Source organism: Halomonas flagellata, from assembly GCF_022487945.1.
In the GTDB taxonomy this organism is placed as follows: domain Bacteria; phylum Pseudomonadota; class Gammaproteobacteria; order Pseudomonadales; family Halomonadaceae; genus Halomonas; species Halomonas flagellata.
Map to the genome: position 1 here is coordinate 112,390 of NZ_JAKVPY010000010.1, position 43,315 is coordinate 155,704.

42 protein-coding genes (1 of these 42 cut by a window edge) are annotated in these 43,315 nt (G+C 68.0%); 29 read left to right on the forward strand and 13 right to left on the reverse strand.

What is annotated here, in order from left to right; genetic code table 11:
• The 4 genes from MKP05_RS10505 to MKP05_RS10520 all read right to left on the reverse strand — a co-directional run.
• Positions 1-84 carry the 5' end (the start) of a free L-methionine (R)-S-oxide reductase MsrC gene (locus MKP05_RS10505; RefSeq protein WP_110283926.1) on the reverse strand. 375 nt of this gene lie to the left of the window's left edge, so 84 of the gene's 459 nt are visible here — the first part of the coding sequence; its start codon is at positions 82-84; its stop codon lies off the left edge, out of view.
• Positions 84-896, reverse strand: coding sequence for a MetQ/NlpA family ABC transporter substrate-binding protein (locus MKP05_RS10510; RefSeq protein ID WP_240568234.1), 813 nt, complete (start codon positions 894-896; stop codon positions 84-86). Before MKP05_RS10510 ends, MKP05_RS10505 begins: the two co-directional genes overlap by 1 nt.
• Positions 897-1,100: 204 nt before the next feature.
• Complete coding sequence (locus MKP05_RS10515; protein WP_110283928.1) at positions 1,101-1,754, reverse strand: methionine ABC transporter permease; 654 nt, start codon at positions 1,752-1,754, stop codon at positions 1,101-1,103.
• On the reverse strand, positions 1,735-2,835 hold the full coding sequence (locus MKP05_RS10520; protein ID WP_240568235.1) for a methionine ABC transporter ATP-binding protein: 1,101 nt from the start codon (positions 2,833-2,835) through the stop codon (positions 1,735-1,737). The genes MKP05_RS10515 and MKP05_RS10520 overlap by 20 nt, the downstream gene beginning before the upstream one ends.
• Before the next feature lie 513 nt (positions 2,836-3,348).
• Between MKP05_RS10520 and MKP05_RS10525 the strand changes: the two genes are divergently transcribed.
• The 6 genes from MKP05_RS10525 to upp all read left to right on the forward strand — a co-directional run bounded on the left by MKP05_RS10525 (position 3,349) and on the right by upp (position 7,986).
• The gene (locus MKP05_RS10525) at positions 3,349-3,978 is read left to right on the forward strand and encodes a riboflavin synthase subunit alpha (RefSeq protein ID WP_110283930.1); all 630 of its coding nucleotides are present in this window, start codon (positions 3,349-3,351) and stop codon (positions 3,976-3,978) included.
• Between the two features lie 201 nt (positions 3,979-4,179).
• On the forward strand, positions 4,180-5,484 hold the full coding sequence (locus MKP05_RS10530) for an NCS2 family permease (protein ID WP_240568236.1): 1,305 nt from the start codon (positions 4,180-4,182) through the stop codon (positions 5,482-5,484).
• A 38-nt stretch (positions 5,485-5,522) separates the two neighbouring features.
• Positions 5,523-6,068 carry an adenine phosphoribosyltransferase gene (locus MKP05_RS10535; protein ID WP_240568237.1) on the forward strand — a complete coding sequence of 182 codons (546 nt, stop codon included), beginning with the start codon at positions 5,523-5,525 and terminating at the stop codon, positions 6,066-6,068.
• Between the two features lie 10 nt (positions 6,069-6,078).
• Entirely contained in the window at positions 6,079-6,558 is a 480-nt protein-coding gene (gpt, locus tag MKP05_RS10540) for a xanthine phosphoribosyltransferase (RefSeq protein WP_240568238.1), read from the forward strand.
• 3 nt (positions 6,559-6,561) lie between these two features.
• On the forward strand, positions 6,562-7,245 hold the full coding sequence (ung, locus tag MKP05_RS10545; protein ID WP_240568239.1) for a uracil-DNA glycosylase: 684 nt from the start codon (positions 6,562-6,564) through the stop codon (positions 7,243-7,245).
• 111 nt (positions 7,246-7,356) lie between these two features.
• On the forward strand, positions 7,357-7,986 hold the full coding sequence (gene upp / locus MKP05_RS10550; protein WP_110283935.1) for a uracil phosphoribosyltransferase: 630 nt from the start codon (positions 7,357-7,359) through the stop codon (positions 7,984-7,986).
• 104 nt (positions 7,987-8,090) lie between these two features.
• Here upp and MKP05_RS10555 read toward each other — a convergent pair whose 3' ends face one another.
• Positions 8,091-8,672: a cupin domain-containing protein gene (locus tag MKP05_RS10555; protein WP_110283936.1), complete on the reverse strand. Its 582-nt coding sequence runs from the start codon at positions 8,670-8,672 to the stop codon at positions 8,091-8,093.
• Positions 8,673-8,868: 196 nt separating this feature from the next.
• Between MKP05_RS10555 and mobA the strand changes: the two genes are divergently transcribed.
• From mobA to MKP05_RS10590, 7 genes are all read left to right on the forward strand, one after another.
• Positions 8,869-9,471, forward strand: coding sequence for a molybdenum cofactor guanylyltransferase MobA (mobA, locus tag MKP05_RS10560; protein ID WP_240568240.1), 603 nt, complete (start codon positions 8,869-8,871; stop codon positions 9,469-9,471).
• Entirely contained in the window at positions 9,468-10,052 is a 585-nt protein-coding gene (gene mobB, locus MKP05_RS10565; protein ID WP_240568241.1) for a molybdopterin-guanine dinucleotide biosynthesis protein B, read from the forward strand. Before mobA ends, mobB begins: the two co-directional genes overlap by 4 nt.
• On the forward strand, positions 10,049-11,305 hold the full coding sequence (gene moeA, locus MKP05_RS10570) for a molybdopterin molybdotransferase MoeA (protein ID WP_240568242.1): 1,257 nt from the start codon (positions 10,049-10,051) through the stop codon (positions 11,303-11,305). Before mobB ends, moeA begins: the two co-directional genes overlap by 4 nt.
• Positions 11,306-11,315: 10 nt before the next feature.
• Positions 11,316-12,131, forward strand: a complete 816-nt coding sequence (gene moaC / locus MKP05_RS10575; protein WP_240568243.1) for a cyclic pyranopterin monophosphate synthase MoaC — start codon at positions 11,316-11,318, stop codon at positions 12,129-12,131.
• Between the two features lie 2 nt (positions 12,132-12,133).
• Positions 12,134-12,583 (forward strand): molybdopterin synthase catalytic subunit MoaE, encoded by a 450-nt coding sequence (moaE, locus tag MKP05_RS10580; protein ID WP_240568244.1) that lies wholly within the window; start codon positions 12,134-12,136, stop codon positions 12,581-12,583.
• A 2-nt stretch (positions 12,584-12,585) separates the two neighbouring features.
• Positions 12,586-13,584, forward strand: a complete 999-nt coding sequence (moaA, locus tag MKP05_RS10585; RefSeq protein ID WP_240568245.1) for a GTP 3',8-cyclase MoaA — start codon at positions 12,586-12,588, stop codon at positions 13,582-13,584.
• Positions 13,585-13,792: 208 nt separating this feature from the next.
• Positions 13,793-14,089, forward strand: coding sequence for an H-NS family histone-like protein (locus MKP05_RS10590; protein WP_110283943.1), 297 nt, complete (start codon positions 13,793-13,795; stop codon positions 14,087-14,089).
• 142 nt (positions 14,090-14,231) lie between these two features.
• Here the strand turns inward: MKP05_RS10590 and MKP05_RS10595 are convergent, their stop codons facing one another.
• The gene (locus MKP05_RS10595) at positions 14,232-15,827 is read right to left on the reverse strand and encodes a ribonuclease J (RefSeq protein WP_240568266.1); all 1,596 of its coding nucleotides are present in this window, start codon (positions 15,825-15,827) and stop codon (positions 14,232-14,234) included.
• A gap of 230 nt (positions 15,828-16,057) precedes the next feature.
• On the opposite strand from MKP05_RS10595, the gene purU reads away from it, so the two are divergent.
• Both purU and MKP05_RS10605 read left to right on the forward strand, forming a co-directional pair.
• Entirely contained in the window at positions 16,058-16,912 is an 855-nt protein-coding gene (purU, locus tag MKP05_RS10600; RefSeq protein WP_110283944.1) for a formyltetrahydrofolate deformylase, read from the forward strand.
• Between the two features lie 12 nt (positions 16,913-16,924).
• Positions 16,925-17,596, forward strand: a complete 672-nt coding sequence (locus MKP05_RS10605; RefSeq protein WP_240568246.1) for an energy-coupling factor ABC transporter permease — start codon at positions 16,925-16,927, stop codon at positions 17,594-17,596.
• 384 nt (positions 17,597-17,980) lie between these two features.
• Here the strand turns inward: MKP05_RS10605 and dinB are convergent, their stop codons facing one another.
• Both dinB and lexA read right to left on the reverse strand, forming a co-directional pair.
• Positions 17,981-19,048: a DNA polymerase IV gene (gene dinB / locus MKP05_RS10610; RefSeq protein ID WP_110283947.1), complete on the reverse strand. Its 1,068-nt coding sequence runs from the start codon at positions 19,046-19,048 to the stop codon at positions 17,981-17,983.
• Positions 19,029-19,679 (reverse strand): transcriptional repressor LexA, encoded by a 651-nt coding sequence (gene lexA / locus MKP05_RS10615; protein ID WP_110283948.1) that lies wholly within the window; start codon positions 19,677-19,679, stop codon positions 19,029-19,031. Before lexA ends, dinB begins: the two co-directional genes overlap by 20 nt.
• A gap of 213 nt (positions 19,680-19,892) precedes the next feature.
• Between lexA and MKP05_RS10620 the strand changes: the two genes are divergently transcribed.
• The 4 genes from MKP05_RS10620 to MKP05_RS10635 all read left to right on the forward strand — a co-directional run bounded on the left by MKP05_RS10620 (position 19,893) and on the right by MKP05_RS10635 (position 22,791).
• A complete protein-coding gene (locus MKP05_RS10620; protein WP_110283949.1) occupies positions 19,893-20,558 on the forward strand; it encodes a TetR/AcrR family transcriptional regulator in 666 nt (221 codons plus the stop codon).
• On the forward strand, positions 20,558-21,076 hold the full coding sequence (locus MKP05_RS10625; protein WP_240568247.1) for a L,D-transpeptidase: 519 nt from the start codon (positions 20,558-20,560) through the stop codon (positions 21,074-21,076). Before MKP05_RS10620 ends, MKP05_RS10625 begins: the two co-directional genes overlap by 1 nt.
• A 74-nt stretch (positions 21,077-21,150) precedes the next feature.
• Positions 21,151-22,164 carry a beta-N-acetylhexosaminidase gene (gene nagZ, locus MKP05_RS10630; protein ID WP_240568248.1) on the forward strand — a complete coding sequence of 338 codons (1,014 nt, stop codon included), beginning with the start codon at positions 21,151-21,153 and terminating at the stop codon, positions 22,162-22,164.
• Between the two features lie 48 nt (positions 22,165-22,212).
• On the forward strand, positions 22,213-22,791 hold the full coding sequence (locus tag MKP05_RS10635) for a hypoxanthine-guanine phosphoribosyltransferase (protein WP_110283952.1): 579 nt from the start codon (positions 22,213-22,215) through the stop codon (positions 22,789-22,791).
• Positions 22,792-23,180: 389 nt separating this feature from the next.
• On the opposite strand, the gene MKP05_RS10640 is transcribed toward MKP05_RS10635, so the two are convergent.
• Both MKP05_RS10640 and MKP05_RS10645 read right to left on the reverse strand, forming a co-directional pair.
• Entirely contained in the window at positions 23,181-24,899 is a 1,719-nt protein-coding gene (locus MKP05_RS10640; RefSeq protein WP_240568249.1) for an AMP-binding protein, read from the reverse strand.
• A gap of 48 nt (positions 24,900-24,947) precedes the next feature.
• Positions 24,948-25,400 carry a MerR family transcriptional regulator gene (locus MKP05_RS10645; RefSeq protein ID WP_276316589.1) on the reverse strand — a complete coding sequence of 151 codons (453 nt, stop codon included), beginning with the start codon at positions 25,398-25,400 and terminating at the stop codon, positions 24,948-24,950.
• A gap of 210 nt (positions 25,401-25,610) precedes the next feature.
• Here MKP05_RS10645 and MKP05_RS10650 point away from each other — a divergent pair, with 210 nt between their 5' ends.
• The 5 genes from MKP05_RS10650 (at position 25,611) to MKP05_RS10670 (ending at position 31,858) form a co-directional block, all read left to right on the forward strand.
• Complete coding sequence (locus tag MKP05_RS10650; RefSeq protein WP_240568250.1) at positions 25,611-26,777, forward strand: acyl-CoA dehydrogenase family protein; 1,167 nt, start codon at positions 25,611-25,613, stop codon at positions 26,775-26,777.
• Between the two features lie 19 nt (positions 26,778-26,796).
• On the forward strand, positions 26,797-27,951 hold the full coding sequence (locus tag MKP05_RS10655; protein ID WP_240568251.1) for an enoyl-CoA hydratase/isomerase family protein: 1,155 nt from the start codon (positions 26,797-26,799) through the stop codon (positions 27,949-27,951).
• A gap of 116 nt (positions 27,952-28,067) precedes the next feature.
• Positions 28,068-28,973 carry a 3-hydroxyisobutyrate dehydrogenase gene (mmsB, locus tag MKP05_RS10660; RefSeq protein WP_240568252.1) on the forward strand — a complete coding sequence of 302 codons (906 nt, stop codon included), beginning with the start codon at positions 28,068-28,070 and terminating at the stop codon, positions 28,971-28,973.
• 339 nt (positions 28,974-29,312) lie between these two features.
• Positions 29,313-30,494 carry an acyl-CoA dehydrogenase gene (locus MKP05_RS10665; RefSeq protein WP_240568253.1) on the forward strand — a complete coding sequence of 394 codons (1,182 nt, stop codon included), beginning with the start codon at positions 29,313-29,315 and terminating at the stop codon, positions 30,492-30,494.
• A 146-nt stretch (positions 30,495-30,640) separates the two neighbouring features.
• A complete protein-coding gene (locus tag MKP05_RS10670; RefSeq protein WP_240568254.1) occupies positions 30,641-31,858 on the forward strand; it encodes a CaiB/BaiF CoA transferase family protein in 1,218 nt (405 codons plus the stop codon).
• A 57-nt stretch (positions 31,859-31,915) separates the two neighbouring features.
• Here MKP05_RS10670 and ppsR read toward each other — a convergent pair whose 3' ends face one another.
• A complete protein-coding gene (gene ppsR / locus MKP05_RS10675) occupies positions 31,916-32,749 on the reverse strand; it encodes a posphoenolpyruvate synthetase regulatory kinase/phosphorylase PpsR (RefSeq protein ID WP_240568255.1) in 834 nt (277 codons plus the stop codon).
• Positions 32,750-33,022: 273 nt separating this feature from the next.
• Between ppsR and ppsA the strand changes: the two genes are divergently transcribed.
• Positions 33,023-35,395, forward strand: coding sequence for a phosphoenolpyruvate synthase (gene ppsA / locus MKP05_RS10680; RefSeq protein WP_240568256.1), 2,373 nt, complete (start codon positions 33,023-33,025; stop codon positions 35,393-35,395).
• 154 nt (positions 35,396-35,549) lie between these two features.
• A complete protein-coding gene (gene ggt / locus MKP05_RS10685) occupies positions 35,550-37,379 on the forward strand; it encodes a gamma-glutamyltransferase (protein WP_240568257.1) in 1,830 nt (609 codons plus the stop codon).
• Here ggt and MKP05_RS10690 read toward each other — a convergent pair.
• Positions 37,376-39,259 carry a glycerophosphodiester phosphodiesterase family protein gene (locus MKP05_RS10690; RefSeq protein ID WP_240568258.1) on the reverse strand — a complete coding sequence of 628 codons (1,884 nt, stop codon included), beginning with the start codon at positions 39,257-39,259 and terminating at the stop codon, positions 37,376-37,378. The two genes, ggt and MKP05_RS10690, sit on opposite strands and share 4 nt — an antisense overlap.
• Positions 39,260-39,398: 139 nt before the next feature.
• Positions 39,399-39,887 (reverse strand): ribonuclease E activity regulator RraA, encoded by a 489-nt coding sequence (gene rraA, locus MKP05_RS10695; RefSeq protein ID WP_240568259.1) that lies wholly within the window; start codon positions 39,885-39,887, stop codon positions 39,399-39,401.
• Between the two features lie 328 nt (positions 39,888-40,215).
• Here rraA and MKP05_RS10700 point away from each other — a divergent pair, with 328 nt between their 5' ends.
• The 3 genes from MKP05_RS10700 to MKP05_RS21770 all read left to right on the forward strand — a co-directional run bounded on the left by MKP05_RS10700 (position 40,216) and on the right by MKP05_RS21770 (position 43,274).
• Positions 40,216-41,211 (forward strand): phospholipase effector Tle1 domain-containing protein, encoded by a 996-nt coding sequence (locus MKP05_RS10700; RefSeq protein WP_240568260.1) that lies wholly within the window; start codon positions 40,216-40,218, stop codon positions 41,209-41,211.
• A gap of 83 nt (positions 41,212-41,294) precedes the next feature.
• A complete protein-coding gene (locus MKP05_RS10705) occupies positions 41,295-42,440 on the forward strand; it encodes an RNA-guided endonuclease InsQ/TnpB family protein (protein ID WP_240568268.1) in 1,146 nt (381 codons plus the stop codon).
• Positions 42,441-42,500: 60 nt separating this feature from the next.
• Positions 42,501-43,274, forward strand: coding sequence for a phospholipase effector Tle1 domain-containing protein (locus MKP05_RS21770; protein ID WP_338072351.1), 774 nt, complete (start codon positions 42,501-42,503; stop codon positions 43,272-43,274).
• Positions 43,275-43,315 lie beyond the last annotated feature (41 nt).

The window sequence follows — 43,315 nt, forward strand, 5'->3', positions numbered from 1 at the left end:
GGTCTGGGCGCTGTTGACCAGCCAGTCGCGGGTGTCGAGCAGGGCCCCGAGCTGGCGGGCAAGCAGGGGATAGTCGGGCGTCATCACTTCCAGCCGGGAACCGCCTGCGGTCCAAACAGTTCGTTCGCCTTGGCCTCGACCTCCTCGGTCTGGTAGGCCTCGACCAGTTGCTGGATGGCCTCGCGCTCCTCGTCACCGCCGCGTACCACGATCAGGTTGACATAGGGGGACTCCGCGCCCTCCTTGATCAGGGCGTCGTCCAGGCTCAGGCCGGCCGGCTGGGCGAAGGTGTTGTTGATGAAGGCCATGTCGACGTCGGGCAGCACGCGGGGCAGCTGGGCGGCCTCGATCTCGCGGAAGTCGAAGTCGTGCGGATTCTCGACGATGTCCAGAGGCGTGGCCTCCAGGTTCTCCGGGTCGGCGAGTTCGATGAGCTCCAGATTGTGCATCAGGATCAGGGCGCGCCCTTCGTTGGAGGGGTCGTTGGGCAGGGCGATGGTGGCCCCGTCCGGCAGCTCCTCGATGCTGTCGTACTTCTCGGAGTAGGCGCCGATGGGGTAGACGAAGGTGTAGCCGGCGATGGCGAAGTCGTAGCCGCGATCCTCCACCATGCTCTGCATGTAGGGCTCGTGCTGGTAGGCGTTGGCGTCCAGGCTGCCGTCGGCCAGGGCGGCGTTGGGCGAGACGTAGTCGGTGAACTCGACGATCTCCACCTCGAGACCGAACTCCTCGCGGGCGATGCCGGCGGCGACTTCCATCACCTCGGTCTCGGGACCGGCCACGGTGCCGATCTTGATGGACCGGGGCTCGTCGGCGTCGTCGCTGCCGCAGCCGGCCAGCAGGGTGGCGCCGGCCAGGGTGGCGGCGCCGAGCAGACGGGGTAGGGTCAGTTGCATGGTCTTACTCTCCTTTGCGTGCCGCGCTCAGGTGGCGAGGCTGTGAAATCGGGTGCCAGGGGAGCGCTGATTTATGTCGCGAGCGAAGAGAGGCTGGTCGCCGCCGGAGCGCAACAACCGGAGTTGACTGGGGTGCTCAATGAGGATTGTGAGCACCGCCGGCGGCCAGGATCTCGAGCGCAGCAATAAATCAGTGCTCCCCGGTTACTTGTGGTCGGTACGCCGCACCAGGTGATCGCCGAGCATCTGGAAGCCCTGCACCATCACCACCAGGATCACCACGGTGATCAGCATCACCGTGGGATCGAAGCGATTGTAGCCGTAGCGGATGCCCAGGTCGCCCAGGCCGCCGCCGCCCACGGCGCCGGCCATGGCCGAATAGCTGATCAGGGTCACCACGGTGATGGTCAGCCCGGTGAAGATACCGCCCCTGGCCTCCGGCAGCAGCACCTTGAGGATGATCTGCCGGGGCGTGGCCCCCATGGACTGGGCGGCCTCCACCAGGCCGGGCGGCACCTCGTTCAGGGCGCCCTCCACCAGCCGCGCCACGAAGGGGATGGCGGCGATGGTCAGCGGCACGATGGCGGCGTTGGTGCCGATGGAGGTGCCGACGAGCAGCCGCGTGAAGGGAATGATCGCCACCATCAGGATGATGAAGGGCACCGAGCGGCCGACGTTGGTCACGGTGCCGAGCACCTGGCTGGCCAGGGGGTGGGCCAGTACCTGCCCCGGGCGGGTGACGTAGAGCAGCACGCCCAGGGGCACGCCGAGCAGCGCCGAGATCAGCCCCGAGACCCCCACCATGTAGAGGGTGTCCAGGGTGGCCCTGAGGATGAGCTCAAGCATCGCGCTGGACATGGCCGAGCACCTCCACGTGAAGATCATGGGTTTCGAGATAGTCGATGGCGCGGGCGGTCTCGCTCGTCGCGCCGATCAGCTCGGCGATCATCAGCCCCAGGGTGCGCTCCTGGATCGACTCGACCTTGGCCTGCAGGATGCTCACGTCGACGCCGCACTCCCGGGCCAGCCGCGAGATCAGCGGGGTCGAGACGGCGTCGCCCGAGAAGGCCAGGCGCACCACCGGATGGGTGTGCTCGCCGGGGGTCTCCTCGAGACGCTCGATCAGCGCCCGGGGCGGCTCGAGCTGCAGGAAGTCGTTGAGGAAGTCGCGGCCCAGCCGGGTGCGCGGGGCGGTAAAGAAGTCGCCGACGTCGGCCTCCTCGACCAGCTCGCCATCGGAGATCAGGCTGACCCGATGGCAGATCGACTTGACCACCTCCATCTCGTGGGTGATCAGCAGGATGGTCAGGCCGAGCTTGTGGTTGATGTCGCGCAGCAGCGCCAGGATCGAGCCGGTGGTCTGGGGGTCGAGTGCCGAGGTGGCCTCGTCGCACAGCAGCACCCGCGGGCGACTGGCGAGCGCCCGGGCGATGGCGACCCGCTGCTTCTGGCCGCCGGAGAGCCGGGCGGGGTACTGGTCGGCCTTGTCGGCCAGGCCGACGAGCTCCAGCAGCGGGGTGACCCGTTCGCGGATCGCCGCGCGCGTCATGCCCATCAGCTCCAGCGGCAGCGCCACGTTGTCGAAGACGTTACGGTTGGTCAGCAGGTTGAAGTGCTGGAAGATCATGCCGATGCGATGGCGCGCCTGGTTGAGGGCGCCGTTGGCGAGGCCGGTGAGCTCCTGGCCGTCGACGGTGACGGTACCGGCGGTGGGGCGTTCGAGCAGGTTGACGCAGCGGATCAGCGTCGACTTGCCGGCCCCGGACAGGCCGATCACGCCGTGGATCTGCCCCGGCGGAACGTGCAGGTCGACGTTCTTCAGGGCCTCGACGACCCTGGGGTCGGCGTCTCGCCCGGGCGGGGCGCCTTGGTTCCCGGAGCGCCCCTGGCGGTGGCCCTTGAGATAGTAGGTCTTGGAAACATTGTGCAGTCGGATCATGGAAGCCTCCGCGGGGGGAGGGCGCCCGGGCGGTGCGGGCCGTGCAGCGAGGGCAAAAAAAGGCCACCCTGGTGGGTGGCCATCAACGCTGGACACACCCTTTTAGCTGCACTTCACACCACGGCCGCCTGGAGGGCGATCGCGGTGCTGGCGCCCGCAATCCGGGTACAAATCGGCGCCTTCAAGATGTGGGGCGAAGGCTAAGACCAAAGCCGAGAGCTGTCAAGATTTCTGGTTCATGTTCCCATCGTTGCGCTTTCTGATCAGTAGATCGTCCCGAATATGCAGGAAAAGCAGAATGATTTTCTGATGCTGGCGGCCTCTGACCTTCCCAGGACAATCGCCGCTACCCAAAGAGAGAGGCGCCGGAACAGCCTCGAGCGTTACCGCCATCTGCGACAGCCCTGCGGGGCATCCTCGGCGCATGGACGGTGGGCCCGGGAATTCCCTACACTGTCAGGCTTTCCGATATTCCGCGGCCGATGACCGCAATAGCGAGAGCGAGGAGCGCCAATGTTTACCGGCATCGTGCAGGGCACGGCGGAAGTGGTCGCCATCGAGGAGGCCGAGGCCTTTCGCACCCATGTGGTGACGCTGCCCGAGGCGCTGTGCCGCGGGCTCGAGATCGGCGCCTCGGTGGCCCACAACGGTGTCTGCCTGACGGCGACCGCCATCGACGGCGAACGGGTCAGCTTCGACCTGATGCGCGAGACCCTCAGGCTGACCAATCTTGGTGCGCTGCGGGTGGGTGATCGCGTCAACATCGAGCGGGCGGCACGCTTCGGCGACGAGATCGGCGGTCACGCCATGTCCGGTCACGTCATGGCCATGGCCGAACTGGTGGAGCTCGACGAGGCACCCAACAACCGGCGGCTATGGTTCGAGCTGCCCCACGCCCTGGGGCGCTTCCTGTTCGACAAGGGCTACATCGGGGTGGACGGCATCAGCCTGACCATCGGCGAGGTGAAGCCTGCCACGGCGACCCGGGGGCCGCGCTTCTGCGTCAACCTGATTCCCGAGACCCTGGCACGCACCATCCTGGTCGATCGAGCGCCCGGGGATCTCGTCAATATCGAGATCGACCCCCAGACCCAGGCCATCGTCGAGACCGTGGAGCGTGTCCTGGCCGCACGCGGGGCCTGAAGCAGGGGGCTGGCTTGACCACTCCGTCAAGTCTGCGTTGGAGGCTCGGCTGGCGAATGGCCCCTTGGTTGCTTATATAAGGCAGACCGAGCCGTATCATGGGCGGCCCGCTGCCTCGCATCCCGACAGGGCATTGGGTACCATAGGCGGCTTTTCTCGCACCCCGGGCGACGACACCGTCCCTGCGCAGGAACGACAACGATGCTGAAACGCCTGATGGACGAGCATTTCAAGCTGGCCGAGCACAATACCGATGTAAAGACCGAGGTCATTGCCGGGATCACCACCTTCCTGACCATGGCCTACATCATCTTCGTCAACCCCAGCATCCTCTCCGAGACGGGCATGGACGCTGGCGCCGTCTTCGTCGCCACCTGCCTCGCCGCGGCCCTGGGTTCTCTGATCATGGGGCTGTGGGCCAACTATCCGATCGCCCAGGCGCCGGGCATGGGGCTCAACGCCTTCTTCACCTATGGCGTGGTGCTGGGCATGGGCTACACCTGGGAGGCGGCGCTGGGGGCGGTATTCTTCTCCGGCTTCTGCTTCTTTCTGCTCAGCGTGTTCAGGGTGCGCGAGTGGATCATCAACTCGATCCCGCTCTCCCTGCGCCTGGGCATCGCCGCGGGTATCGGCCTCTTCCTGGCGATGATCGCGCTGAAGAACGCCGGCATCGTGGTCGCCAATCCGGCCACCTATGTGTCGCTGGGCGACCTGTCGCAGCCACCGGCGATCTATGCATTGCTGGGTTTCTTCGTCATCACCGCGCTGGCCTATCTGAAGGTCACCGGGGCGGTGATGATCGGCATACTCGGCATCACCGTGCTGGCCATGATTCTCGGTCACAACGAGTACGGCGGCCTGATGTCCATGCCGCCCTCCATCGCCCCGACCTTCATGGCGCTCGACCTGGTCGGCGCCCTGGACGTCGCCATGCTCAGCGTGATCTTCGCCTTCCTGTTCGTCGACCTGTTCGACACCTCCGGCACATTGGTGGGCGTGGCCCATCGCGGCGGCCTGCTCGACAAGGACGGCAAGCTACCCCGGCTCGGGCGCGCCATGATGGCCGACAGTGGTGCCTCCATGGCCGGTGCCGTGCTCGGCACCTCCACCACCACCAGCTACATCGAGTCCACCGCGGGCATCGCCTCGGGTGGGCGCACCGGCCTGACCGCCGTGGTGGTGGCCGTGCTCTTCCTGGTCAGCCTGTTCTTCGCCCCCCTGGCGGGCTCCATTCCGGCCTACGCCACCGCCGGGGCGCTGCTCTACGTGGCGGTGCTGATGGCCGGCAGCCTGGCCCACGCCAACTGGGAAGACCCCACCGACGCCGCCCCGGTGCTGATCGCCGCCCTGGCCATGCCGCTGACCTTCTCGATCGCCGAGGGCATCGCCCTGGGTTTCATCAGCTACGCTGCCATCAAGGCGTTGTCCGGGCGCTTCAAGGACCTCAACCCGGCGGTGATCGTGCTGGCGCTGCTGTTCGCGACCAAGTTCCTCTTCATCGACTGACCCATACCGACTGCATCCACACACCGAGACCTGTTTTGATGAGCATCTACGGCGACTACATCAAGTCCGTGATCCGCACCGTCCCCGACTGGCCGCAGCCCGGGGTCAACTTCCGCGACATCACCCCGCTGCTGCAGAACAGCGCGGCCTTTCGCAAGCTGATCGACAGCTTCGTGCACCGCTACCAGGAGATGGATCTCGATGCCATCGCCGCCATCGACGCCCGGGGCTTCATCGTCGGCGCGCCGCTGGCCTACGAGCTGGGCTGCAGCTTCGTGCCGGTGCGCAAGAAGGGCAAGTTGCCCTTCAGGACCATCAGCGAGACCTACACCCTGGAGTACGGCGAGGCCGAGGTCGAGCTGCACTCCGACGCCTTCCGCCAGGACGATCGCATCCTGATCGTCGACGACCTCATCGCCACCGGCGGCACCATGCTGGCCGCCGCCAAGCTGATCACCCGCAGCGGTGGCCAGGTGGTCGAGACCGCCACCATCATCGACCTGCCGGATCTCGGCGGGGCGCAGCGCATCCGCGAGGCCGGCTTCGGCGTCTTCGCGGTCTGTTCCTTCACCGAGGACGAGTGAGTCTCCCGCCATGAGCACCCACCGCTACCACCAGCACTTCACCGTCTCCTGGGACCAGCTCCACCGCGACGTGCGCGAGCTCTGCCATCGACTGATCGAGCGTGACTTCAAGGGCATCGTCGCCATCACCCGGGGCGGGTTGATCCCCGCCGCCCTGATCGCCCGCGAGCTCAACGTGCGCCTGATCGATACCGTCTGCATCAAGAGCTATGACCACATGGGCCAGGGCGGGCTCGAGGTGATGAAGGGCGTCGATCACGACGGCGACGGCTGGCTGCTGGTCGACGACCTGGTCGACACCGGCAAGACGGCACGCAAGGTGCGCGAGATGCTGCCCAGGGCCCACTTCGTGACGGTCTATGCCAAGCCGGAGGGGCGGCCGCTGGTGGACCAGTATCTCACCGAGGTGGCCCAGGACTGCTGGATCCAGTTCCCCTGGGACATGGGCATCGCCTATGTCGAGCCGCTGGTCGACCAGGTGAAGCGCTGAACCATGGCCTGTCCACTTCCCGACAGCTGGCAGCGGTGGCTGGGCGCCGAGTTCGAGGCGCCCTACATGCAGGCCCTGCGTGACTTCCTGGCCGCCGAGAAGGCGGCCAGGAAGGTGATCTACCCGCACTCCTCGAACTGGTTCCGGGCCTTCGAGCTCACGCCGCTCGACCGGGTACGGGTGGTGATCCTCGGTCAGGACCCCTACCACGGGCCCGGCCAGGCCCATGGCCTCTGCTTCTCGGTGCGCCCCGGCGTGCCCGTGCCGCCGTCGCTGGTCAACATCTACAAGGAGCTGGCCGCCGACGTGGGCTTCACGCCGGTGGATCACGGCAACCTGGAGCATTGGGCGCGCCAGGGGGTGCTGCTGCTCAACACCTCGCTGACGGTGGAGCAGGGCAATGCCGGCTCCCACCGCGGCCGCGGCTGGGAGGCCTTCACCGACCGCGCCATCGCCACGGTCAACGCCCACGCCGAGCCCTCGGTGTTCCTGCTCTGGGGCAGCCATGCCCGGCAGAAGAAGGCGCTGGTCGACACCTCGCGCCACCTGGTGCTGGAGTCGCCGCACCCCTCGCCGCTCTCGGCGCACCGGGGCTTCTTCGGCAACCACCACTTCTCCCGGGCCAACGCCTTCCTGGCCGAGCATGGGCGCACGCCGGTCGACTGGCAGCTGCCCGCCACCCCCTGACCGGGAGCCTTACCCTCAACGGTGGATGGCGGTAGAATGGCGCGCAATTTGTCGGTGCCGTCCATCCGACGAAGGTCGTTCCCGATCCATTGCCGTCAAGAGGTCCCTTCCATGAGCCTTCACGCCATTCACCATCCACTGGTCCAGCACAAGCTGGGACTGATGCGCGAAGCCGGCATCAGCACCAAGAGCTTCCGCGAACTGGCTGGCGAGCTGGCCAAGCTGCTCACCTACGAGGCGACCCAGGACCTGGAACTCGAGACCCAGGAGATCGACGGCTGGAGCGGCCAGCCCATCCCGGTGCAGCTGCTCAAGGGCAAGAAGGTCACCATCGTGCCGATCCTGCGTGCCGGGCTCGGCATGCTCGACGGGGTCACCGACCTGATCCCCAGCGCCCGGGTCAGCGTGGTGGGGCTCTATCGCGACGAGGAGACCCTGGAGCCGGTGCCCTATTTCGCCAAGTTCGCGAACGACCTCGACGAGCGCCTGGCCATCGTCATCGACCCGATGCTGGCCACCGGCGGCACCATGGTGGCGACCCTGGACATGCTGCGCGATCGTGGCTGCCAGCAGATGAAGGTGATCGTGCTGGTGGCCGCCCCCGAGGGCATCAAGCGGGTGCAGGAGGCCTATCCCGAGATCGAGATCTACACCGCCGCGGTGGACGACCACCTGGACGAGAACGGCTATATCGTCCCGGGGCTCGGCGATGCGGGAGACAAGATCTTCGGCACGCGGTAGTCGCCCCCGGCTCCGCTGATCCTGGTGTTCGGCGTCGGCGCCGATCGTTCGGCGGAGCCAGGCTGCTCCCCAGGATCCAGCGGCAGACAGCCATCGCCATGGCCTCAGGCGTGATGCAGCTCCTGCCCGCCCTCCGAGAAGGTCGGCGGGGAGTTGGCGCTGACGATCACGCACTCCGTCTCGCCCGGGTTGCGGAAGCGGTGGGGCAGGCGGGAGTCGAAGTAGTAGGCATCGCCCGCGCCGAGCACCGCGACCTCGCCGTTCACGGTGATCTCGATGGTGCCCGAGATCACCACCCCGCCTTCCTCGCCCTCGTGCTCGAGCATCTCCTCCCCGGTATCGGCGCCGGGGGGGTAGCGCTCATGGATGATCGACATGCTGCGGTCGGGCCGGCGGGCCGCCACCAGCCGCCAGGAGAGGTGGCCGTCGCCGATCTCGGTGAGCTCGGCGGCCGGGTAGAAGGGGCGCGGCTGGCTCAGCTCGTCGCCGGCGAAGAAGGCGCTGATCGACACCGGCAAGGCATCGAGAATCTTCTTCAGCGAGCTCACCGAGGGGCTGACGCTGTTCTGCTCGACCAGCGAGATGGTGCTGTTGGTGACGCCGGCTCGCTTGGCCAGCTCTCGCTGGGAGAGGCCGCGGGCATTGCGCAGCTGGCGCAGGCGAGCCCCTACATCGAATCCTTGCATCGGGTGTCCTGTCGTCTGGGAACCTGTGATCGTTGAAGATCCTTGACACCATGATACCCGCTCGGCCGGCCGCCGATAAACCGCCGCCTTGATCGGCATCAGTACCGGCGCCCGGCGGCATGGCACCACCCGCCCGGCTCAGGCATCATGGACAACAGCAACACTCGATAACGAATCCGGGACAGCAGGAGAGCCCATGATCACGCAAGGCGAGCTCAGCGGCATGATCCTGGCCGGCGGCCAGGGGCGCCGCATGGGAGGGCGCGACAAGGGGCTCGAGCCCTTCGCCGGACGCCCGCTGGTCGCCCATGTCATCGAGCGCCTCGAGGGGCGGGTGGCCGAGGTGATGATCAACGCCAACCGCCACCTCGATGCCTACCGGGCGCTGGCCGATCGGGTGATCACCGATGCCGAGGACGGCTTCCAGGGGCCGCTGATGGGCATCTACAGTGGCCTGCGGGCCGCCACCACGCCCTGGCTGGTGGTGGTGCCCTGCGACAGCCCGGCGCTGCCCGACGACCTGGTTCCGCGGCTGGTGGCGGGGGTCGGCCGGGCCGATATCGCCGTGGCCCACGACGGCGATCGGCTGCACCCGGTGGTGGCGCTGCTGCGCACCGCCCTGGCCGACGACCTGGCCGCGGCCCTGACCGCCGGCGAGCGCAAGATCGACCGCTGGTACGCCCGCCATGCCTGGTGCGAGGTGGACTTTTCCGACTGTCCCGAGGCCTTCGCCAACCTCAACACCGACGACGAGAAGCGGCGCCTGGAGCAGGCGCACAAGGAGTCCCCGACCTCATGAGCCAGACCCGGCTGAACCTCGACGAGCGACTGCCGCTGCTGGGCATCGCCGCCTGGAGCGGCACCGGCAAGACGACCCTGCTCGAGCGGCTGCTGCCGCGGCTAGGCGAACGCGGGCTGCGCGTCGCGGTGATCAAGCACGCCCACCATGGCTTCGACGTCGACCAGCCGGGCAAGGACAGCTACCGCCTGCGTCAGGCCGGGGCGGCGCCGATGCTGGTCGCCTCGCGGACGCGGCTGGCGTTGATGATGGAGACCCCGGGCCGCGACGAGCCCGACCTCGGGCAGCTGGTCGAGCTGGTGCGGCTCCAGGCGCCGGACCTGGTGCTGGTGGAGGGCTTCAAGGCCTGGCCGTTGCCCAAGCTGGAGCTCTATCGCCCCGAGGTCGGCAAGGCGCTGCGGGTGGCCGAGGACCCCTGGGTCAAGGCGGTGGCGAGCGACGCCCCCCAGCCGCTGCCCGAGGGCGTCGAGGCGCTGGATCTCAACGACCTCGAGGCCATCGCCGCCTGGATCGCCGCCTGGCCGGCGCGCTGGCCAGGCGAGCGGACCCCGCGCACACTCGCGGAGGAGACGGCGAGATGACGCTCTCCTGCTTCGATCTCGGCGAACGCATGCTCTCGGTGGAGGAGGCCGGCGCGGCGCTGGCCGAGCTGGTCGCCGGGCCGCTGCCGGCCGAGAAAGTGGCGCTGGCCGAGTTGCATGGCCGGGTCCTGGCCGAGACCGTCGTCTCGCCCCTCGACGTGCCCCAGAGCACCAACGCCGCCATGGACGGCATCGCCCTGGCCTGGCCGGAGGCGGGCCCCTGGCCCGAGGGCTGGCGACGGGTCGGCCAGCTGTTCGCCGGGCAGCGCCACGCGACCCCGCTGGGGCCGGGCGAGTGCCTGGGCATCACCACCGGGGCGCCGTTGCCCCCGGGGGCCGACACCGTGATCATGCAGGAGCAGCTCGAGGTGCTGGGCGACGACCGGGTGGTCGTGGCGCATCCCGAGCGGGTCCGGCGCGGCCAGAACGTGCGCCGGGCCGGCGAGGACATCGCCCGCGGTGCCCCGGCACTGGCGGCCGGCACCCGGCTGTCGGCGGCCGAGCTCGGCCTGCTGGCCTCCCTCGGCCTGGCCGAGGCGAGGGTGATTCGCCGGCCGCGGGTGGCGATCTTCTCCACCGGTGACGAGGTCACCGCCCCGGGCGCGCCGCTGCCCCCGGCCGGCATCTACGATGCCAACCGCTTCACCCTCCGCGGCCTGGTGGCGGAGCAGGGGGGCGAGGTGCTCGACCTCGGCATCCTGCCCGACGACCGGGCCGCCCTGGTCGCCGCCCTGGGCGCCGCTGCACGGCGGGCCGACCTGGTGATCACCAGTGGCGGCGTCTCGGTGGGCGAGGCCGACTTCACCCGGGCGGCACTGGCCGAGCTCGGCGAACTCGGCTTCTGGCGCATCGCCATCCGCCCGGGGCGGCCGCTGGCCTGCGGTCGCCTGGGCGAGGGTGGGGTGCCCTTCCTCGGGCTGCCCGGCAACCCGGTGGCGGTGATGGTCACCTTCCTGCGGTTCGTGGCCCCCCTGTTGGCCCGCCTGCAGGGGCGTGTCGAGCGGCACCCGGCGACCCTCACCGCGCTGGCCGAGCATGAGCTCAAGAGCCGCATCGGGCGCGTCGACTATCTGCGCGGCGTCTACCGCGGCGACGACCGGGGCCGGCTCACGGTCGCCAGCACCGGGGCCCAGGGCTCGGGCATCCTTTCGTCCATGGTCAAGGCCAACTGTCTGATCGAGCTCGCCGCCGACCGCGAGGTCGCCGCGCCCGGCGAGGCAGTCACCATTCATCCTCTTCATCGACTTCCATGAGGCGCTTTCCATGTCACTGACCCATCTCAATACCCGCGGCGAAGCCCATATGGTCGACGTTGCCGACAAGCCGGAGAGCCGGCGCGAGGCGAGCGCCTCGGGACGCATCCGCATGCAGCCGGCGACCCTGGCGCTGCTCGCCGAGGGCGGCCTGCCCAAGGGCGACGTGCTGGCCACCGCGCGCATCGCCGGCATCCAGGCCGCCAAGCGGACCCACGAACTGATCCCGCTGTGTCATGCCCTGGCGCTGTCGAAGGTGGCCATCGACTTCCGCCTCGACGAGGCCGCCTCCTGTGTCGAGGTCACCGCCACCTGCCGGCTCAACGGCCGCACCGGGGTGGAGATGGAGGCGCTGACCGCGGTCTCCGTGGCCTGCCTGACCCTCTACGACATGTGCAAGGCGGTGGACAAGGGGATGGAGATCGGCGCCATCCACCTCGATGCCAAGAGCGGCGGCCGCTCGGGCGACTATCGCCGTGACGGCGACGCCGTCGCTCCGGTCGCGCCCATCGTTACCGGCGAGGGCAGTGCCGGGGAGGTGTCGGTGGGTAACCGCTGCGATATCGCCTCGCCCTGTGTGCGGGTCAAGTGCCTGGCCGAGCTGCGCGAGCGGCTCGGCGTCGGCGATCTTTCGGTGCCGTTCGACAGCCTGGCGAGTGCCGACGTGGCCGGCCTCAAGGCGGCCCTCAAGGTGCTCGACCCGCGCTTCTCGCGGCTCGACGAGGGGCGGGTGCTGTGTGCGGTCAATCAGGTGATGGCCGCCGACGACACGCCGATCACCAACGAGGACGAGGTCGCCTTCTTCCCCCCGGTGACCGGAGGCTGAGCATGATTCGTGTCCAGGAGGCGCCCTTCGATGCGGGCGTCGAACAGCAGGCGCTGCTGGCGGGTCGCACCGACGTCGGCGCCGTGGTCAGCTTCACCGGGCTGGTGCGCGACTTCAACGAACGCCCCGAGGTCACGGCCCTGACCCTCGAGCATTACCCCGGCATGACCGAGGCGGCCCTGGACGAGATCGTCCAGGAAGCCGAGGGGCGATGGCCGCTCGAGGGGCTGCGCCTGATCCACCGGATTGGACGCCTCGCCCCGGGAGACCCTATCGTGTTGGTGGTGGTCGCCAGTGCCCATCGGCGTGCCGCCTTCGAGGCCTGCGACTTCATCATGGATTACCTCAAGACCCGCGCCCCGTTCTGGAAGAAGGAACACGCCACCGACGGCGACTACTGGGTGTCAGAGCGTGATTCGGATCACCAGGATGCCCACCGCTGGGAGACATGACGATGGCACTAACCGATGAGCTGATCGACGACTTCGGAAGGCGGGTGCGCTACGTGCGCATCTCGGTCACCGATCGCTGTGATTTCCGCTGCGTCTACTGCATGAGCGAGGAGATGACCTTCCTGCCCCGTGCCCAGGTGTTGACGCTGGAAGAGCTGGCGCTGGTGGCGCGGGCCTTCATCGAGCTCGGCGTGGAAAAGGTGCGCCTGACCGGAGGCGAACCCCTGGTGCGTCGCGACATCGACCGACTGGTCGAGGATATCGGCTCGCTGCCCGGGCTCAGGGATTTCGCCATGACCACCAACGGCGCGGGGCTCGGCAAGTATGCCCATCGGCTCCGCCAGGCCGGACTCAAGCGGCTCAACATCAGCCTCGACTCCCTGGACCCGGAGCGCTTCCGTCGCCTGACCCGCACCGGCGACCTGGCCAAGGTGATCGATGGCATCCACGCCGCCCGGGAGGCCGGCTTCGATCGCATCAAGCTCAACGCGGTCATCCTCAAGGGGCGCAATGACGACGAGGTGATCGAGCTGGTCGATTTCGCGCGACGGGAAGGGGTCGACATCAGCTTTATCGAGGAGATGCCACTGGGGGACGTCTCGGACCATAACCGGGACGAGACCTACTGCTCCAGCGACGAGGTGCAGGCGCTCATCGAGACTCGCCACCAGTTGATCCCCACCACCGAGACCACCCTGGGGCCCTCGCGCTATTTTCGCATGCCCGACAGCGATACCCGCGTCGGCTTCATTTCGCCCCACAGCCACAATTTCTGCGCCACCTGCAATCGGGTTCGGGTGACCGTGGAAGGGCGCCTGCTGCTCTGCCTCGGCAACGAGCACTCGGTGGACCTGCGGGAGGTGCTGCGGCGTCATCCGGGCGATATCGAGACCCTGAAGGAACGCATCGTCGCGGCCATGCCCCTCAAGCCCGAGCGCCATCATTTCACCACCGACGGCGATGTCCAGGTGGTGCGCTTCATGAACATGACCGGTGGCTGAATGCCGAATTCATTCGCTTCCCATTCGAAGACGGCGCCAGGATGGCGCCGTCTTCGTGTGAGGATCCCCCAAGGGAACCACGGGGATTGGCCGATGGTTCGATGAAAATAATTGCACGTATTTTCTTGCCAAGTCACGAAGGGTGCATATACTTTTGACGTACAGTGTCATGAATAACCTTTTTCGTTCAATCGCATGGAGGGGGCCAATGTCCAGCGAATCCCTGGAGCGCATCGCTCGCAACAAGAACGTGGCTCGAGCCGCGGCACGCCAGTTGAGCATGGAACAGCTCCATAAGCTGGCAGAGGTGATCGGCGAGGTCATCGAACAGAAGAAGGACGAAGAGCTGCAACGTCAGGAAGAGGAAGCGCAGAAGGAGCGCAAGCTGGCCGAGATACGCGAAGCGCTCAACGACGCCGGTCTTTCGCTCGATGACCTGGTGCCCGAACAACCCCGCCGCAAGCGCGGTCGTCCACCGAAGAATGCCAACGCCAACAAGGCGTAAGTCATGTCGTAAGCGACATCGCCTCGACGGGTAAGGGTCGAAGGGAAGGAGTCGGCAGGATCGACAGGATAAGAGAGGCGAACCTTCGGGTTCGCCTCTCGGCTTTTCGGGGAGCATCCGGCGGGCCGGGTGCCGGGGACGTTCAGTCGAGGTCGCTGAAGCTGGGGGCCTCCACCGCCAGGATCTGCAGGTGAATCTCCGGTACCCGGCGCAGGTGATCGGCGAACCAGGCCAGCAGTTTCGGCTGCAGTGCCAGGCGCAGCTCGGCGAGGGTCTCGGCACGCAGCTCCGGCAGTTGCATGTCGAGCCAGTCGGCGAAGGCGTCCTCATCGAGGTGGCCGGTCTGGCTCGTATCGAGCATCAGCCGGCCGATGCGCGTCCAGCCACGCTCCTCGGTGGCGGTGACCGAGAGGGCCAGATAGAGGCTGCCATGGCGCGAGCGGGTCGTCTCGCCGGCCAGGCCGGGCAGTGGCGTCACGGCGTCCTGGCTGACGATGCAGGGCGGCTGGGGGTGACGGGCCTCCAGGGTCAGGCCATCGGCGTCCAGGCGGATCAGGTCGCCATTGGTCGGGATCAGCGGGGTGCGGATGTCCAGCGATTCGGCCAGTGTCTGGTGGGCCTGCTGGTGGCGTGGCTCGCCATGCACCGGCAGCAGGTGGCCGGGTTTCACCCAGCCGTAGAAGGTGCGCAGCTCCTCCCGGGCCGGGTGTCCGGAGGCGTGCAACTCGGGGTGATTGAATTCGTCGAGCAGGGCGACGCCGAGGTGCCTGAGGCCGGCCTTGAGCCGTTCGATCAACAGCTCGTTGCCGGGAATGGCCCTGGCCGAGAAGATCACGCTGTCACCCCGGCCCAGCTCGAAGGTCGGATGGCGCCCCCGGGCCAGGCGATGGAGCGCGGCGCGGGGCTCGCCCTGGCTGCCGGTGGCGATCACCAGCACCTCCTCCGGCGGCAGGTAGCCGAGGTCGCTCACCGGCACCAGCGGCGGGAAGTCGTCGAGGTAGCCGAGCCCGCGGGCCACGCCCACCATGCGCTCCATGGAGCGTCCCATCAGGCTGACCCGTCGGCCGCAGCGCTCGGCGGCGCGGCCGATGGCCAGCACCCGGGCCAGGTTGCTGGCGAAGCAGGAGACCACCACCCGCCCCTCGCAACGGGCGATGGCGTGTTCCAGGGCCACGGCGACCTCACCCTCGCTGCGGGAATGGCCGGGCAGCGGCGCATTGGTCGAGTCACCCACCACCAGGTCCACCGGGGCGATGGCCCGGAAGGTCGAGGCGGACACCGGTGCGCCGATCAGCGGCTCGGGGTCGAGCTTCCAGTCGCCGCTGTGCAGCACCCGATGGTCGCCGGCGCTGATCAGCAGCGCGCAGCTTTCGGGAATCGAGTGGGTCAGCGGCAGGTAGCGCAGGGTGAAGGGGCCGGACTCCAGGGCCTCGCCGGGCGCGATGACCCGGATGGCATCGGTGGCGAGGCCGCGCGCGGCGAACTTGGCCCGCAGCAGGCCGGCGGCCAGCGGGGTGGCGTGGATCGGACACCCCCACTGTGGCCAGAGCCAGGCGGCCGCCCCGATATGGTCCTCGTGTCCGTGGGTGATGATCAGTGCCCGGGGGGTGATGCCGAGCGTCGTCAGGCTGTCCAGGTTGGGCACCTGCAGCGGGCTGTCGGGCAGGTCCTGGCGGATCATCATGCCGCAGTCCACCGCGATCCAGTGCGACTCGAAGCCATAGAGGCTCAGGTTCATGCCGATCTCGCCGCAGCCGCCGAGTGGCAGGAAGTGCAGGGGAGGGCGGCGACGGGGGCGGATCTGGACACGAGGTTGGGGCATCGGGGGAGTGCAAACCATGGAAAGTATGCGCTTCACTATACGGGATCGCCGCCGAGGGTCACAACGAAGCGGCCGTGCCGACGGCGGCGGCATTCGCTACAATGCCGTCCTTGTTCCTGTTGTTTTCAGCCAGCGACGGTCATTCGATGTCACACTATTATCGCCTGGTGGTCTCCTGCCCCGACCGCGTGGGGATCGTCTCCCGGGTCTCCGGTTTCATCGCCGGTCATGGCGGCTCGATCACCGAGGCCAGCCAGCACTCCGACCTGGAGGCAGGCCGTTTCTTCATGCGCTACGAGATCCTCGCCGACTCGATCGGGATGGACGCCGCGGCCCTGCGCGTGGCCTTCGCCCCGGTGGCGCGGGAGTTCGGCATGCAGTGGGCGCTGACCGATACCCGGCGCCGCCCGCGGGTGGTGCTGATGGTCTCCCGGGAGTCCCACTGCCTGGTGGACCTGCTCTACCGCTGGACGGCCGGCGAGCTCGACTGCGACATCCCCTGCGTGATCTCCAACCACCAGGACCTGCGCGGCCTGGTGGAGTGGCACGGCATTCCCTACCACCATGTGCCGGTATCCCCCGGCGACAGGGGCGGGGCCTTCGCCGAGATGCAGCGCCTGGTCGAGGAGGCGCGTGCCGACAGCGTGGTGCTGGCGCGCTACATGCAGATCCTGCCGCCGGCCCTCTGCGAGCAGTATGCCGGCCGGGTCATCAACATCCACCACAGCTTCCTGCCCTCCTTCGCCGGGGCCAAGCCCTATCACCAGGCCTACGAGCGCGGCGTCAAGCTGATCGGCGCCACCTGCCACTACGTCACCGAGGAGCTGGACGCCGGGCCGATCATCGAGCAGGACATCCACCGGGTCAGCCACTGCCACACCCCGCATGACCTGGTGCGCTTCGGCCGCGACGTGGAGAAGGCGGTGCTCGCGCGCGGGCTGCGCTGGCACCTGGAGGATCGGGTACTGATCCACGGCAACAAGACCGTGGTGTTCGCCTGACGGAGCCTCGCGATGTCCTTCGCTGCCCCGGTGCTCTCGCCCTGGCTGCTGCTGGTCGCCTCCCTGGTGTCGCTGGGGACGATCGGCCTGGCGCTGGCCCAGCGTCCCTGGCGGGCGCTGCTCGCCGACCACGCCCTGCAGCATCGCTGGCTGGCCGCCACCCTGGCCGTCACGCTGCTCTGGCAGCTGCGCGCCCAGGCGGTCGACTGGCTGACCCTGCACCTGATGTTCACGGCACTGCTGACCCTGGTGTTCAAGGCGCCGCTGGCGCTGCTCTCCTGCCTGCTGGCCAACCTGGCGATGGTCGTGCTGGGGCGAGTCGCCTGGCCGCTGCTCGGGGTCAACCTGCTGGTCACGGGGGTGGTGCCGGTGCTGGTGATGGTGCTGGTCTGGCGGCTCGTCGACCGGCGCCTGCCGGATAACCTGATGGTCTTCCTGTTCGTCTGCGGCTTCTTCGGCACGGCCCTGGCCACCCTGGCGGCGGGGCTCTCGGCGGTGGGGCTGATGGCACTGGGGGCCAGCGACCCCGAGGTCATGCACCAGGCGCTCGAGTACGCCCGTTTCCTGCCGCTGCTGATGCCCTCCGAGGCCTTCATCACCGGGATGCTGCTCAGCATCCTGCTGGTCTACCACCCCCGTTGGGTGGCGACCTTCAATGACCACCGCTATATCGATACCAAGTAGCCAGGGTCGGCGTCATTGCCTCTCCGCGAATATCTCGACGATGGCAGTATGTTCGACGGAGAAGCTGCCGTGGCCCGACCCTGAGGCCTCCCCAGAAACATTTCAGCATTATCAATGTGTTGGGCATGGGTGGGTGGCAGGTTGCCAGCGCTGCCGGTCCCTATGGGGTCAGACCCCGGCGGCGTCGAATCCGCTCGCAAGACGCACCATGACGGGCTTCGCGACTTGGCTGGGGTCTGACCCCATAGGGGCATCCTCGGCGTCTTTTTCGGCGAACAAGCTATCAACGTCGAGAAAAATGTGGGGATTCGGCAGGGTCTGACCCCAAAGGGCCTCCCAGCACTGGCGGCTCATCCCGGAGCGCTCTCATTCCCCCTAGGGGGCTCACTCGATCGGCAGGACCAGCTGGCGCCGGGCGTCCTCGGGCACCAGCCGGGCGCCGACGCCGAGCAGTCGCACCGGGCGGCGGGCCCTGGCCCAGGCCTGCTCGAGCAGGCGGGCGTAGCTCTCCGGGGTGGGCAACAGCCCCCGGCTCTCCAGGGTGGTGAGGCTGAAGTCGTCGAAGCGCACCTTGACGAAGATGCCCGCCAGCGGCGGGTGGCCATGGCGGGCCAGGCGCGCCTCGAGCCGTTCGCACAGCGATGCCAGGGCGGCCTGGCAGCTCGCCAGGTCGGGCAGGTCGCGCTCGAAGGTGGTCTCCGCGCTGATCGACTTGCGCTCGCGCTCGACGCGCACCTCGCGCTCGTCGATGCCGCGGGAGAGCTCGAACAGCCGTCGGCCGAACTTGCCGAACTCCTCGAGCAACCGCTCCAGCGGCACCCGGCGAAGCTCCTCGCAGGTGGTGATGCCCAGGGCATCGAGCCGCGCCCCGGTGGCCGGGCCGACGCCGTGCAGCTTCTTGACCGGCAGGGGCCTGACGAAGTCGTCGACCCGCGCCGGGGGGATCACCGTGAGGCCGTCGGGCTTGTCCCAATCGCTGGCGATCTTGGCCAGGAACTTCGAGGGCGCCACGCCCACCGAGACGGTGATGCCGGTGCGGGCCAGGCACTCCCGCTTGAGCCAGTGGGCCATCCAGGTGGCGCTGCCGGAGAAGCGCTCGACCGCGGTGACATCGAGGAAGGCCTCGTCCAGCGAGAGCGGCTCCACCAGGGGCGTGAGCTCGTGGAAGATCGCCTGGATCCGCCGCGAGACCTCGCGGTAGCGGTCGAAGTCGCCGGGGAGCAGGGTCAGGTGGGGGCAGAGGCGAAGCGCCCGGGCGGTGGGCATCGCCGAATGGATGCCGAAGGCCCGCGCCGGGTAATTGCAGGTGGCGATCACCCCGCGGCGCTCGCGACTGCCGCCGATCGCCAGCGGGATGTCGCGCAGGCTGGGGTCGTCGCGCATCTCCACCGCGGCATAGAAGCAGTCGCAGTCGGCGTGAAGGATCTTGCGCTCAGCCGAGGGCCTGGCCATTACCACCGCGGATCACCCCAACCCCGATACCCTCGATCTCCAGTTCATGCTGGCGCAGGTCGACCTCGATGGGAGGGAAGTCGGGGTTCTCGGCGGCGAGGGTGACCCGATGGCCGTGGCGATGGAAGCGCTTCACCGTCACCTCGTCCTCGAGGCGCGCCACCACGATCTGGCCGTCGCGCACCCGGTCGGTCCGGTGCACGGCGAGCAGATCGCCCTCCAGGATGCCCACGTCCTTCATCGACAGGCCGCGCACCTTGAGCAGGTAGTCGGCGCGGGGAGTGAAGTACTCCGGGGGCAGGGGGCAGTAGCGATCGATATGCTCGGCGGCCAGGATCGGGCTGCCAGCGGCCACCTCGCCGATGATCGGCAGCCCCTGGGTGGCGGCCGTCTCGCCCTCGACGGCCTCGGGCTCCTGGGCGGGCAGGCGGATGCCGCGGGAGGTGCCGGGGATCATGCGGATCACCCCCTTGCGCTCCAGGGCCCGCAGGTGCTCCTCGGCGGCGTTGGGGGAGCGGAACCCCAGGGCCCGGGCGATCTCGGCGCGGGTCGGCGGGTAGCCCTGCTCGTGGATGGTCTTGACGATGAAGTCGTGGACGTTCTGCTGGCGCGGGGTCAGGGGGCGTGTCATACGACCTCCGGGTGGCGGTGGGTGGCGATCGGGAGTCCGGATCACCCATTCATTGGTCAAGTATACAGCATGGAAGTTCATCCAGTAAAAGTCCGGCGACCTGGGTCGCGTTTGAAACACCGCTCGTCGATTTAGCGTTGAGGGGCGGCCCTTGCCTGACGTACAATCCCGTCACGTTTAAAACAGCTGTTTCCAGGCAGGGTGTCATCGCTCATGGGTCAGACCGATACCGTCACGCGGATCCTCGATACGGCCGAGGTGCTGTTCGCCGAACGCGGCTTCGCCGAGACGTCGCTGCGCAATATCACCAGCAAGGCCAGGGTCAACCTGGCGGCGGTCAACTACCATTTCGGCTCCAAGAAGTCGCTGATCCAGGCGGTCTTCTCTCGCTACCTGGATCCCTTCACCGAGCGCTTTCACGGCGCCCTGGACGAGCTCGAGGCCCGCTACGCCGGCCAGGTGATCCCCCTCGAGGTGCTGCTCGAGACCATGGCCCGCACCGTGCTCGAGGTGCCCGCCGAGCGCAACAGCCTCAAGGTGTTCATGCGCCTGCTCGGGCTCGCCTACAGCCAGGCCCAGGGCCATCTGCGCCGCCATATCCAGGACGAGTACGGCAGCGTCTTCACTCGCTTCAGCGAACTCGTCCGCCTGGCCACCCCGGACCTGCCCGATACCGAACGCTTCTGGCGCCTGCACTTCGTGCTGGGTACCGTCATCTTCACCCTCTCGGGGCTGGATGCGCTACGCGACATCGCCGAGAAGGACTACGGCGAGCATGTCTCGGTGCGCGACCTGATCCGTCGCCTGCGTCCCGTGGTGGTGGCGGCGATGAACGCGCCGCTCCCCGAGCCCGTCGAGCCCAGGGCCGAGGCGAGCTGATGCACACCCCGCGACTCGACGACCTGCCCCCCGCGCAGGGCCACTGGCTCGAGATCGACACCGCCGGGCAGCGGCTGGTGGTGTGGCGTGGGCGCGAGCCACTGGGCGACTACCCGGTCTCCACCGGGGCGGCCGGCACCGGCCAGCGCGAGGGCAGCGGCCAGACTCCGCTGGGCTGGCACTACGTGCGGGCCGCCATCGGCGCCGGCCAGCCAGCCGGCACGGTGTTCCGCGGCCGTCGCCCCACCGGCGAGGTGTTCTCCCCGGCACTGGCCACCGCTCACCCGGGGCGCGACTGGATCCTGACCCGCATTCTCTGGCTGTGCGGCCTCGAGCCCGGCCACAACCGTGGGGGTGACGTCGACTCCCAGCGTCGCTATATCTATCTGCACGGCACGCCGCCCGATCAGCTCATGGGCGAGCCCCGGTCCCACGGCTGCATCCGCCTGCGCGACGCCGACCTGCTGGCCGTCTTCGAACTGGCCGTGCCCGGCACCCCGGTCTGGCTCCACGACTGAGCGGCCCCGTTCGGCTGTCCCGGCGGGTGACTTTGTTCTAGAATCTGCCCCCTTCCACGCCAAGGAGCATGACCATGACCCAGTCCCTCGGCCCGGTGATGCTGGATCTGGACGGTCCCCGCCTGACGCACGAAGAGCGCGAATTACTGGCACGCCCCGAGGTCGGTGGCGTGATCCTGTTCGCCCGCAACACCGAATCGGCCGCCCAGGTCCGCGAGCTGTGCAGCGAGATCCGTCGGGTCCGGCCCGAGCTGCTGCTGGCGATCGACCAGGAGGGGGGGCGGGTGCAGCGCCTGCGCGAGGGGGTCACCCGCCTGCCCGCCATGGGGCGGCTGGGGCGCGACTTCGCCGCGCTGCCGGAGGTGACCGTGCGGCTCTGCCAGGATACCGGCTGGCTGCTGGGCATGGAGATGGCGGCCTGCGGTCTCGACCTCAGCTTCGCGCCGGTGCTGGATGTGGACCGCGGGCTCTCCACGGTGATCGGTGATCGCAGTTTCTCCGGCGACCCGCAGGCCGTGGCGGCGATGGGCGGTGCCTTCGTCGAGGGGTTGCACGAGGCCGGCATGGTGGCGGTGGCCAAGCACTTTCCCGGCCACGGCGGGGTGGCGGCCGACTCCCACCATGCCTTGCCCGTCGACGAGCGTCCGCTCGACGAGTTGCGCGCCCACGACCTGGTACCCTTCAAGGCGCTGGCGACACGGCTCGGCGCCGTGATGCCGGCCCATGTGGTCTATCCCGCCTTCGACCCGCGCCCGGCCGGTTTCTCCCCGGCCTGGCTGGGGCTGCTGCGCGAGAGCCTGGGCTTCAAGGGCGTGATCTTCTCCGACGACCTGAGCATGGCCGGCGCCCGGACGGCCGGCACCCCCGCCGAGCGGGCGCAGGCGGCCCTGGCGGCCGGCTGCGACATGTTGCTGGTGTGCAACGACCGCGCCGCGGCGCTGGAGGTGCTCGACGCCTGCCAGGGGAGAGTCTCCCGGCGCCTGCTCAAGCTGCGCTACGCCCGCGCCCGGCCCGATCTCGCCGCCCTGGGGGCGCTCTCCCGCTGGCGCCGCGTGCATGCCCGCCTGGAGGCCCTGGCGGTCCACTGAGTTATTCCTGTTCCCTCCGTACCCACGCCGACCGCGAGCCGATAGCCGATGCCCAAACTCGACGCCGATTTTCACCAGTCGCTCTCCGACATGCGCGACGTCATGGACAACGCCGACTGCCTGATCACCCAGGCCGAGGTCGAGCGCGCCCTGGACCGCATGGCCGACGAGATCACCCGTGACCTCGGCGACAAGCTGCCGGTCTTCTACTGCGTGATGAACGGCGGCCTGATCACCACCGGCCACCTGTTGACCCGGCTCGGCTTCCCGCTCGAGGTCGACTACCTGCACGCCACCCGCTACCGCGGCGGCCTGCGTGGCGGCGAGCTGTTCTGGCGCGTCTCGCCGGAGATTCCCATGGCCGGCCGCCATGTGGTGATCGTCGACGACATCCTCGACGAGGGCGCCACACTCGCCGCCATCCTCGCCTATTGTCGAGAGGCCGGGGCGGCGAGCATCGCCACCGCGGTGCTGGTCGACAAGCAGCACGCGCGCAAGGCGGTGCCCGGACTCAAGGCCGACTACTGCAGCCTGGAGGTGGTCGACCGCTACGTCTTCGGCTTCGGCATGGACTACAAGGGCTACTGGCGCAACGCCCCGGGGATCTTCGCGCCCAAGGGATTGTAGGCGGAGGAGCAGGGCACGGGGCGGCAGCCGCCAGGGTCGGCGCCATGCCCCCTCGGGGGCTGATCCTGAGGCCACCCCAGAAACATTTCAGCATTATCAATGTGTTGGGAATGGGTGGGTGGCAGGCTGCCAGCGCTGCCGGTCCCTATGGGGTCAGACCCCGGCGGCGTCGGAAGCCGCTCGCAAGGCGCACCATGACGGGCTTCGCGACTTGGCTGGGGTCTGACCCCATAGGGGCGGCCTCGGCGCCTTTTTCGGCGAACGTGCTGCCATCGCCGGGATATTCGTGGGGATTCGTCAGGGTCTGACCCCCTAGGGGCGGGCCTCGGCGCCTTTATTCGGCGAATGTGCCGCCATCATCGAGAAATTCGTGGGGAGACCCCATAGCGTCAGCCCAGCCCCAGCTCGTGGGTGGCTTCCTCGCGCATCTTGAACTTCTGGATCTTGCCGGTGACGGTCATCGGGAACTCGTCGACGAACTTCACGTAGCGCGGGACCTTGTAGTGGGCGATCTTGCCCTTGCAGAACTCCTTGAGCTCGTCGGCGGTGAGGGACTCGCCTTCGCTCAGCTTGACCCAGGCCATCACCTCCTCGCCGTACTTCTCGTCGGGCACGCCGATCACCTGGACGTCGGAGATGGCCGGGTGGGTATAGAGGAAGTCCTCGATCTCGCGCGGGTAGATGTTCTCGCCGCCGCGGATGATCATGTCCTTGATGCGGCCGACGATGGCCACGTAGCCCTCCTCGTCCATGGTCGCCAGGTCGCCGGTGTGCATCCAGCCGGCGCCGTCGATGGACCTGGCGGTGGCCTCCTCGTTCTCCCAGTAGCCGAGCATCACGCTGTAGCCGCGGGTGCACAGCTCGCCGGTCTCGCCGCGGGGTACCACGGCGCCGGTCTCGGGGCTGACCAGCTTGACCTCCAGGTGGGGATGGATGGTGCCCACCGTGGTCACGCGCTTCTCCAGCGGCGCGTCGGTCTGGGTCTGGAAGCTCACCGGGCTGGTCTCGGTCATGCCGTAGCAGATGGTGACGTCCTGCATGTGCATGCGCTCGATCACCTTGCGCATCACCTCGATGGGGCAGATCGAGCCGGCCATGACGCCGGTGCGCAGGGTGGAGAGGTCGTAGCGCTCGAAGTCCGGGTGTTCGAGCTCGGCGATGAACATCGTCGGCACGCCGTAGAGCGCGGTGGCCTTCTCCTCGGCCACGGCGCGCAGGGTCGCTTCCGGGTCGAAGCCGTCACCGGGATAGATCATGGCGGCGCCGTGGGTCATGCAGCCGAGGTTGCCCATCACCATGCCGAAGCAGTGGTAGAGCGGTACCGGGATCACCAGCCGGTCCCGCTCGCTGAAGCCCATGGTGCGGGCGACGAAGAAGCCGTTGTTGAGGATGTTGTGGTGGGATAGCGTCGCCCCCTTGGGGGCGCCGGTGGTGCCGGAGGTGTACTGGATATTGATCGGGTCGTCGAACTGCAGGGTCGCCTGGCGCTCGGCCAGCTGCTCGGCGGAGACCTCGTCGGCGTGGGCCAGCAGCCCCTGCCAGCTGAGCATGCCGGGCAGCGCGAGCTCGGCGTCGAGGCAGACCACCCGCTTCAGCTCGGGCAGCTTGGCACAGGAGAGGGGGGGCGGGGCCATCTCATCCTGGAGCTCCGGGGCCTTCTCTTCATGGAGCTCCGGGGCCAGCTCGGCCAGCGTGGCTACATAGTCGGAGCCCTTGAAGGCGCCCTGCAGGATCAGGGTCGAGGCGCCGGAGTGCTTGAGCGCATACTCGAGCTCGTGGGTGCGGTAGCTGGGATTGATGTTGACCAGGATGGCGCCGATCTTGGCGGTGGCGAACTGGGTGATGGTCCATTCGGCGCAGTTGGGTGACCAGATGCCGACCCGGTCGCCTGTCCCGACACCCACCGCCAGCAGGGCGCGGGCCGCCCGATCCACCGCCTGCTGCAACTCGGCCCAGGTGTAGCGCAGCCCCTGGTGCAGGCTGAGCAGGGCGTCGCGGTCGGGGAAGCGGGCGACGGTGTCGTCGAAGCAGTCGCCGATGGTCTGGCCCTTCAGGGGCGTGTCGCTGATGCCACTGACATAGCTGATCGGAGTGTGTTGGCGTGTCATCTTTTCCCGTCTCTTGTTGTTGCAATAGGGCGTGGTGGCGCAGGAGCGTCAGCGGCCGGTCGACTCCGTCTCCAGGCTGGCCAGGACTTCGCGGGCGCGGCTCTCCACATCGTCGAGCTCGCGATGCATCAGGCGGATGTCCTCGAGCTGGCGCTCCAGGTTGGCCCGCTTGTCGGCGAGGATCTCGAGCAGGCGCTTGAGCTGGCGCGCATTGCCGTCGGGCATGGCGTCGTACATCTCCACCACCTCGCGGATCTCGGCCAGCGAGAACCCCAACCGCTTGCCGCGCAGCGTCAGCTTGAGACGTACCCGATCCTTCTCGTGGTAGACGCGGGCCTGGCCACGGCGTTCCGGCGCCAGCAGGCCCTCCTGTTCGTAGAAGCGGATGGTCCGCGGCGTCACCTCGAACATCCGGGCCAGTTCGCCGATCGTATAGGTGCGACGCTGTCGGGACAGGCCGCCGTTGGACGGCTCCTGGGGGGCCGATGTGCGCTTGCTCATGAGCGTCTTCCTTTACTTTATATTGCCAGGCAGGGGCGCAACCGCCGCCACGTACCCGCAACACTAGCCGAGCTTTACGTTAACGTAAAGTGCTTGTCGACCATGGGCTGATGTGTGATAAACCTAGCAAGTGCTAGGTTGGTCGCTGGGCCTGCACGCGACAACGACAATGCACGCCAATCCACACTATGCCGAGACGAGGGTACCTCCATGGACTTTTCCCTGACCGACGATCAGAAGGCGCTGAGCCAGGCGGCCGCCGACTTCGCCAGGGCCGAGCTGGCCGAGCATGCCGCCGAGTGGGACGCCACCTCACACTTTCCGGTCGACGTCATTCGCCGGGCCGGGGAGGCCGGGTTCCTCGGCATCTACATTCCCGAAGAGCGCGGAGGCCTGGGGCTCTCGCGCCTGGATGCCTCGCTGATCTTCGAGCAACTCGCCCAGGGCTGCATCTCGACCACGGCCTATCTTACCATCCACAACATGGTCGCCTGGATGGTCGCCAGCTGGGGCAGCGAGGCCTTGCGCGAGCAGTGGGTCGATCGCCTGGTCAGTGGCGAATGCCTGGGGTGCTACTGCCTCACCGAGCCGGGTGCGGGCTCCGACGCCGCCAGCCTCAGGACCCGGGCGGTCCGCGAGGGCGACGACTACGTGATCAGCGGCTCGAAGATGTTCATCTCCGGCGCCGGCGCCAACGACGTGCTGGTGGTGATGGCGCGCACCGGCGACCCCGACAGCGGCGCCGGCGGCATCTCGGCGATCCTGGTGCCGGCCGATGCCGAGGGCATCGGCTACGGCAAGAACGAGGAGAAGATGGGCTGGAAGAGCCAGCCGACCCGCCTGGTCAGCTTCGATGCGGTGCGGGTCCCGGTGGGCAACCGCCTGGGCGCGGAGGGCGAGGGCTTCAAGCTCGCCATGAAGGGGCTCGACGGTGGCCGCCTCAACATCGCCAGCTGCTCCCTGGGCGCGGCCCAGCAGGCGCTCACCCTGGCCCGCAATTACCTCGGCGAGCGCAAGCAGTTCGGCCGCGAGCTCTCGAGCTTCCAGGCGCTGCAGTTCAAGCTCGCCGACATGGCCACCGAGCTCGTTGCGGCGCGGTTGATGGTGCGCCAGGCGGCCTGGCGACTCGACCAGGGCGACCCCGAGGCCACCGCCCACTGTGCCATGGCCAAGCGCTTCGCCACCGACATGGGGTTCACCGTCTGCAACGAGGCCCTGCAGCTCCACGGCGGCTACGGTTACCTCAAGGAGTTTCCCCTGGAACGCATGGTGCGTGACACTCGGGTGCACCAGATCCTCGAGGGAACCAACGAGATCATGCGCGTGATCGTCGCCCGCCGGCTGCTCGCCGACGGGGTGGTCGAGTCGCTTCAATAGCCAACAGGAGAACCTACTGATGTCGGATCTTGCAGTGATCTTCGACGAGCTGCCGACCCGTGACGGCGGGCGCATCGGGGTCGCCACCCTCAACGCCGCGAAGTCCCTCAACGCCCTGTCGCTGGAGATGATCCGCCAGCTCGAGGCCAAGCTCGAGGCCTGGGCGGTGGATCGCAGCGTGGTGGCGGTGTGGCTCGAGGGGGCCGGCGACAAGGCCTTCTGTGCCGGCGGCGACGTCGTCGCGCTCTACCGCTCGATGACCGAGGTGGGCGAGAATCGCGGCGCCGGTCGCGACAGCGTCTTCGCCGAGACCTACTTCAGCGCCGAGTACCACCTCGACTACCGCATCCATACCTACCCCAAGCCGCTGCTGGTGTGGGGCGACGGCATCGTCATGGGCGGCGGGCTCGGCCTGATGGCGGGCGGCTTCCAGCGGCTGGTCACCGAAACCACCCGCATCGCCATGCCCGAGATCACCATCGGCCTCTATCCCGATATCGGCGCCAGTTGGTTCCTGGGGCGGATGCCGCGCGGCGTGGGGGCCTACCTGGGGCTCACCGGTGCCCCGCTCAACGCCCGCGACGCCCTCGACCTGGGCCTGGCCGACCGCTTCGTCCCCCGCGAGCGCCGCGAGGCGCTGCTTAGCGCCCTGGAGGAGGCCGACTACGGCCAGCGCACCCCCCGGGACCTGCGCGCCGGCGTCCAGGCGGTGTTCAACGACATGGAGGATCGCAGCCGGGTTCCCGCCGGCCAGGTATGGCCGCATCTCGATCATATCCAGTCGCTGGTCGGGCATGTGGATGCCGCCACCGCCGTCAGGCGCATCCTCAGTGACGAGACCGACGACGCCTGGCTGGCCGCCAATCGGGCGCGACTCGAGGCCGGCTGCCCGATGAGCGCCCAGCTGGTGTGGCGCATGCTCGAGCGTCACGCCCACACCAGCCTGGCCGACGCCTTCCGCGACGAGCTCAGCCTCTCGGTGCAGTGCTGCCGCCGGGGCGAGCTGGTCGAGGGCGTGCGCGCCCTGCTGATCGACAAGGACAAGGCCCCCCGCTGGCAGCATGCGGACGCGGCCAGCGTCCCCGAAGAGGACATCCTGGCGCTGATGGCGCCGCTGTGGTCCGACGCGTCGCATCCGCTGCGCGATCTCGGCACGGGACATCGCCTCGGCTGACGCGCGGCCGGACCCCTACACTTCATAACGAAGGTAACCCCGCTTCGGGGTCAGACCCTTAACCCCACTTTGGGGTCTGACCCCAAATACAACTTAACAATCATCAGGAGCCAACCATGAACATCGCCTTTATCGGCCTCGGCAACATGGGCGCGCCCATGGCCACCAACCTGATCAAGGCCGGCCACCAGGTCCGTGTCTTCGATCTGGTCGAGAGCGCCATCCAGGCCCTGGAAGCCGAGGGCGCGACACGCGCCGAGAGCGCCGCGGCCGCCACCCGCGGTGCCGAAGTGGTCATCTCCATGCTGCCGGCCGGTGCCCATGTGCGCGGGCTCTACCTGGGCCGTGACGGCGAGGGCGGCCTGCTCGACGCCCTCGACCACAAGCCGCTGATCATCGACGCCTCGACCATCTCGCCCGAGGACGCCCGCCTCGTCGGGACCGCCGCCGCCGAGCGTGGCCTGACCTATCTCGACGCCCCGGTCTCCGGTGGGGTGGGCGGCGCCAAGGCCGGCACCCTGACCTTTATCGTCGGTGGATCGGAGGAGGGATACGCGCAAGCGAAGCCGGTGCTCGAGGGCATGGGCAAGAACATCTTCCATGCTGGCGAGATCGGCGCGGGGCAGGTGGCCAAGATCTGCAACAACATGCTGCTCGGCATCCTGATGAGCGGCACCGCCGAGGCCCTGGCGCTGGGCGTCAAGAACGGCATGGACCCCGCGGTGCTCTCCGAGATCATGAAGCAGAGCAGCGGCGGCAACTGGGCGCTCAACGTCTACAACCCCTGGCCCGGGGTGATGGAGGGCTCGGCGGCCTCCCGCGACTACCAGGGCGGCTTCCTCACCGACCTGATGGCCAAGGACCTCGGCCTGGCCTGGGAACTGGCGCTGGGCTCGAAATCGACCGTCCCCATGGGCTCCCAGGCGCGCAACCTCTTCGCCCTGCACAGCGCCCAGGGCAACGGCAGGCTGGACTTCTCCAGCATCCAGAAGCTCTACCGCGCCGGCGAGGATAAATCCTAACCCCGCCTTGGGGTCAGACCCCAAAATCCCCTTAGGGGTCAGACCCCAGCCAAGTCGCGAAGCCCGTCATAGTGCGTCTTGCGAGCGGATTCGCCGCCGCCGGGGTCTGACCCCCTAGGGCCCTCCCAACGCTGGCAACCTACCGCCAAGACACCCTCAACAATCTGATTTTTCAGCAGGATTCCTGGGGATCCCTCGGGCTCTGGCCCCCAGGGAGGCATCCTCGGCGCCTGAACCGAAGCGGGCAAAAGATCGCGGCAGGGGGTTGGCAGGGGCGTGTGTTTACTCTACATTTAATGAAAATGTAGAAATTATCGCCACCCGTCGAGGAACCCCGTCATGAGCCAGATCACCCCCGTCACCTGGGAAGACCCCCTCCGCCTGGTCGACCAGCTCAGCGAAGACGAGCGCATGGTCCAGCAGACCGCTTACGACTACTGCCAGGAGAAGCTGCTGCCGCGCGTGCTCGAGGCCAACCGCCACGAGCACTTCGACCGCGAGATCATGAACGAGATGGGCGAGCTGGGGCTGCTCGGCGCCACCCTCGACGGCTACGGCTGTGCCGGCCTGAACTACGTCAGCTACGGCCTGATCGCCCGCGAGGTGGAGCGCGTCGACTCCGGCTACCGCAGCGCCATGAGCGTCCAGTCGAGCCTGGTGATGTACCCGATCCACGCCTTCGGCAGCGACGCCCAGCGCGAGAAGTACCTGCCCAAGCTCGCTACCGGCGAGTGGGTGGGCTGCTTCGGCCTCACCGAGCCGGACCACGGCTCCGACCCGGGCGGCATGAGCACCCGCGCCACCCGCACCGAGAATGGCTGGCGCCTCAACGGCACCAAGACCTGGATCACCAACTCGCCCATCGCCGACGTCTTCGTAGTCTGGGCCCGCGACGACGAGGGCGTCATCCGCGGTTTCATCCTCGAGAAGGGCATGAGCGGGCTTTCCGCGCCCAAGATCGAGGGCAAGTTCAGCCTGCGCGCCTCGATCACCGGCCAGATCGCCATCCAGGACGTCGAGGTCGCCGACGCGCAGCGCCTGCCCGGCGTGCAGGGCCTCAAGGGTCCGTTCTCCTGCCTCAACCGGGCGCGTTACGGCATCGCCTGGGGCAGCATGGGCGCCGCCGAGGCGTGCTGGCACGCGGCCCGCCAGTACACCCTGGATCGCAAGCAGTTCGGTCGCCCGCTGGCCGCCAACCAGCTGATCCAGAAGAAGCTCGCCGACATGCAGACCGAGATCGCCCTGGGGCTGCAGGCGGCCCTGCGGGTCGGCCGGATGATCGACGACGGCCAGCTGGTGCCCGAGGCGATCTCGCTGATCAAGCGCAACAACTGCGGCAAGGCGCTGGACATCGCCCGCGTGGCTCGCGACATGCACGGCGGCAACGGCATCAGTGACGAGTACCACGTGATCCGCCACATGATGAACCTCGAGGCGGTCAACACCTACGAGGGTACCCACGACGTGCACGCCCTGATCCTGGGGCGGGCACAGACCGGCATCCAGGCCTTCGCCAATTGACGCTACAAACTACTGCGCTAGGCCATGCGGCGTTGAAATCAGCCTTAAAATGCTCATTTACAACCACGTAAACTCCGCTTTTTCGGCTGATTTCGCCTTGCCTGGCCGTCGCTCGTGACGTTTGTAATACCTCAATGGAGCATTTCATGAGTGGACCCCTGTCGGGCGTGGTGGTGCTGGATCTCTCGCGGGTGCTGGCCGGGCCCTGGGCCGGCCAGCTGCTGGCCGACCTGGGCGCCCGGGTGATCAAGATCGAGCACCCCGAGCGCGGCGACGACACCCGCGGCTGGGGCCCGCCCTGGCTGGCGGAAGACCTCGAGCGGGGCGGCGACGCCGAGCGGGTGGCGGCCTACTTCCTGTGCGCCAACCGCGGCAAGCGTTCGCTGGCCGTGGACATCGCCACGGAAGAGGGGCAGCGGCTGGTCCGCCAGCTGGCGAAGGGCGCCGACCTCCTGCTGGAGAACTTCAAGGTCGGCGGCCTGGCCAGGTACGGGCTCGACTATGCCAGCCTGCACGCCCTCAACCGGCGGCTGATCGGCTGCTCGATCACCGGTTTCGGCCAGGACGGCCCCTACGCCCATCGCGCCGGCTACGACTTCATGATCCAGGCCATGGGCGGACTGATGAGCCTCTCCGGCGAGCCCGACGGCATGCCGATGAAGACTGGCGTGGCGATCACCGACGTCATGACCGGGCTCTACGCCGCGGTGGGCGTGCTGGCGGCGCTGCACGAGCGCGAGCGCACCGGCGTCGGCCGCCATATCGACGTGGCGCTGCTCGACGTTCAGGTGGCCACCCTCGCCAACCAGGCCCTCAACGCCCTGGTCAGCGGCGTCTCGCCGCAGCGCCACGGCAACGCCCACCCCAATATCGTGCCCTACCAGGCCTTCGCCTGCGCCGACGGCCACCTGGTGGTCACCGTGGGCAACGACACCCAGTTCGCCCGCTTCGCCAGCCTGCTCGGCCACCCCGAATGGGCCGAGGACCCGGCCTATGCCACCAACGCCGCCCGGGTCGGCAACCGCGAGGTGCTGGTGCCGCTGATCGCGACGATCCTGCTCACCCGCGGGCGCGACGACTGGCTCGCCGAGTGCGAGGCCCGCGGCATTCCCGCCGGCCCCATCAATACCCTCAGCGAGGTGTTCGACGACCCCCAGGTACGCCACCGCGGCATGCGGCGTAACCTGCAGCGGGGCGAGCTCGAGGTGCCTCAGGTCGCCAACCCGCTGCGGTTCGACGGCGAGCCCGCCACCAGCGAGGTCGCCCCGCCGCGGCTCGGCCAGGACAGCGACGCCATCCTGGCCGAGATGGGCCTCACCGCGGACGACATCGCCCGGCTGAGACGGGCTGGCGTGGTGCGCTAAGAAAACTTTGGGGTCAGACCCCAAAGGGGGCTTAGGGGTCTGACCCCTCAGGGGACTTCAGCGCGGCGAGAAGCGCCGCGTCAGCCCCATCTCGGCGATCATCCGGGTGGAGATCTCCTCCACCGAGAAGCGGGTGGTATCGATGAAGGGGATGTGCATCTGGCGGTAGAGCCCCTCGGCCTGGCCGACCTCCTGCACGCACTGGTCCATGGAGCTGTAGCGGCTGTTGGGGCGGCGCTCGTGGCGGATCGCCGCCAGGCGGCGGGCGTCGATGGTCAGCCCGAACAGCTTGTGGCGATGGGCCGCCAGGGCCCGGGGCAACCTGAGACTGCCGTCCTCGTCGAGGTCATCCTCGGTGAGCGGGTAGTTGGCCGCGCGGATGCCGAACTGCAGCGCCAGGTAGAGCGAGGTCGGCGTCTTGCCGCAGCGCGAGACGCCGATCAGGATCACGTCGGCCTTGCCGTACTGGTGGGTGTGGGCACCGTCGTCATTGTCCAACGCGAAGTGCACCGAGTGGATGCGGTCCATGTAGACCTCATCCTTGCCGATGGAGTGGGTGCGGCCCACGGTGTAGCTGGAGTGGGTCGCCAGTTCCTGCTCCAGGGGCGCGAGGAAGGTCGAGAAGATGTCGATCTTGAAGCCGATGGCGCCGCGGATCACCTCGCGGATCTTCTCGTCGACGATGGTATCGATGATGATCGGCTGTTCCCCGTCGTGAACGGCCGTGGCCTCGATCACCTCCGCCAGGGCGCGGGCCTTGTCGACCGAGTCGATGTAGGGCTTGGTGATCATGCGGATCTCGACGTTCTCGAACTGGGCCAGCAGGCTGCGGCCCAGGCTCTCGGCGGTGATGCCGGTGCCGTCGGAGATGAAGAAGGCGGTACGGGTCATGGTCGGTCCAGTCGCTCGGGCGGGAGATGGGGCCCATTGTCGATGCTGGCCAGGCCGCGGACAAGCGGCGGGACCATTCGTGCTCCCGGCCCTTGCCACTACAGAAAACCGGCGAATCGGCCGATTGTTGTAAAAATCCTCCAGTGACTTCGATGTTAGACCAATGGCGAATATGGTTGGCCGCTGTTAGAGTCGCGACCATCCCTTCATGCCCAAGCGACCGGCACCGTCATCCGGCATGAAGCACCTATCGTCGATATACTCGGAGGTCACGTGGACGATTACATTCTGTGGTTCGATCAGTTGGGCATGGACGACGTCGAGCGGGTCGGTGGCAAGAACGCCTCCCTCGGCGAGATGATCTCGAACCTCTCCGGTGCCGGTGTCACCGTGCCCGGCGGGTTCGCCACCACGGCCCACGCCTACCGGGAATTCCTCTCCCACGAAGGGCTCAACGACCGGATCAACCAGGCGTTGGCCCGGCTCGACGTCGACGACGTGGGCGAGCTGGCCCGCGTCGGCGCCGAGATCCGCCAGTGGGTGATCGACACCCCGCTGCCGCCGCTCTTCGAGGAGCACCTGCGCACGGCCTACGACAAGCTCGTCACCCAGCACCCCAACCTCAAGGCCGCGGTGCGCAGCTCGGCCACCGCCGAGGACCTGCCGGACGCCTCCTTCGCCGGCCAGCAGGAGACCTTCCTCAACATCGAGGGCTTCGACAATATCAAGCGCGCGGTGCACGAGGTGTTCGCCTCGCTGTTCAACGACCGCGCCATCTCCTACCGCGTGCACCGCGGCTACGCCCACGAGAACGTGGCGCTCTCCGCCGGCATCCAGAAGATGGTGCGCTCCGAGACCGGCGCCTCCGGCGTGATGTTCACCCTGGACACCGAGTCCGGCTACCGCGATGCGGTCTTCGTCACCGCCTCCTGGGGGCTGGGCGAGACCGTGGTGCAGGGGGCGGTCAACCCCGACGAGTTCTACGTGCACAAGCCGACGCTGGCCGCCGGCCGCCCGGCGGTGCTGCGCCGCAACCTGGGCTCCAAGCTGATCAAGATGGTCTACACCGACGATGCCAGCGCCGGCAAGTCGGTGGCCACCGTGGATGTTCCGCTCAAGGAGCGCGGACGCTTCTGTGTCAACGACGACCAGGTGATGGCCCTGGCCCGCCAGGCGGTGACCATCGAGCAGCACTACGGTCGCCCCATGGACATCGAGTGGGCGCTGGACGGCGACGACGGCCAGCTCTACATCGTCCAGGCGCGCCCCGAGACCGTGGTCTCCCAGCAGGAGGGCGGCAAACTCGAGCGCTTCCAGCTCAAGGAGAAGGGCCGCACCCTGGTGGCCGGCCGCGCCATCGGCCAGCGCATCGGCAGCGGGGCGGTGAAGATCGTCTTCTCGCCGGACGACATGGACAAGGTCAAGCCGGGCGACGTCCTGGTCACCGACATGACCGACCCCGACTGGGAGCCGATCATGAAGCGCGCCTCGGCGATCGTCACCAACCGCGGCGGCCGTACCTGCCACGCGGCGATCATCGCCCGCGAGCTGGGCATTCCCGCCGTGGTCGGCTGCGGCGAGGCCACCGAGCTGCTCCCCGAGGGCCGCGACGTCACCGTCTCCTGCGCCGAGGGCGATGCCGGCCACGTCTACGAGGGGCTGCTCGAGTTCGACCGCCGGGTGACCAGCGTCGACGCCATGCCCGAGATCCCCTTCAAGATCATGATGAACGTGGGCAACCCGGACCGCGCCTTCGGCTTCGCCGGCCTGCCCAATGCCGGCGTCGGCCTGGCACGCCTCGAGTTCATCATCAACCGCATGATCGGCGTGCACCCCAAGGCGCTGCTCGAGTACGACACCCTGCCGGCCGACCTGCAGCAGACCATCGACCTGCGTACCGCCGGCTACACCGATCCGGTCGGCTTCTACGTCGACAAGCTGGTCGAAGGCATCGCCACCCTGGCCGCCGCCTTCCACCCCCAGCCGGTCATCGTGCGCCTGTCGGACTTCAAGTCCAACGAGTACGAGAACCTGATCGGCGGCAAGCTCTACGAGCCCGGCGAAGAGAACCCGATGCTCGGCTTCCGCGGCGCCGCGCGCTACATCTCCGACTCCTTCCGTCCCTGCTTCGAGCTGGAGTGCCGGGCGCTCAAGCGCGTGCGCGAGGAGATGGGCCTGGACAACATCCAGATCATGGTGCCCTTCGTGCGCACCACCGACGAGGCCCGCGAGGTGGTCGAGCTGCTCGCCGCCAACGGCCTGGCCCGCGGCGACAACGGGCTCAAGGTGATCATGATGTGCGAGCTGCCGGCTAACGCCCTGCTCGCCGACGAGTTCCTCGAGTACTTCGACGGCTTCTCCATCGGCTCCAACGACCTGACCCAGCTCACCCTCGGCCTCGACCGCGACTCCGGCATCGTTGCCCACCTGTTCGACGAGCGGAACCCGGCGGTCAAGAAGCTGCTGGCCATGGCGATCCAGGCCTGCAAGGCCCAGGGCAAGTACGTCGGCATCTGCGGCCAGGGCCCGTCGGACCACCCGGACCTCGCCAAGTGGCTGATGGAGCAGGGCATCGACTCGGTCTCGCTCAACCCCGACGCCGTCCTCGAGACCTGGTTCATGCTCGCCGGCGAGACCCTCGGCTAAGTCCCCTGTGGGGTCAGACCCCAAAATTGACTTAGGGGTCTGACCCCGATGCAGGACCACGCCCGGCCGACGCGAGTCAGCCGGGCGTCTTGTATGCGTTTTCGCCTATGCTGTTACTCTCCTGACCCGTCAATGACCACAAGGAGAGTTGCCCATGACGACCCCCGCCATGCCCTTCCGCCGTCGCGTGCTGGTACCGGTCACCGCGGCGCTGATGATCGGCCTGCCGCTGTCGGCCCAGGCCGAGGTGGCCTTCCAGTACGACATCCCGGCCATCGCGCCGGAAGTCAGCTCCGGCTTCGAGGAGAAGCCGGGCTGGGCCACCGAGCGCTTCGCCGTGGCGGCGGCCAACCCGCTGGCCACCGACGCCGGCTATCAGGTGCTCAAGGCGGGGGGCAGCGCCATCGATGCGGCCATCGCCGTGCAGATGGTGCTGACCCTGGTGGAGCCGCAGTCGAGCGGCATCGGCGGCGGGGCCTTCCTGATGCACTTCGACGGCGAGGAGGTCACGGCCTTCGACGGCCGCGAGATGTCCCCGGGCGAGGTGGACGAAAGCCTCTTCCTGGACGAGGAGGGCGAGCCGCTGGCGTTCATGGATGCCGCCGCCAGCGGCCTCTCGGTGGGGGTGCCCGGCACGGTGCGCATGCTGGAGATGGCCCACAAGGAGCACGGCAAGCTGCCCTGGGCCGAGCTCTTCGCCCCGGCCATCGCCCTGGCCGAGCAGGGCTTCCCGGTCAGCCCGCGGCTGCACTCCAGCCTGGCGGGGGAGGAGCGGCTGCGCGACGACCCGCTCGCCGGTGGCTTCTACTACGATGACGACGGCGCGCCCCTGGCCGCGGGACACGAACTCAAGAACCCGGCGCTGGCGGCCATCCTGGGCGAGATCGCCGAGAACGGCAGCAAGGCGCTGCATACTGGCGCCATCGCCGAGGACCTGGTATTCCGGGTGCAGGAACACCACGAGCGCCCCGGCCGCCTGAGTCTCGAGGACCTGGCGAGCTATGCGGCCAAGGCGCGCGACCCGCTGTGTACCGACTGGCAGGCCTACAGCGTGTGCGGCTTCCCCCCGCCGTCTTCCGGCCACCTGACCGTGATGCAGATTCTCGGCATCCTCGAGCACCTGCCGGCCGTGGAGGAGCCGCTGGTGGACGGCCTGCCCGGCGAGGCCTGGCTGCACCAGTTCCTCGAGGCGTCCCGGCTGGCCTTCGCCGACCGCGGCAAGTACATCGCCGACCCGGCGTTCGTCGACCCCCCCGGCGGTGACTGGTCGAGCATGCTCGACCCCGACTACCTGGCCCTGCGCGCCGACCTGGTCGGCGACGAGAGCCTGGGCAGCGACGGGGCCGAACCCGGCAACCCCGGGAAGCTGGCCACCGCCTGGGCGGTACAGCCCGACCAGCCCGAGTACGGCACCAGCCATATCAGCATCATCGACGAGGAGGGCAACGCCATTGCCATGACCACCACCATCGAGTCGGCCTTCGGCTCGCGGATCATGGCCGACGGCGGCACCGGCCTGCCCGGTGGCTACCTGCTCAACAACGAGCTCACCGACTTCTCCTTCACCCCCGAGGACGAGAGGGGCACCCCCATCGCCAACCGCGTCGAGCCACGCAAGCGGCCGCGCTCTAGCATGAGCCCCACCCTGGTCTTCGAGCGCGACGGCGGCGAGCTGGTGGCGAGCCTGGGCTCCCCGGGCGGCGCGGCGATCATCCACTACACCGCCAAGGCGCTGGTGGCCATGCTCGATTGGGGGCTCGACGCCCAGCAGGCGCTCGACCTGCCCCACGCCATCACCCTGGGCGGGCCGGTGTTCCTGGAGGCGGGGCGCTACCCGGCCGCGACCCTGGAGGCGCTCAACGCCCGCGGCCATGACGCCAGCGAGCGCGAGCTGGTGAGCGGCCTGCAGGCGATCCAGCGCACCGAGGCGGGCTTCTTCGGCGGCGCCGACCCGCGCCGCGAAGGGGTGGTGATGGGCGATTAGGTCCTCAGCCAGTTGCGCAACTTGACCAGCAGCAGGGCGCCGTCGCTGAGGTCCCGGCGGTCGTCGATCAGCTCGGCGAGCAGCTCGGGGCGGTCGGTGATGATGGCATCGACCCCCAGGTCGATCAGCTGCGACATCCGCGTCCGGTTGTTGATGGTCCAGGCGTGCAATTCGTAGCCGTAGACCTGGGCGAGGCGGATCTCGTTCTCGGTGATGCGGTTGTGGCGCAACCCCAGGGCATCGAAACTGCGGCGATCCAGGGTGCCGGGCAGGATCAGCTGGGCCAGCAGGGTGGTCTTGAGGGCGGGTTCCCGCGCCTTGATCTCCGGCAACAGCGATGGCGACATGGTGGCCAGGCGCGTCTCGCCGATCACGTCCGGATCGCCGCAGGCCGCGGCCTCGAGGGCGTCGAGGGTGGCGCCCAGGCAGGCGGCACGTGCCTCGGCTTCCCGGTGCAGGGCCGCGATCACCTCCTCGACCAGGGCCACCTCGCGGCCCGGGTCGGGCTTCATGTCGATCATCAGGCGGCTGCGGCCGCGCACCGCCGCCAGCGCCTCGTCGAGGCCGGGAATCCGCTCGCCGACGAAGGCATCCCCGAACCAACTGCCCACGTCGAAGGCGGCCAGTTCCTCGCGGCCCAACTCGCGCAGGTCCCGGGGATCGCCGGTCAGCCGGGTGAGGCTGCGGTCGTGGTAGAGCACCACCTGCTCGTCGGCGGTGAGGCGCACGTCGATCTCCACGTAGTCGGCGCCATCCGCCACGGCGCGCTTCACCGCGGCCAGGGTGTTCTCCGGTGCGACCAGGGAACTGCCGCGATGGGCGATGTTGGTCACCCGGTCGCGAAGCTCGAAGCTGTTGACGATCAGCCAGGCCTGGAAGAGGGCAAAGGCGATCACGCCGAGCTCCACCCCCCAGGCCAGTCGACCCGGGTGGGCGTCCGCCGGCGGTGGGGCGGGGCGCGGCTCGCGATGGGCCAGGCGCAGGTAGAGGCAGGCACCGAGCAGGGCGTTGGCGGCGATGCCGACGAAGGTGATGGCGAGCGTCAGCAGCACATAGGCGGTGAGATAGCCGAACATGGCCGGGATGAGCACCGCGTTGCGCTCCGGCAGCCACCACAGCATCGGCGTGAAGACCCGGTCGAACAGGCTGGTGGCCAGGAACGGCAGGGCGATGATCACCACCAGCAGGGCGATCACCGCCACGGCGATGTGGTGGCGGCGGCTGCGGGTCAGGTGGTGGCTGCGGGTCAGGGCCTTCAGCGGCGAGAGGTTCTCGATGGCGACCAGCGGCAGGGCGAGGATCCAGCGGAAATAGAGGGTCGCGGCCAGCGCCACCCAGATCACCAGCAGCGGGCTGGCCACGGCGAGGAACTGCCACATCGCCGGCGGGCGTACGCGCTGCACGTAGTAGGGGTCCAGGCCGCCGAGGAAGGCGCCGTAGAGCCAGGCCACGGCGAAGGCCACCGGGATCAGCAGCAGCAGGTGGGTGCCGACCTGGACCACCACCAGGCCCGCCAGTGCGGGCAGGCGGTGCAGGGTCGCCCAGAGCGACTCGAAGGCGAGCCAGTAGTGGTTGTCCCGCGGGCGGATCGCCACCAGGATCATCCCGGCCTGCTGCAGGTAGAGCACCAGGAAGGTCAGGCCGATGGCCGCCAGCAGCCAGAGCACGCCGCCGGTGCTCATCAGGATGTCGACCAGCTCTGTGTTGGTCAGCACCGGCCTGCCGAACTGGCCGAGCAGGCGCCTGAGCGTCCAGGCCACCGCGGGCAGCACCAGGCTCGAGGCCAGCAGGGTGAAGAAGAGGTGGTAGGCCACCAGAGGACGCAGATGCTCGCGCAGGCTGCGCAGCACCGCGTGACTCAGTTGCGGAAGGGCCAGCATGGGCAGGGTGTCATGGTGGGTCGCATGACATCAGGGTGGCACCGCCAGGACCCGCCAGGCAAGTCGGCCGGATTCAGGCAGTTGGGGCAGTTGGGGTCAGACCCCTAAATCCGCTTTGGGGTCTGACCCCACAGGGTGGTTAGCCTTCCAGCGGCAGCCGCGCCTCGGCGACGAGGATGCCGTTGTTGTCGGCGTAGAGCCACTGGCCCGGGGTCAGGGTCACGCCGGCGAAGGTGACCGGGATGTCACGCTGGCCTTCGCCGCGCTTCTCGCTCTTGCGCGGGTGGGCGCCGAGCGCCTGGACGCCGAGCCCGGTCTCGGCCAGCACGTCGACGTCGCGCACGCAGCCGTACATCACCACGCCGGCCCAGCCGTTCTCCAGCGCCTGCTCGGCCAGCATGTCGCCGAGCATCGCGCAGCGCTGGGAGCCGCCGGCATCCACCACCAGCACCGCACCCTCGCCGGCTTCGCCGACCGCCTGCTTGACCAGGGAGTTGTCCTCGAAGCACTTGACGGTGCGGATCGGGCCGCAGAAGGCCTCGAGGCCGCCGAAGTTGATGAAGATCGGGTCGAGGACCCGGACCTCGGGGTGGGCGTCGCAGATGTCCGGGGTGATGATAGGACTCATGGGGGGCTCCTTGCTCATGGGATCGATGCCCGATGATGCCACGGATTTCGATTTTGGGGTCAGACCCCAAAGCGGATTTTGGGGTCTGACCCTGAGGAATCCTGAGGTCTCCGCCGCCAATCTCGCACCCCCTTTATGAGTGCTCGCTTATGGCGATGTAAGCGATCGGCTATGGTGCCGGCCGTCGATATCCGTAACCTGATCGGTGTGTCGTGCAACCGGCAAGACGCGCGGCAGAGGGCAGGGAGGCGCGGCCATGGTCGACCAGTCAGAGTCCGCGGCTTTCCTTCCCGGCATCTCCGGAACGAGCGGAACGCAAGGGAAGCGCATGAAGCTCACATCGCCTTTTCGCCTGCGCGATATCGACCTGCCCCATGTCGAGTCGCCGTACCAGGCTCGGGAGCGGGTCAGGCAGCAGGCCCAGGCCCCGGGCAACGAGCTCTGGACGCTCGGCGTCAACTTGAACCTCTCGTCATCCGAGGGGCAGCGCGGGTATCGACGGCTGCTGGAGCAGGTGGGCGAGGGCGACCTGGTCCTGGTCGAGGAGCATCCCCGTTCGCCGATCGTCGAGTGGGACGGCAGCCGCTGGGTGAAGGCCCCTGGTGTGCTGCCTTTCCACTACGAGAGCCTGCTCAGGCACCAGCTGCCCCGGCTCAATGAACGTGGCCTGGGCCCGGCCGAGGCCAGGCAGGCCCGGTATCCCGCCTGGGCGGTGTCGCGCCCTGCGTCGCCGCCCGAGCCACGGCGGGAGCCCGCACCACCACCACCGCCGGCGGCTCCCGAGCCACCGAGGGAGCGCATCCTCGAGATCGGCATCTTCTTCGATGGCACCGGCAACAACAGGGAGAACGACCGCCGGCGGACGGATCGCGATATCACCAATGTGGCCAAGCTGCGAGACTTGTACTTGGATGATGCCGAGAGTGGTTATTATCCTGTTTACGTCGACGGTGTCGGTACGGTCACTGGCCAGGTGGATCAGGGCGGGCTCGAGAACATGCGCAACCTCTCGGGGCTCGCCTTTGGCGTCGGCCCGGAAGGGGGCCATGCCCGTATCGAGCTGGCCCTGGATCAGCTCCGCCCGATCCTGCAGGGGAATGAAGGCACCACGGTGATCTTCGATGTGTTCGGCTTCAGCCGCGGCGCGGCCCTGGCCCGGCACTTCGTCAACCTGATCCATCGCTGGCCGGAGACGCTGCTGGTACCGGACTTTCGCCCGGGGCTGCCGACACCCCCAGTGCCGCTGCGCCGCATCGAGGCCCTCCCGCCCGGCTTCATCAGTTTTGCGCGAGATACCTCGTACTTCGAGTGCGAGGAGGGATAGCGCGGCGCCGTCAGGCGCCCCTGTTCTCGCTGCCCCCGCTCTTTGCTGGCTATCTATACAGTTTGTATTCTATGCTGCACGTCATGATGAAACGCGCCTACAAGTACCGTTTCTACCCGACGCCCGAGCAGGCGCAGCTGCTGGCCCGGACCTTTGGCTGTGTGCGTTTCGTCTACAACTCGGTGCTTCGCTATCGCACCGATGCCTTCTACGAGCACAACGAAAAGATCGGCTACACGGCGGCCAATGCCCACCTGTCGCGGATGAAGAAGGCCGACGAGACGGCCTTCCTCAACGAGGTCAGCTCGGTTCCGCTTCAACAGTGCCTTCGCCATCAGCAAACCGCCTTCAAGCACTTCTTTGAAGGTCGCGCCCATTACCCTCGCTTCAAGAGCAAACGGCACCGCCAGTCGGCGGAGTTCACCCGCTCGGCGTTCACCTATCGAGACGGACGACTGTTCCTGGCCAAGTGCAAGGAGCCTCTGGCGGTTCGCTGGAGTCGGGAGCTTCCCCGCGAGCCGACGACCGTGACCGTGTCCAAGGACTCGGCAGGTCGCTACTTCGTCTGCTGCCTGTGCGAGTTCGATCCCGAGACGCTGCCCGTGATTCCGAAGATCGTGGGCATCGATCTCGGCTTGAAAGACCTGTTCGTCACCAGTGACGGACATCGAATCGGCAATCCCCGCCATACGGCGAAATATGCGACCCGTCTCGCCAAGGCACAGCGCCGGCTGAGCAAAAAGAAGCTCGGCTCGAAGAACCGTGCCAAGGCCCGACAGAAAGTGGCGCGCCTTCACGCCAGGATCTCCGATTGCCGGATGGACCACTTGCACAAGTTGTCCCGCCAGATCGTTAACGAGAACCAAGTGATCTGCATCGAGTCCCTGAGGGTGAAGCACATGCTGCGCAGTCCGACCCTTGCCAAGTCGATCAGCGATGCCGGCTGGGGAGAGTTCGTCCGCCAGTTGGAGTACAAGGCGGCGTGGGCGGGCCGGCAGCTGTCGACCGTTGACCCGTGGTACCCCTCCAGCAAACGCTGTTCCGGCTGCGGCCACGTCGTGGACTCGCTACCGTTGCAGGTTCGCGAGTGGGAATGCCCTGAGTGCGCAGCGGAACACGACCGCGACGTGAACGCCGCGGTCAACATCAAAGCCGCCGGGCTGGCGGTGTTAGCCCTTGGAGAGAATGTAAGCGGCATGGGGCAAGTCTCCATGTCCGGTTCTCGGTGAATTGGGAATCCCCGTCCTTCAGGGCGGGGAGCAGTCAACCCCTTTCCCCAGGTCCGCTTCGTGGGGCTGTTCGATACCGTGGGCAGCTTCTATCTGCCCGGCAACGCCCGCAATCTCGACTTCAACCTGCACCTGGCGCCGGGAAGCGCCATGCGGGTCGTGCAGTTGACCGCCCACCACGAGATCCGCCGCAATTTTCCCCTCAGCAGCCTGGCCGATCCCCAGGGCAACCTGCCTGGCAGCTTCAGCGAGATCGCGCTGCCGGGAGCGCATTCGGATGTGGGCGGGGGCTACGAGAATCCCGAGGTGGATTTCGCCAACCACGAGGAGCTGCTGGTGCGCCGCCGGGGCGGGCTGGGCAGCAACGGGCGAACCATTCGCCTGGCGCAGGAGGAGGCCGCGGCACGGGGGCTGGAACTGCGCGTGGAGCCACCCGATGTGCTCGAGATCGAGCGCCGCGCCACCCGCAAGGAGCTGGCGATCCACGCCCTGCACCAGATGCATCGGCTGGTGCAGCAGATGGGTGTACCACTACTTCCCTTGACTTTATCGAATCCTAACCATGCTATTCCCCAGTCACTGCAGGGGGCTCTGGAAGCCTGTCAGAAAGCCGGCGCCCGTATAAAGGACGCCCGAAACTACCTGCAGGGCTATATCCATACCTCCCATCGACAGGAGAGCATGGGCCCATGCCCCGGAGGCTTCAGCCCGCCTCTTTCATCAGGCCCTTTGCTGAGCAGCACTTCCAGCATCTCAGCAACGCTCAGCCAGTTCCTCCACCATCTCGCTACCGAGCAGCGAGATTCTGATAGTGCGAGGCTTTTGAATCCCTGACTTGTCATTCCCATAGGCTATGAATCGCTGTCGATGGCCCG

What these genes read in the sequence shown, in the direction of transcription:
- MKP05_RS10510 (WP_240568234.1), bottom strand. Translation starts at nt 896, where the DNA reads ATGCAACTGACCCTACCCCGTCTGCTCGGCGCCGCCACCCTGGCCGGC.
- MKP05_RS10515 (WP_110283928.1), bottom strand. Translation starts at nt 1,754, where the DNA reads ATGTCCAGCGCGATGCTTGAGCTCATCCTCAGGGCCACCCTGGACACC.
- MKP05_RS10520 (WP_240568235.1), bottom strand. Translation starts at nt 2,835, where the DNA reads ATGATCCGACTGCACAATGTTTCCAAGACCTACTATCTCAAGGGCCAC.
- MKP05_RS10525 (WP_110283930.1), top strand. Translation starts at nt 3,349, where the DNA reads ATGTTTACCGGCATCGTGCAGGGCACGGCGGAAGTGGTCGCCATCGAG.
- MKP05_RS10530 (WP_240568236.1), top strand. Translation starts at nt 4,180, where the DNA reads ATGCTGAAACGCCTGATGGACGAGCATTTCAAGCTGGCCGAGCACAAT.
- MKP05_RS10535 (WP_240568237.1), top strand. Translation starts at nt 5,523, where the DNA reads ATGAGCATCTACGGCGACTACATCAAGTCCGTGATCCGCACCGTCCCC.
- gpt (WP_240568238.1), top strand. Translation starts at nt 6,079, where the DNA reads ATGAGCACCCACCGCTACCACCAGCACTTCACCGTCTCCTGGGACCAG.
- ung (WP_240568239.1), top strand. Translation starts at nt 6,562, where the DNA reads ATGGCCTGTCCACTTCCCGACAGCTGGCAGCGGTGGCTGGGCGCCGAG.
- upp (WP_110283935.1), top strand. Translation starts at nt 7,357, where the DNA reads ATGAGCCTTCACGCCATTCACCATCCACTGGTCCAGCACAAGCTGGGA.
- MKP05_RS10555 (WP_110283936.1), bottom strand. Translation starts at nt 8,672, where the DNA reads ATGCAAGGATTCGATGTAGGGGCTCGCCTGCGCCAGCTGCGCAATGCC.
- mobA (WP_240568240.1), top strand. Translation starts at nt 8,869, where the DNA reads ATGATCACGCAAGGCGAGCTCAGCGGCATGATCCTGGCCGGCGGCCAG.
- mobB (WP_240568241.1), top strand. Translation starts at nt 9,468, where the DNA reads ATGAGCCAGACCCGGCTGAACCTCGACGAGCGACTGCCGCTGCTGGGC.
- moeA (WP_240568242.1), top strand. Translation starts at nt 10,049, where the DNA reads ATGACGCTCTCCTGCTTCGATCTCGGCGAACGCATGCTCTCGGTGGAG.
- moaC (WP_240568243.1), top strand. Translation starts at nt 11,316, where the DNA reads ATGTCACTGACCCATCTCAATACCCGCGGCGAAGCCCATATGGTCGAC.
- moaE (WP_240568244.1), top strand. Translation starts at nt 12,134, where the DNA reads ATGATTCGTGTCCAGGAGGCGCCCTTCGATGCGGGCGTCGAACAGCAG.
- moaA (WP_240568245.1), top strand. Translation starts at nt 12,586, where the DNA reads ATGGCACTAACCGATGAGCTGATCGACGACTTCGGAAGGCGGGTGCGC.
- MKP05_RS10590 (WP_110283943.1), top strand. Translation starts at nt 13,793, where the DNA reads ATGTCCAGCGAATCCCTGGAGCGCATCGCTCGCAACAAGAACGTGGCT.
- MKP05_RS10595 (WP_240568266.1), bottom strand. Translation starts at nt 15,827, where the DNA reads ATGAACCTGAGCCTCTATGGCTTCGAGTCGCACTGGATCGCGGTGGAC.
- purU (WP_110283944.1), top strand. Translation starts at nt 16,058, where the DNA reads ATGTCACACTATTATCGCCTGGTGGTCTCCTGCCCCGACCGCGTGGGG.
- MKP05_RS10605 (WP_240568246.1), top strand. Translation starts at nt 16,925, where the DNA reads ATGTCCTTCGCTGCCCCGGTGCTCTCGCCCTGGCTGCTGCTGGTCGCC.
- dinB (WP_110283947.1), bottom strand. Translation starts at nt 19,048, where the DNA reads ATGGCCAGGCCCTCGGCTGAGCGCAAGATCCTTCACGCCGACTGCGAC.
- lexA (WP_110283948.1), bottom strand. Translation starts at nt 19,679, where the DNA reads ATGACACGCCCCCTGACCCCGCGCCAGCAGAACGTCCACGACTTCATC.
- MKP05_RS10620 (WP_110283949.1), top strand. Translation starts at nt 19,893, where the DNA reads ATGGGTCAGACCGATACCGTCACGCGGATCCTCGATACGGCCGAGGTG.
- MKP05_RS10625 (WP_240568247.1), top strand. Translation starts at nt 20,558, where the DNA reads ATGCACACCCCGCGACTCGACGACCTGCCCCCCGCGCAGGGCCACTGG.
- nagZ (WP_240568248.1), top strand. Translation starts at nt 21,151, where the DNA reads ATGACCCAGTCCCTCGGCCCGGTGATGCTGGATCTGGACGGTCCCCGC.
- MKP05_RS10635 (WP_110283952.1), top strand. Translation starts at nt 22,213, where the DNA reads ATGCCCAAACTCGACGCCGATTTTCACCAGTCGCTCTCCGACATGCGC.
- MKP05_RS10640 (WP_240568249.1), bottom strand. Translation starts at nt 24,899, where the DNA reads ATGACACGCCAACACACTCCGATCAGCTATGTCAGTGGCATCAGCGAC.
- MKP05_RS10645 (WP_276316589.1), bottom strand. Translation starts at nt 25,400, where the DNA reads ATGAGCAAGCGCACATCGGCCCCCCAGGAGCCGTCCAACGGCGGCCTG.
- MKP05_RS10650 (WP_240568250.1), top strand. Translation starts at nt 25,611, where the DNA reads ATGGACTTTTCCCTGACCGACGATCAGAAGGCGCTGAGCCAGGCGGCC.
- MKP05_RS10655 (WP_240568251.1), top strand. Translation starts at nt 26,797, where the DNA reads ATGTCGGATCTTGCAGTGATCTTCGACGAGCTGCCGACCCGTGACGGC.
- mmsB (WP_240568252.1), top strand. Translation starts at nt 28,068, where the DNA reads ATGAACATCGCCTTTATCGGCCTCGGCAACATGGGCGCGCCCATGGCC.
- MKP05_RS10665 (WP_240568253.1), top strand. Translation starts at nt 29,313, where the DNA reads ATGAGCCAGATCACCCCCGTCACCTGGGAAGACCCCCTCCGCCTGGTC.
- MKP05_RS10670 (WP_240568254.1), top strand. Translation starts at nt 30,641, where the DNA reads ATGAGTGGACCCCTGTCGGGCGTGGTGGTGCTGGATCTCTCGCGGGTG.
- ppsR (WP_240568255.1), bottom strand. Translation starts at nt 32,749, where the DNA reads ATGACCCGTACCGCCTTCTTCATCTCCGACGGCACCGGCATCACCGCC.
- ggt (WP_240568257.1), top strand. Translation starts at nt 35,550, where the DNA reads ATGACGACCCCCGCCATGCCCTTCCGCCGTCGCGTGCTGGTACCGGTC.
- MKP05_RS10690 (WP_240568258.1), bottom strand. Translation starts at nt 39,259, where the DNA reads ATGCTGGCCCTTCCGCAACTGAGTCACGCGGTGCTGCGCAGCCTGCGC.
- rraA (WP_240568259.1), bottom strand. Translation starts at nt 39,887, where the DNA reads ATGAGTCCTATCATCACCCCGGACATCTGCGACGCCCACCCCGAGGTC.
- MKP05_RS10700 (WP_240568260.1), top strand. Translation starts at nt 40,216, where the DNA reads ATGAAGCTCACATCGCCTTTTCGCCTGCGCGATATCGACCTGCCCCAT.
- MKP05_RS10705 (WP_240568268.1), top strand. Translation starts at nt 41,295, where the DNA reads ATGATGAAACGCGCCTACAAGTACCGTTTCTACCCGACGCCCGAGCAG.